At 69.0% G+C, this 57671-nt stretch carries 48 protein-coding genes and 1 riboswitch (2 of these 49 cut by a window edge); of the genes, 22 read left to right on the top strand and 26 right to left on the bottom strand.

Annotation, left to right across the window (positions count from 1 at the left end; all coding sequences use genetic code 11):
• Positions 1–115, bottom strand: partial view of an ABC transporter permease gene (locus LXN01_RS14225; protein ID WP_236866099.1) — the start only. The gene continues 1580 nt to the left of window position 1, outside the view; 115 of the gene's 1695 nt are visible here — the first part of the coding sequence; it begins with the start codon at positions 113–115; its stop codon lies beyond the left edge, outside the window.
• Positions 112–1131: an extracellular solute-binding protein gene (locus LXN01_RS14220; protein WP_236866097.1), complete on the bottom strand. Its 1020-nt coding sequence runs from the start codon at positions 1129–1131 to the stop codon at positions 112–114. Before LXN01_RS14220 ends, LXN01_RS14225 begins: the two co-directional genes overlap by 4 nt.
• Before the next feature lie 99 nt (positions 1132–1230).
• Between LXN01_RS14220 and LXN01_RS14215 the strand changes: the two genes are divergently transcribed.
• A complete protein-coding gene (locus LXN01_RS14215; RefSeq protein WP_236866095.1) occupies positions 1231–3798 on the top strand; it encodes an AMP-binding protein in 2568 nt (855 codons plus the stop codon).
• Here the strand turns inward: LXN01_RS14215 and LXN01_RS14210 are convergent.
• Complete coding sequence (locus LXN01_RS14210; RefSeq protein WP_236866093.1) at positions 3779–5410, bottom strand: nuclease-related domain-containing DEAD/DEAH box helicase; 1632 nt, start codon at positions 5408–5410, stop codon at positions 3779–3781. The two genes, LXN01_RS14215 and LXN01_RS14210, sit on opposite strands and share 20 nt — an antisense overlap.
• A gap of 76 nt (positions 5411–5486) precedes the next feature.
• Complete coding sequence (locus LXN01_RS14205; protein ID WP_236866090.1) at positions 5487–6764, bottom strand: site-specific DNA-methyltransferase; 1278 nt, start codon at positions 6762–6764, stop codon at positions 5487–5489.
• A gap of 110 nt (positions 6765–6874) precedes the next feature.
• Between LXN01_RS14205 and lhgD the strand changes: the two genes are divergently transcribed.
• From lhgD to LXN01_RS14185, 4 genes are read left to right on the top strand one after another with little or no spacing between them, the layout of a single operon-like run.
• Positions 6875–8104 (top strand): L-2-hydroxyglutarate dehydrogenase, encoded by a 1230-nt coding sequence (gene lhgD / locus LXN01_RS14200; RefSeq protein WP_236866088.1) that lies wholly within the window; start codon positions 6875–6877, stop codon positions 8102–8104.
• A 1-nt stretch (position 8105) separates the two neighbouring features.
• Entirely contained in the window at positions 8106–9176 is a 1071-nt protein-coding gene (locus tag LXN01_RS14195; RefSeq protein WP_236866087.1) for a tellurite resistance/C4-dicarboxylate transporter family protein, read from the top strand.
• A gap of 50 nt (positions 9177–9226) precedes the next feature.
• Positions 9227–10705: a purine-cytosine permease family protein gene (locus LXN01_RS14190; RefSeq protein WP_236866086.1), complete on the top strand. Its 1479-nt coding sequence runs from the start codon at positions 9227–9229 to the stop codon at positions 10703–10705.
• Positions 10702–11256 carry a cysteine hydrolase family protein gene (locus tag LXN01_RS14185; RefSeq protein ID WP_236866085.1) on the top strand — a complete coding sequence of 185 codons (555 nt, stop codon included), beginning with the start codon at positions 10702–10704 and terminating at the stop codon, positions 11254–11256. The genes LXN01_RS14190 and LXN01_RS14185 overlap by 4 nt, the downstream gene beginning before the upstream one ends.
• A 66-nt stretch (positions 11257–11322) precedes the next feature.
• On the opposite strand, the gene LXN01_RS14180 is transcribed toward LXN01_RS14185, so the two are convergent.
• Together LXN01_RS14180 and LXN01_RS14175 are read right to left on the bottom strand one after the other, a co-directional pair.
• Positions 11323–12126 carry an SDR family NAD(P)-dependent oxidoreductase gene (locus LXN01_RS14180; protein ID WP_272902505.1) on the bottom strand — a complete coding sequence of 268 codons (804 nt, stop codon included), beginning with the start codon at positions 12124–12126 and terminating at the stop codon, positions 11323–11325.
• A 58-nt stretch (positions 12127–12184) separates the two neighbouring features.
• Positions 12185–13678 (bottom strand): helix-turn-helix domain-containing protein, encoded by a 1494-nt coding sequence (locus tag LXN01_RS14175; protein ID WP_236866084.1) that lies wholly within the window; start codon positions 13676–13678, stop codon positions 12185–12187.
• A 275-nt stretch (positions 13679–13953) separates the two neighbouring features.
• Between LXN01_RS14175 and aceA the strand changes: the two genes are divergently transcribed.
• Both aceA and aceB read left to right on the top strand, forming a co-directional pair.
• Positions 13954–15240, top strand: coding sequence for an isocitrate lyase (aceA, locus tag LXN01_RS14170; RefSeq protein WP_236866083.1), 1287 nt, complete (start codon positions 13954–13956; stop codon positions 15238–15240).
• Positions 15241–15375: 135 nt separating this feature from the next.
• A complete protein-coding gene (gene aceB, locus LXN01_RS14165; RefSeq protein WP_236866082.1) occupies positions 15376–17007 on the top strand; it encodes a malate synthase A in 1632 nt (543 codons plus the stop codon).
• Between the two features lie 30 nt (positions 17008–17037).
• Here aceB and LXN01_RS14160 read toward each other — a convergent pair whose 3' ends face one another.
• Complete coding sequence (locus LXN01_RS14160) at positions 17038–17637, bottom strand: mycothiol transferase (protein WP_236866081.1); 600 nt, start codon at positions 17635–17637, stop codon at positions 17038–17040.
• Between the two features lie 103 nt (positions 17638–17740).
• Between LXN01_RS14160 and LXN01_RS14155 the strand changes: the two genes are divergently transcribed.
• Positions 17741–18742, top strand: a complete 1002-nt coding sequence (locus LXN01_RS14155) for a helix-turn-helix transcriptional regulator (RefSeq protein ID WP_236866080.1) — start codon at positions 17741–17743, stop codon at positions 18740–18742.
• 18 nt (positions 18743–18760) lie between these two features.
• On the opposite strand, the gene LXN01_RS14150 is transcribed toward LXN01_RS14155, so the two are convergent.
• Positions 18761–19234 (bottom strand): mycothiol transferase, encoded by a 474-nt coding sequence (locus tag LXN01_RS14150; protein ID WP_272902517.1) that lies wholly within the window; start codon positions 19232–19234, stop codon positions 18761–18763.
• Positions 19235–19291: 57 nt separating this feature from the next.
• On the opposite strand from LXN01_RS14150, the gene LXN01_RS14145 reads away from it, so the two are divergent.
• Entirely contained in the window at positions 19292–19681 is a 390-nt protein-coding gene (locus LXN01_RS14145; RefSeq protein WP_236866079.1) for a universal stress protein, read from the top strand.
• 17 nt (positions 19682–19698) lie between these two features.
• On the opposite strand, the gene LXN01_RS14140 is transcribed toward LXN01_RS14145, so the two are convergent.
• Positions 19699–20433 (bottom strand): potassium channel family protein, encoded by a 735-nt coding sequence (locus LXN01_RS14140; protein WP_236866078.1) that lies wholly within the window; start codon positions 20431–20433, stop codon positions 19699–19701.
• 10 nt (positions 20434–20443) lie between these two features.
• The gene (locus LXN01_RS14135) at positions 20444–23413 is read right to left on the bottom strand and encodes an FAD-binding and (Fe-S)-binding domain-containing protein (RefSeq protein ID WP_236866077.1); all 2970 of its coding nucleotides are present in this window, start codon (positions 23411–23413) and stop codon (positions 20444–20446) included.
• Between the two features lie 375 nt (positions 23414–23788).
• Here LXN01_RS14135 and LXN01_RS14130 point away from each other — a divergent pair, with 375 nt between their 5' ends.
• Complete coding sequence (locus tag LXN01_RS14130; protein ID WP_236866070.1) at positions 23789–24031, top strand: hypothetical protein; 243 nt, start codon at positions 23789–23791, stop codon at positions 24029–24031.
• 49 nt (positions 24032–24080) lie between these two features.
• A complete protein-coding gene (locus LXN01_RS14125) occupies positions 24081–24968 on the top strand; it encodes an inositol monophosphatase family protein (RefSeq protein ID WP_236866062.1) in 888 nt (295 codons plus the stop codon).
• A 10-nt stretch (positions 24969–24978) separates the two neighbouring features.
• Here LXN01_RS14125 and LXN01_RS14120 read toward each other — a convergent pair whose 3' ends face one another.
• The 5 genes from LXN01_RS14120 to ku all read right to left on the bottom strand — a co-directional run bounded on the left by LXN01_RS14120 (position 24979) and on the right by ku (position 30546).
• Positions 24979–25734, bottom strand: a complete 756-nt coding sequence (locus LXN01_RS14120) for an iron ABC transporter ATP-binding protein (RefSeq protein ID WP_236866060.1) — start codon at positions 25732–25734, stop codon at positions 24979–24981.
• Positions 25731–26765, bottom strand: a complete 1035-nt coding sequence (locus LXN01_RS14115; RefSeq protein ID WP_236866131.1) for an iron chelate uptake ABC transporter family permease subunit — start codon at positions 26763–26765, stop codon at positions 25731–25733. Before LXN01_RS14115 ends, LXN01_RS14120 begins: the two co-directional genes overlap by 4 nt.
• 235 nt (positions 26766–27000) lie before the next feature.
• Positions 27001–28014, bottom strand: coding sequence for an ABC transporter permease (locus tag LXN01_RS14110; RefSeq protein WP_425547667.1), 1014 nt, complete (start codon positions 28012–28014; stop codon positions 27001–27003).
• 7 nt (positions 28015–28021) lie between these two features.
• Positions 28022–29029: a siderophore ABC transporter substrate-binding protein gene (locus tag LXN01_RS14105; RefSeq protein ID WP_236866057.1), complete on the bottom strand. Its 1008-nt coding sequence runs from the start codon at positions 29027–29029 to the stop codon at positions 28022–28024.
• A 230-nt stretch (positions 29030–29259) separates the two neighbouring features.
• Positions 29260–30546: a non-homologous end joining protein Ku gene (gene ku, locus LXN01_RS14100; protein ID WP_236866055.1), complete on the bottom strand. Its 1287-nt coding sequence runs from the start codon at positions 30544–30546 to the stop codon at positions 29260–29262.
• Between the two features lie 133 nt (positions 30547–30679).
• On the opposite strand from ku, the gene LXN01_RS14095 reads away from it, so the two are divergent.
• A complete protein-coding gene (locus LXN01_RS14095; RefSeq protein WP_236866053.1) occupies positions 30680–33352 on the top strand; it encodes an ATP-dependent DNA ligase in 2673 nt (890 codons plus the stop codon).
• 7 nt (positions 33353–33359) lie between these two features.
• Here the strand turns inward: LXN01_RS14095 and LXN01_RS14090 are convergent, their stop codons facing one another.
• Positions 33360–33989, bottom strand: a complete 630-nt coding sequence (locus tag LXN01_RS14090; RefSeq protein WP_336885279.1) for a hypothetical protein — start codon at positions 33987–33989, stop codon at positions 33360–33362.
• Between the two features lie 136 nt (positions 33990–34125).
• Here LXN01_RS14090 and LXN01_RS14085 point away from each other — a divergent pair, with 136 nt between their 5' ends.
• The gene (locus tag LXN01_RS14085) at positions 34126–35787 is read left to right on the top strand and encodes an amidohydrolase (RefSeq protein ID WP_236866051.1); all 1662 of its coding nucleotides are present in this window, start codon (positions 34126–34128) and stop codon (positions 35785–35787) included.
• Between the two features lie 5 nt (positions 35788–35792).
• Here the strand turns inward: LXN01_RS14085 and LXN01_RS14080 are convergent, their stop codons facing one another.
• The 3 genes from LXN01_RS14080 to LXN01_RS14070 all read right to left on the bottom strand — a co-directional run bounded on the left by LXN01_RS14080 (position 35793) and on the right by LXN01_RS14070 (position 38562).
• The gene (locus LXN01_RS14080; RefSeq protein WP_236866048.1) at positions 35793–36266 is read right to left on the bottom strand and encodes a MarR family winged helix-turn-helix transcriptional regulator; all 474 of its coding nucleotides are present in this window, start codon (positions 36264–36266) and stop codon (positions 35793–35795) included.
• A gap of 166 nt (positions 36267–36432) precedes the next feature.
• Complete coding sequence (locus LXN01_RS14075; RefSeq protein ID WP_236866046.1) at positions 36433–36978, bottom strand: YceI family protein; 546 nt, start codon at positions 36976–36978, stop codon at positions 36433–36435.
• A 162-nt stretch (positions 36979–37140) separates the two neighbouring features.
• On the bottom strand, positions 37141–38562 hold the full coding sequence (locus LXN01_RS14070; protein ID WP_236866044.1) for an MBL fold metallo-hydrolase: 1422 nt from the start codon (positions 38560–38562) through the stop codon (positions 37141–37143).
• A gap of 265 nt (positions 38563–38827) precedes the next feature.
• Between LXN01_RS14070 and LXN01_RS14065 the strand changes: the two genes are divergently transcribed.
• From LXN01_RS14065 to LXN01_RS14030, 8 genes are all read left to right on the top strand, one after another.
• A complete protein-coding gene (locus LXN01_RS14065; protein WP_236866042.1) occupies positions 38828–40270 on the top strand; it encodes an aldehyde dehydrogenase in 1443 nt (480 codons plus the stop codon).
• Positions 40271–40443: 173 nt separating this feature from the next.
• Positions 40444–40531, top strand: a riboswitch (glycine riboswitch).
• A gap of 130 nt (positions 40532–40661) precedes the next feature.
• Positions 40662–43637, top strand: a complete 2976-nt coding sequence (gene gcvP, locus LXN01_RS14060; RefSeq protein WP_236866041.1) for an aminomethyl-transferring glycine dehydrogenase — start codon at positions 40662–40664, stop codon at positions 43635–43637.
• Positions 43637–44785 carry a glycine cleavage system aminomethyltransferase GcvT gene (gcvT, locus tag LXN01_RS14055; protein WP_236866040.1) on the top strand — a complete coding sequence of 383 codons (1149 nt, stop codon included), beginning with the start codon at positions 43637–43639 and terminating at the stop codon, positions 44783–44785. The genes gcvP and gcvT overlap by 1 nt, the downstream gene beginning before the upstream one ends.
• Before the next feature lie 149 nt (positions 44786–44934).
• Complete coding sequence (gene gcvH / locus LXN01_RS14050) at positions 44935–45333, top strand: glycine cleavage system protein GcvH (protein ID WP_236866039.1); 399 nt, start codon at positions 44935–44937, stop codon at positions 45331–45333.
• A 158-nt stretch (positions 45334–45491) separates the two neighbouring features.
• The gene (locus tag LXN01_RS14045; RefSeq protein ID WP_236866038.1) at positions 45492–46928 is read left to right on the top strand and encodes an L-serine ammonia-lyase; all 1437 of its coding nucleotides are present in this window, start codon (positions 45492–45494) and stop codon (positions 46926–46928) included.
• 98 nt (positions 46929–47026) lie between these two features.
• On the top strand, positions 47027–48055 hold the full coding sequence (locus tag LXN01_RS16440; protein ID WP_236866037.1) for an NAD(P)-dependent alcohol dehydrogenase: 1029 nt from the start codon (positions 47027–47029) through the stop codon (positions 48053–48055).
• A 61-nt stretch (positions 48056–48116) separates the two neighbouring features.
• Positions 48117–48707 (top strand): hypothetical protein, encoded by a 591-nt coding sequence (locus tag LXN01_RS14035; protein WP_236866036.1) that lies wholly within the window; start codon positions 48117–48119, stop codon positions 48705–48707.
• Positions 48704–50269, top strand: a complete 1566-nt coding sequence (locus tag LXN01_RS14030) for a GMC family oxidoreductase (RefSeq protein WP_236866035.1) — start codon at positions 48704–48706, stop codon at positions 50267–50269. Before LXN01_RS14035 ends, LXN01_RS14030 begins: the two co-directional genes overlap by 4 nt.
• Before the next feature lie 7 nt (positions 50270–50276).
• Here LXN01_RS14030 and thpR read toward each other — a convergent pair whose 3' ends face one another.
• The 4 genes from thpR to LXN01_RS14010 all read right to left on the bottom strand — a co-directional run bounded on the left by thpR (position 50277) and on the right by LXN01_RS14010 (position 54926).
• Positions 50277–50837: an RNA 2',3'-cyclic phosphodiesterase gene (gene thpR, locus LXN01_RS14025; protein WP_236866034.1), complete on the bottom strand. Its 561-nt coding sequence runs from the start codon at positions 50835–50837 to the stop codon at positions 50277–50279.
• 112 nt (positions 50838–50949) lie between these two features.
• Positions 50950–52356: a M20 family metallopeptidase gene (locus LXN01_RS14020; RefSeq protein WP_236866033.1), complete on the bottom strand. Its 1407-nt coding sequence runs from the start codon at positions 52354–52356 to the stop codon at positions 50950–50952.
• Between the two features lie 15 nt (positions 52357–52371).
• Positions 52372–53652, bottom strand: a complete 1281-nt coding sequence (locus LXN01_RS14015; protein WP_236866032.1) for a M24 family metallopeptidase — start codon at positions 53650–53652, stop codon at positions 52372–52374.
• A gap of 233 nt (positions 53653–53885) precedes the next feature.
• Positions 53886–54926: an NAD(P)-dependent alcohol dehydrogenase gene (locus LXN01_RS14010; RefSeq protein ID WP_236866031.1), complete on the bottom strand. Its 1041-nt coding sequence runs from the start codon at positions 54924–54926 to the stop codon at positions 53886–53888.
• Positions 54927–55007: 81 nt separating this feature from the next.
• Between LXN01_RS14010 and LXN01_RS14005 the strand changes: the two genes are divergently transcribed.
• Positions 55008–55670, top strand: coding sequence for a GNAT family N-acetyltransferase (locus LXN01_RS14005; RefSeq protein WP_236866030.1), 663 nt, complete (start codon positions 55008–55010; stop codon positions 55668–55670).
• Positions 55671–55757: 87 nt separating this feature from the next.
• Here LXN01_RS14005 and LXN01_RS14000 read toward each other — a convergent pair whose 3' ends face one another.
• The 3 genes in view from LXN01_RS14000 to LXN01_RS13990 are tightly spaced (each overlapping or abutting the next) and all read right to left on the bottom strand, a layout consistent with a single transcriptional unit that may run on beyond the window.
• On the bottom strand, positions 55758–56363 hold the full coding sequence (locus tag LXN01_RS14000) for a hypothetical protein (protein ID WP_236866029.1): 606 nt from the start codon (positions 56361–56363) through the stop codon (positions 55758–55760).
• Positions 56360–57037 carry a CDP-alcohol phosphatidyltransferase family protein gene (locus LXN01_RS13995; protein WP_236866028.1) on the bottom strand — a complete coding sequence of 226 codons (678 nt, stop codon included), beginning with the start codon at positions 57035–57037 and terminating at the stop codon, positions 56360–56362. The genes LXN01_RS14000 and LXN01_RS13995 overlap by 4 nt, the downstream gene beginning before the upstream one ends.
• Positions 57030–57671, bottom strand: partial view of an aminotransferase-like domain-containing protein gene (locus LXN01_RS13990; RefSeq protein ID WP_236866027.1) — the 3' portion only. It continues 546 nt past the right edge of the window; 642 of the gene's 1188 nt are visible here — the last part of the coding sequence; the start codon falls outside the window, past its right edge — the gene reads right to left on this strand; its stop codon occupies positions 57030–57032. The genes LXN01_RS13995 and LXN01_RS13990 overlap by 8 nt, the downstream gene beginning before the upstream one ends.

Genomic DNA, 57671 nt, shown 5'->3' with positions numbered 1-57671 from the left:
CGACCAGCGCAGCGATGGCGACGACGAGCAGCGCCCATGCAGGACGGCCGCCGGGAGCGGTGATCCGCCTGTGCTCCCTGCGGCCCGCCTCGGCGAGGATGCCCGCCTCGGTCACTCGTAGCCGGCCTCGGCGAGCAGATCCACGGCCTCGGCGTTGAGATCTCCGTACGCTTCCGCGTTCAGCGGCATCCGCTTGAACTCACCGAACCCGGCGATGACCGGCTCCGGCTCGACATCCGGATTGACCGGGTACTCGTGGCTGGCGTCCACGAAGGCGCTCTGCCCGTCGGTGGCCAGCCATTCGATCAGCTGCTGGGCCTGCTCCGGATTGTCCGAATGTGTGGCCACCCCGGCTCCCGAGATGTTCACGTGGGTGCCCGCGCCCTCCTGGCTCGCCCAGAACACCTCGACATTCATGTCCGGGTTCTCCTCCAGCTGCCGGGCCACGTAGTAGTGGTTGTTGATGCCGACGTCGCAGGCGCCGGTGTCGATCGCCTCGAGCAGCAGGGTGTCGTTGCTCATGATCTCGACGTCGTTGGCCACCCAGCCCTTGACGATCTCCAGCGCCCGGTCGCGTCCGTGCAGGTCGATGAGCGAGGCGACCAGGGATTGGGTATAGGCGGAGGTGGCATCGCGCATGCACAGCCGGCCCTTCCACTTCGGGTCGGCCAGCCCGGCGTAGGTCTCCTCGGCATCGAACTCGGAGGGCTCGACGTTCTCCGGATTGAAGGTGGTGGTGCGCGCGCGCATCGCCAGGCCGAACCACCGGTCCTGGGGGTCCCGCAGGTCCTCGGGCACCGCTTCCTCCAGGGCTGCGGAGTCGAGGGGCGCCAGCATGTCCTGCTGCGCGGCATTCCAGAGATTGCCCGCGTCCACCGTCATGAACACGTCCGCGGGGGATCTCTCGCCCTCGGCGCGCAGTCGCTCGAGCAGCTCGGCGTCGTCTCCGGTGATGAACTCCACGCTCACGCCGGAATCCTCGGTGAACGTGGCGAAGGCCTCCTCAAGGTCGTAGTGGCGAGCAGTGTAGATCTGCAGATCCGCCTGCTCCTCGCCGACGCCGAGGGCGCCGCATCCGGAGACGGTCAGGGCCGCGGTCACTGTCGTGGCAGCGAGCAGGTGCCTTCGCACGTTGAACTCCCTTCGCCCCTGCGCTCGTCGGCCGGGGCAATTCAGTAAGACAAGCCTTTCGTATTGTGTTTAGGGTAGCCTACCTTTAGTGTTCCGCCTATGGTCACAGAACAGGCTTTCGATCTCCTGCCGTTCACAGCCGCCCTCGACGCTCACGGGGACCGGCCGGCAGTCATGACGGACGAGCAGGTGCTGACGTACCGCGAACTCTCCGACCGCGTCGAGGACGTTGCGGCGCGGCTGCGCTCCGCCCGGCGGCTTGTCGCGCTGCGTGCGGGCAACGATCTGGGCTCCCTGGTCGGCTATCTGGGAGCACTGCGGGCGGGCAGCCCCGTCCTGCTGGTGTCCACCGAGAGCGGATCCTCGGACAGCGTCATGGCGGCGTACGATCCCGACGTGATCCTCGGCTCCGACGGCTCGGATCCGGTCATCGAGGAGCTGCGCGCAGAGAGCCGCCACGAGCTGCATCCGGAGCTGGCGCTGCTGCTGACGACCTCGGGGTCGACCGGTAGCCCCAAGCTCGTGCGCCTGTCCTATCGCAATCTGCGCTCCAACGCGTACTCCATCGCCGAGGCGCTGCAGATCACCCCCGACGACCGCGCCGCCACCACGCTGCCGATGCACTACTGCTACGGCCTGTCCGTCGTGCACAGCCATCTCCTGCGGGGTGCGGCCCTGGTGCTCACCGACCTGTCCGTCGTCGACCCGTGCTTCTGGGACCTGTTCCGCGCACGGCGGGCCACCACCTTCGCGGCAGTCCCCTTCACCTTCGAGCTCCTCGACCGAGTCGGGTTCGCCGACATGGACCTGCCGCACCTGCGGTACGTCACCCAGGCCGGCGGACGGCTGGCGCCCGAGGCGGTGCGCCGGAACGCCGAGCTCGGCCGCCGGCGCGGGTGGGACCTGGTGGTCATGTACGGCCAGACCGAGGCGACGGCTCGGATGGCCTACCTGCCTCCCCACCTCGCGGCCGCCCATCCGGAGGTCATCGGGATTCCCGTGCCCGGCGGGGACTTCCGCATCGACCCCGTGCCCGACCTGCCCGCCGGCGAGCTCGTCTACACCGGACCCAACGTGATGATGGGCTATGCCCTCGAGCCGGGCGACCTGGCCCAGGGGCACACGCTCAGCGAGCTGCGCACCGGTGACCTGGCCCGCCGACACCCCGACGGCCTGTACGAGATCGTGGGACGGCGCAGCCGATTCGCGAAGATCGTGGGACTGCGCATCGACCTGGGACAGGTCGAGAAGCTCCTCGCGCAGGACGGCATGAAGGCTGCGGCCGCGGGATCCGATGAGCGGATCGTCGTGGCGGTCGAGGACTGCCCCGACGCCGTCGCCGGCGCCGACCTCTGCCCCGACCCCGACCCCGACGCCGACCAAAACTCCGACGCCGCCGCCCGGTCGCTGGCGCAGCGGCTGGGTGTGCCGCGTGGCGCGGTCGACGTCCACTCAGTTCCTGAGCTGCCGCGCCTGACCAACGGCAAGACCGACTACGGCGCGGTGCTGGCGCTTGGGGGAGCGCGCTCTGCGCCGGAGCCGGCAAGCGGGAGCGAGGGCGAGGCGCCCCGGATGGACCCGGTCCGGCGGATCTTCGCTGAGGAGCTCGGCCTCCGGGAGATCGACGACGAGAGCAGCTTCGTCGACCTGGGAGGCGATTCGCTGTCCTATGTCGCGGTCTCGGTCCGGCTGGAGCAGGCGCTGGGGCAGGTGCCCCCGGACTGGCACGTGCTTCCGGTGGAGCGCCTCGCCGCCCTCGCGGATGAGGCCCCGTCCGGCCGGAAGTGGCTGGGCGCGCTCGATACCAGCATCGTGCTGCGCGCGCTGGCCATCGTGCTCATCGTCGGCACCCACGCGAAGCTCTTCGATCTGCCGGGTGCGGCGCATGTGCTCATGGCGGTGGCAGGGTTCAATTTTGCGCGCTTCCAGCTGTCGGGGGATCGCGCCGAACGCCTGACGCGCCAGCTGCGGAGCATCGGGCGCATCGTCGTGCCGAGCGTGGCGTTCATCGCCGTGGCCTACCTGCTGACCGACGCGTACAGCCCTGCGAACATCGTGCTGCTCAATGCCCTGGTGGGGCCGGAGACCTGGACGACCGAGTGGCACTTCTGGTTCATCGAGGTGCTGGTCTACGTGCTGCTGGTGATGGTCGCCCTGCTGGCCGTGCCCTGGGCCGACCGCGTCGAACGGCGCGCCCCCTTCACCTTCCCGCTCGTCCTGTTCGGAATCGGCCTGCTGCCCCGGTTCGGTCTGCTGGATCCCGGGGTGCCCCATACCCTGCCGGTGCTCTGGCTGTTCGCCCTGGGATGGGCGATCGGTCGGGCTGACACCCCCGTGCGGCGCCTCGCCGTCTCGGTGCTGGCCGTTCTCACGGTGCCGGGCTTCTTCGGCGAGCCCGCGCGGGACGGCATGATCGTCGTCGGCATTCTGCTGCTCACGTGGGTCCGGGCGGTCCCCGTGCCCACCGGGCTGCACGGTGTGCTGGGTCTTCTGGCGGGCGCTTCGCTGCACATCTACCTCGTCCACTGGCTGGTCTACCCGCAGCTGGTCGGGATCCACCCCGCACTTGCCGTTGTCGCGTCCCTTGCGGCAGGCGTGGGCTACTGGGCACTGACTGCTCACCTGCCGCGCACGTGCCGGCAGTGGATCACTGCGAAGGGTCGATGAGATCGGCCAGCCCCGCCAGGAACTGCTGATCACCCACGACCACCAGCTTCGCGCGGGCCCGCGACATGCCGACGTAGAGCATCTCTCGGGCCCGGTCGAGATCGCGGAAGCCGTTGACGCAGAGCACGACTGCACGGCGCTCGAGCCCCTTGAAGCCGAGCACATGCCCGTAGAACACGTTCTCCCTGGCGAAGAACTGGTCCCAGTAGGCGCTGTTGCCCTCGGTCTCGACGATCTCGCGCTGCACGGGATGCCGCCGGAATGTCGTCAGCAGCGCGATGTCGCCGGGCGCCCACCCATCGTCGAGCAGCCGCTCGACCACCCCGTCCGCCGTCGCCACGGCATCCTCGGCGGGAACGTCGATGTACTCGACCTCCTCGCCGGAGCCGTTGCGCAGCACCGGCGCCTCGTCCGCCAGGTAGCCGAACGCCTCGGCGATCTGGACGGAGTTGCGGAGGTTCTCGTCGAGCTGGAACGGGCTCATGGTGATGGGGGAGTCGCCGTAGCGGTCGAAGATCCGCTGCAGCTCGTCGGTGAAGACGTAGAGGATCCCCTCCGACTGGTTGCGCAGGCAGGACTGCACGGCCTCCCACCACAGCTTGGAGAAGTCCTGGCCCTCGTCGATGACGATCGCGTCGAACAGCTCGATCCGCGGGCGCTCGTCGGCGAGCTGCTTGAGGCGGGTCGGCAGCGTCACCTCCCAGTACTCGGAGTCGTCGTCGGTGCCCCGGGGTGCGCCCCACGAGATCGGCAGGTCATGGAACAGACCGACGTATGCCGGTCGCTCGTCCTCCGGCCAGCTCGCGGTGGTCAGCTCCAGGTAGCGACCCAGGCCGCGCGAATAGCACATCAGCGCGACCCGCAGGCCCTGTTTGGCGAGCGTGCGCGCCTTGATGAGCGCCAGGTGGGTCTTCCCCGACCCCGCACCGCCGCTGATCTCGGCGCGGCGCTGGTGGCGGAGGATGCGGATGAGCTTCTCCTGCTCGACCGTGAGCACGTTCGCCGCGTCCTCGATCTCCGCGGCGCGCAGCTGCACGTTCTCGATCGCTTCGTGGGTGCGGCGGAGATTCTTGAGCACATGCTCGAAGGTGACGAAGGGCTCGTCGCGGTCAGGATCGAATGCGCGGCGCAGGGCGAGGGCGACCGCCTCCGCGGCCCGGTCCAGCTGGGTGGCGTCGATGAGGATCTCGCGCTCCGCCTCGGGAACGGTCCAGTCGCCCGGCAGCTCGGTGTACGGGAACGCCGCAAGGTGGACGACCGGGCCAGGGATCGTGGACACGCAGCGCCGGAGGTAGTCGATCAGGGTGTGCTTGGCGACCATCGCCTGCTCGACGGGCGACCTCTTGAGCCGGTTGCGATGTCCCTGGCCGTTGGTCGTGTGCCAGTGCCCGTCTGCGACGCCGACGCGCCCGCCCTTGACCTCGATCACTGCGATGCCCTGTCCCGGCCACAGCACCAGGAGGTCGATCTCGACGTCGCGGTTGTCCAGCGTCAGTCGTTGGCCGTGGATCAGCGTCGCGTCGTCGGGAAGCTGCTCGCACAGTGCGGTCCACACGGTCTGCTCTGCAGTGGAGCCGCGGAAGTCCGGTCGCTCCGGGATGAGATGCGCCATATTCCGACCCTAGCGGGTCCGGCGGAGCCAGGAGCGGGCCGAAGGAGCCGGTGCCGGAACCGCAGCCCGCAGCCCCTCACGCATCCGGCGGCGGCAGTCGGACGTCGACGAACTCGACGTCGAGCTCGGGGTGATCGGACCGGAGCGCCTCGCCGGCTCGCCGCACCCGCTCGCGCATGAGCTCGCTGATCGTCGTGATCGCGCCCCCTTCTCCCGAGGCGCCCCCCGCTTCCGAGGCGCCGGCCGCCTCGGCGCCCGTGCGGGCTCCGGGCACGTCCCGCAGCTCCTCGGGCTGTTGGACGAGCACGAACCTCCGGTCGCCGCCGTCGGCTGCGTTGAGCTCCATCACCGCCTGGCCGGTGGTGCCGGAGCCGGCGAAGAAGTCGAGCACGATCGCCTCGCGGTCGAAGAACGTCTGCGAGCGCACCAGCGTGCGGATGAGCTCCAGCGGCTTGGGGTAGCCGAACAGCCCGCCGAGCCCCAGCGCCTCCAGATCCCGCCGGCCGCCCTCGTTGAGCGCCTTGATGATCGAGTACATCTTCGAGCTCGCGTCCTCGGCCGGCGTCAGCCGGACCACGGCGTGCTTCCGGGCGCCGTCCGGGGCGGGATCACCCCACGGCCGCAGCCGCAGCGTGCCGGCTGCTAGGCCGGCGTCCACCTCGGCCTTCTTCGCAGGGCCCCGGACGGCGAGGATGTCCTCGTACATCAGCCGGCGCTCCGCCCCACGGGTGTACTTCCCGAAGCTCACTCGCAGCACGTCGTCGTCGACCAGGAAGCGGCGGTCGCCGATCGTCTCGTACTTGGCCGGCGGCCGCTTCTCGGTGAGGAACGGTCCGACCGCCTGCGCATTCCGCGCCCACACGAGCACGAAGTCATGGCCGCGCACGAAGGACCTGGCGTTTCCGCCGCCCTTCGCGCGCTGCTGGACGAACGAGCCCAGGTAGTTCTCCTCGCCGAACACCTCGTGCCCGAGCAGCTGCAGATGCGCGTTCTCCCGGTCGTCGATCGAGATGAAGACGACGCCGTCGTCGCGCAGCAGCTCACGCGTCAGGAGCAGGCGGGGCAGCATCATGTTGAGCCAGCCGCTGTGGCCGGCCGCCCCGAAGGTGTCGCGGTACGGCAGTGTGCTGCCGGTGTTGTAGGGCGGATCGAGGTAGACGACCTTGACCTGTTCGCGGTGGGTGCGGCGCAGCAGGTGGAGCGCCTCGAGGTTCTCGCCCTCGATGGCGATGTGCCGGTCGCGGGGAAGGCCGCACTCGGCTCCGCGCAGTCCGACCTGCTCAGCCGACCGCGGTGCCGCGAGTGCCGCTGCGGCGGATTTCCCGGGCCAGTCGAGGACCCAACCGTTCTCCACCGACTCATTCTCCTCAGACATCCAGCGCGGGCGCGTCACCTGGGCATTCGCCCGGCGACCCACCTCGGCGACCCTGTTGTGTCCAGGGTGGGTTCTGTCAAGATAGCACCATGAGGATCTCACGCATCGCCGTCGTCGGCGGCGGCATCATCGGCACCGCCGTCGCACGCGAGCTCGCCCTCCGCTGCGAGGACGCGACCGTCACCATCTTCGAGAAGGAGCCCTACCTGGCCGCCCACCAGACGGGCCACAACTCCGGCGTCGTCCACGCCGGCCTCTACTATGAGCCGGGCAGCCTCAAGGCCAGGCTGTGCCGCACCGGCGTGGCCAAGCTCGTCGAGTACAGCGCGGTGAACGGCATCCACTACGAGGAATGCGGCAAGCTCGTCGTCGCCCACACCACCGCCGAGGTCGACCGTCTGGAGGCGATCTTCGAACGTGCCAAGGCCAACGGCGTCCCGCACGTGAAGCTGCTCGACCGCAACGAGATGCGCGAGGTCGAGCCCCACGTCCGCGGGGTGCTCGCCCTGCACTCGCCCCACACGGCGATCATCGACTTCGCCAAGCTGGCGGAGTCCTTCGCCGCCGACGTCACCGCGGCCGGCGGGCGGATCGAGTACAACTCAGAGGTTGCCCGCCTCGACACCATGGGCAATGAGGTCCGCGTCGCGCTCGCCCTGCCCGGCATCGACTCCCGCACCACCGAGGACGGCGGGTCCTTCGACCTCGTCGTCACCTGCGCCGGCCTGCAGGCGGACCGCCTGGCGGCCGCCTCGGGACTGGATTCGAACCCCAGGATCGTGCCGTTCCACGGCGACTACTTCGTCATCGACAAGCCCGACGCCGAGGTGGTCCGCGGCCTGATCTACCCGGTGCCGGACCCGGCGTTCCCGTTCCTCGGGGTGCACCTGACCAGGCGGATCGACGGCGCGCTGATGCTCGGCCCCAACGCCTTCGTCGCCCTCGGGCGGGAGAAGTACGAGCGCGGCGGCTTCGACCTGGGCGACATCGGCTCCACACTGGGCTTCAAGGGGTTCTGGAAGTTCGCCTCCCAGAACGTCCGGGCCGCCGCGCGCGAGGCGCGCACCGCGCTGTCGCCCAAGGCCTTCATCGAGGAGGCGCAGAAGTACGTGCCCGACATCGACCCCGCCACCGTCAAGCCGGGCCCGCGGGGAGTGCGCGCGCAGGCGATGAACCCGGACGGCTCGCTCGTCGACGACTTCGTCATCACCACCCGCGGACGGCTGACGCAGGTCCGCAACGCGCCTTCCCCGGGCGCGACGAGCTCGATGGCGATCGCCGAGTACGTCGCCGACAAGGCGCTCGGCGCGCTGCGCTGAGATGGGTGTCCTCGCCAGCACCGTCCGCGGTCTGCCGCCGGGCTACTTCGCGCTGGTGATGGCGACCGGCATCGTCTCCCTGGGGCTCAAGCTCGGCGGGTTCGAAGTCGGTTCGGCAGTGCTGCTGGTGCTGGCCGCGCTGGCCTACACCGTGCTCCTGGTGCTCTTCCTCGCCCGCCTGATGTTCTGCTGGCGCGAGTTCAGCGCCGACGTCCAGAATCCGCAGGTGTCCTTCGGGTTCTTCACCTTCGTGGCCGGCTCCAATGTGCTGGCCGTCCGCCTGGCGGCAGACGGGATGGCGACGCCCGCAGTGGCGCTCGCGATCATCGGGCTGGCGGCCTGGCTGGCGTTCGGCTATGTGGTGCCCTGGGCGGCCCTCCTCGGGCAGGGGGAGCGACCGGGGCTGCAGGCGGTCAACGGCACCTGGTTCATCTGGTCGGTCGCCAGCCAGTCGGTTGCGGTCAGCGCCGCCGTGCTCGACACCGCGCTGCCGCAGTTCGGCAACATTCTGGGCATCGTCGCCGTGCTCTCGTGGTCGGTGGGCATCGTGCTGTACTCGGGCATCGCGATCTACCTGTCGCTGCGGGTGATCATCCACGGGATCCGGCCCGAGGACTTCCAGCCGCAGTTCTGGGTGGCGATGGGGGCGATGGCGATCGCCGTGGTCGCCGGCTCTCGGATCGTCGGGATGTCGTCGACTCCGATGGTCGACGCCATCCGGACGCTGGCCGCGGGCAGCTCCGTCGTCTTCTGGTGCTTCGCGGCATGGCTCATTCCGCCGCTGATCGCCGGCGGGATCTGGCGGCACTGGATCCACCGGGTGCCGCTGCGGTACGAGGCGGGGCTGTGGTCGATCATCTTCCCGCTGGGCATGTTCGCGGTCGCCAGCATGAGCCTGGGGACCGCGGATCGCCTGCCGATCGTGGAGGCAGTGGGCGATGCCTGGCTGTGGGTGGCGGTGGCCGGCTGGCTCCTGGTCGCAGTCTCGCTTGCCGTCCGCGTGGTTCGGAGCCTGCGAGGGCGACGAGCGTCACATAGATTTGTGCACAAACGCGCAAACCCGGTGGCATGATGGAAGCACGCCGTGAACGGCCACGGCGGAGTCGACGGACAGGGACGATCATGGCTGACAACGCACCCCTCATCGAGATGACCGGCATCGAGATCGTCGAGGACTCGCAGCGCACGGCCAGACCCTCCGACCTGTTCTGGCCCTGGTTCGCCGCGAACGTCTCCGTGTTCGGCATGAGCTACGGGCCGTGGGTGCTCGGCTTCGGCATCTCCTTCTGGCAGGCCACCATCGTCGCCGTCATCGGCATCGTCGTCTCGTTCTTCCTCTGCGGGCTGATCGCGATCGCGGGCAAGCGCGGGAGCGCGCCGACCATGATCCTGTCGCGGGCGGCGTTCGGCGTCCACGGCCAGAAGGTGCCCGGCATCGTGTCCTGGCTGACCTCGATCGGCTGGGAGACCTTCCTGGCGATCACCGCGGTGCTGGCCACCGCGACGGTGTTCCAGACCCTCGGCTGGGCCGACGGCACCTGGGTCCGGGTGATCGCCGCGATCGTGGTCGCCGGCATCATCGTCACCGCCTCCGTGCTCGGCTACCACACGATCATGAAGCTGCAGTCGGTGCTGACCTGGGTGACCGGCATCATCACGATCCTCTACATCATCCTCGTGATCCCGCACATCGACTTCGCCGCAGTGATGTCGCTGCCGAACGGCTCGGTGCAGCAGATGATCGGCGCGCTCGTCATGGTGATGACCGGCTTCGGGCTCGGCTGGATCAACATCGCCGCCGACTGGTCCCGCTATCAGAAGCGCTCCGCCTCGGACGGCTCGATCGTGCTGTGGAACACGATCGGCGGCTCGGCCGCCCCGGTCATCCTCGTCACCGTCGGCCTGCTGCTCGGCGGCTCCGACCCGGCCCTGCTCGAGGCGGTCGCCGCCGACCCCGTCGGCACGCTGGCCGTGCTGCTGCCCACCTGGGCGCTCATCCCGTTCTGGATCACCGCACTGCTGGCGCTGGTGTCCGGCGCTGTGCTGGGCATCTACTCCTCGGGCCTGACGCTGCTGAGTCTGGGCATCAGCATCCCGCGACCGCTCGCCGCCGGGATCGACGGCATCATCCTGACGATCGGCACGATCTGGGTGGTCTTCTTCGCCCAGGACTTCCTCGGGCCCTTCCAGAGCTTCCTCATCACCCTGGGCGTGCCGCTGGCCGCCTGGGCGGGCATCCTCATCGCCGACATCCTCACCCGCCGCGAGGATTACCACGAGCCCTCGCTGTTCAACCCGGACGGCGTCTACCGGGCCTTCGACTGGACGAGCCTCATCACCATGGCCGTCGCCTCGGTGCTCGGCTGGGGGCTGGTCATCAACCAGTTCGCCGAGGAAGCGGCGTGGAACAACTGGCAGGGCTATCTGCTCCCGGCAGTCGGCGGCCGCGACGGCACCTGGGCGTACGCCAACCTCGGGGTGCTGCTGGCGCTCGTCCTGTCCTTCGTCGCCACCCTGATCCTGCGCCGGCCGACCATCCGCCGGCAGGAGCAGGCCGCGCGCGTACTCCGGGACAACGCCGAGGCGGGTGCCGGGGCATGAGCCGGCCGCACCTGGTCGTCATCGACCCGCAGCACATCTTCGCGTCCCCGGACTCCGCGTGGGGTTCGCCGTTCTTCCCCGAGGCGTTCGCCAGGATCCGCGAGCTCGCGCCCCTGTTCGACGGCCGGGTGACCGTGACGCGCTGGCTGCCGACCGCCGACCGGGCCACCGCGTGGGGCGACTACTTCCGGGAGTGGCCGTTCGCGGACGTGGCGGCGGACAACCCGCTGTACGACCTCGTCGCCGGTGCCGCCGAGCTGTCCCCGCACCCGCCGGTCGAAGAGCCGACCTTCGGGAAGTGGGGCGAGGCGCTGGCAGCCCGCCTGGGCCCGGAACCGCATATGGTGCTCACCGGAGTGTCGACCGACTGCTGCGTGATCTCGACGGCGCTGGCGGCCGCCGACGCCGGGGTCCGCACGCTGGTCGTCGAGGATGCGTGCGCGCACTCGACCGCGGAGAACGGCCGGGCAGCGCTGCACGTGATGAGCCTCTTCGGTCCCCAGATCGAGCTCGTGACCACGGCGGAGGTGCGCCGGCGCCTCACGGCGTGACCGGGAACCGCGCCGTTCCCGACTACGCCGGCGCCTCACAGTGTGACGTCGTTCCCGGGTTCGGCCTCAGACGTGGAACATCGACATCCCGCCGTCGACGGGGATCACGGTTCCGGTGACGTAGCTCGACGCCGGCAGGCACAGGTTGAGCGTCATCTGCGCGACCTCCTCGGGCCGGCCGTAGCGGCGCATCGGCACCCGGCGGCGGGCGTACTTCGCCTTGGCCTCCTCGGGGTACTTGCTCGTCATCCCGGTCTCGATCGGCCCCGGGCAGATCGCGTTGGCCGTGATCCCGAACTCCGCGAGCTCGATGGCCATGCTGCGGGTGATCCCGACGACGCCGCTCTTGGACGCCGAATAGCTGATCAGGCCTGCCTGCGACACGAGCGCCTCGGTGGAGGCGATGTTGACGATGCGCCCTGCGTCCGATGCCTTGAGGTGGGGCAGGGCCGAACGCACCAGCCGCACATGGGCGGTGAGGTTGATGTCGAGGACCTCCTGCCAGACGTCCTCGAACTCCTCGTCGCTCTGCTCGGTGACATTGTTCCGCCGCGAGACGCCGGCGTTGTTGACCAGCAGGTCGATGCCGCCGAACCGGTCGACGGCCGCCGTGACCAGCTTCTCCAGATCGGCAGGCTGCCGCACATCGCACTCGACGGCGAGCACCTGTGCCGCATCACCGCCGGTTGCGCCCAGCTCCTCCACCTCCCGCGCCACATCGGTCAGCTGCTCGGCGCTGCGGTCCGCGAGCACCACCCGGGCGCCCTCCGAGGCGAAGAGCAGGGCAGTGGCCCGACCCATGCCGCTGGCGGCGCCGGTGATGACGGCGGTCGAGCCGGCGATCGAGCGGGAGGCGAATTCGATGGGCATGAGGACTCCTTCGTCCGGGGAACAGTGCTGATCAGTGTCACCCTCAACCTATCGTGAACTACCCCGAGTGCCGCTCCAGGAACTGGTACACCTCGGTAGTGTCCACGCCGGGGAACACTCCCGGCGGGACCGCGGCCAGCAGCGAGGCGTGGGTGCGGGCGGCAGGCCAGGACGCCTCGGCCCACTTGTCCTCCAGCTCCCCGGGGGCCCGACGGCAACAGGTGGGATCGGGGCACCGGGACTCGGAGCGCTTCATCGTCTCCCGCCCCTCGAACCACTTCACGTGGGCGAACGGCACGCCCACACTCACGGAGAAGTCGCCGCCGCCGGGCAGCACCCGCGCCGTGCACCAGTAGGTGCCCGCAGGGGTGTCCGTGTACTGGAAGTACGGGCTGAACCGATCCGAGACCTGGTACACCGCCCGCGAGGTGAACCGCTTGCAGGCGTACTGGCCCTCGATCGCGCCCAGCGGGTCGGTGGGGAAGGGCAGCCCGTCGTTCGAGTACGCCTTGTGCACGGTTCCGGACACGTGCACCTTCATGAAGTGGACCGGAAGATCGAAGTGCTCCGTGGCGAGGTTCGTGAACCGGTGCGCGGCGGTCTCATAGCTCACCCCGAACAGGTCGCGCAGCTCCTCGATCGAAATCCTGCGATTCTTCTTCGCCTCCGCGAGGAAGGACACGGCGGCCCGCTCCGGCAGCAGCAGTGCGGCCGCGAGGTAGTTCGCCTCGACCCGCTGGGCGAGGAAGTCGCCGTAGTCCGCCGGCGGAGCGTGACCCAGCAGATGCGAGGCCAGCGCGGTCAGCAGGTGCGAGCGCGGATCGTGTCCGGCCGCGTCCTCGTTGGACAGGTACAGCCGGCGGTTGCGGGTGTCCGTCACCGAGCGGGTGGACTTCGGCAGGTCCGACACGTAGTGGAGGCTGAAGCCCAGGTGCGCGGCGATCCGGGCCGCCTGCCGCTGGCTGAGCGGCCCGTCCTCGTAGCCGATCACATCCAGCACCTCGCCGGCCTGCGCCTCGAGCTCGGCGAAGTAGTTGTTGCGCGCCCGCATCTCCTCGCGCAGCCGCTTGTTGGCCCGCCGCGCCTCCTCCGGGGTGGCGGCTCGCCGCTCGACCATCGACTTCAGCTGCCGCTGCAGCCCGACGATCGCCTCCAGCGCGTCCTGCGGCAGCGACTTGACCCGGACCTGCGGCAGGTCCAGCGAGGAGTACAGCGCTGAGGACTGCGCCCGCTCCGCCTCCAGCTCCAGCGCCTGCCTGGCGTCCAGCGGGGCCGGGTCGAGCAGCGACTCCGCCGAGGTGTTCAGGGCTGTGGCCAGCGCGCTGAGCATCGACAGGGACGGCTCCCGCTTGCCGTTCTCGATCGCCGAGATCTGTGAGGCCGCCCGCCCGACAGCATGTCCCAGCTGCTCCAGGGTGAGCCCGGCGGAAGTGCGATAGTGGCGGACCTTGCGCCCGATGCTCAGCGCGTCGGTGACAGGGGGCTCCGCCTTGGTCCGGGCGGCAGCCAGGGTGCCGCCGCCGGCGATGGCGTGGGACATGGTCTCGATCATGGGCCAACTATGCCACACCGGTGTGACCGACGCTACAGAACCAGCAGATTTCCGTCCCGCAGAAATCCGGCAGATCTTCTATCGAGAAACCTCTTCTGCACTGCTTGCAGAGGCGCAAGACTGCTGTCACAGCCGAAAAGCAGTGGTCCTGCTCACCGCAGGAGCCGCGGCCGGAGGCGCCGAGGAAGCCGGTGATGTCGCCGCCTTCGCACCACCGGGACGGCCCGGAGAGACCGAGCCGATCCGTTCAACCCCGAAGCACAGGAGTGATTGCAATGTCGCAGCAGCCGCAGGATCTGCACAACGTGGACGCCATCCGCAGCGAATGGGCCACCAACCCGCGCTGGGCCGGAATCGCCCGCGACTACAGCCCCGAGGACGTCGCCCGACTGCGCGGGTCCCTCATCGAGGAGCACACCCTGGCCCGCCACGGTGCCGAGCGCCTCTGGGACCTCCTCCACACCGAGGACTTCGTCAATGCGCTGGGCGCCCTGACCGGCAACCAGGCCGTGCAGCAGGTCAAGGCCGGCCTCAAGGCCATCTACCTCTCCGGCTGGCAGGTCGCCGCCGACGCCAACCTCGCCTCGCAGACCTACCCGGATCAGTCGATCTACCCGGCGAACTCCGTGCCGGCCGTCGTCCGCCGCATCAACAACGCCCTCATGCGCGCCGACCAGATCGAGACCTCCGAGGGACAGAAGAACGTCGAGGACTGGCTGGCCCCCATCGTCGCCGACGCCGAGGCCGGCTTCGGCGGAGCGCTCAACGTCTACGAGCTCATGCGCGGGATGATCAGCGCCGGTGCAGCGGGCGTGCACTTCGAGGACCAGCTCGGCTCCGAGAAGAAGTGCGGACACCTCGGCGGCAAGGTGCTGGTGCCCACCGCACAGCACATCCGCACCCTCAACGCGGCGCGCCTGGCCGCGGACGTCGAGAACGTGCCCACCCTGGTGATCGCGCGCACCGACGCGGAGGCCGCGACCCTGATGACCTCCGACATCGACGAGCGCGACCAGAAGTACATCACCGGAGAGCGCACCGCCGAGGGGTACTACAAGATCACCAACGGCATCGAGCCCTGCATCGACCGCGGGCTGGCCTTCGCCCCGTACTCGGACCTGCTGTGGATGGAGACGTCGACGCCCGACCTCGAGGTCGCCAAGCGCTTCGCCGAGGCGATCAAGGCCGAGTACCCGGACCAGCTGCTGTCCTACAACTGCTCGCCGTCGTTCAACTGGCGCAAGCACCTCGACGACTCCACCATCGCCAAGTTCCAGCGCGAGCTGGGCGCGATGGGCTACAAGTTCCAGTTCATCACGCTGGCCGGCTTCCACGCGCTGAACTACTCGATGTTCGACCTCGCCCACGGCTACGCCCGCGAGCAGATGAAGGCCTACGTCGAGCTGCAGGAGCGCGAGTTCGCCTCCGAGGAGCGCGGCTACACCGCCACCAAGCACCAGCGCGAGGTGGGCACCGGCTACTTCGACCTGGTGTCGACCGCCATCAACCCGCAGTCCTCGACCACCGCGCTCAAGGACTCCACCGAAGCCGCTCAGTTCTGAGGGCTTCCCCACCAGACGTGTCGCCTCGGGCGCGGGTTTCAGGGGTTTCCCGCGCCCGAGGCGGCCACGACACGCGATGCCCGGCACCTGAGCCGGTGCCGGGCATCGTACTTCACTTCTCAGGAGATGTTTCCGATGTCCCGCATGATGATCACCGGCCCGATGAAGCCCGGATACTCCGAGATCCTCACCGCCCCCGCGCTCGAGTTCGTTGCCGCGCTGCATGAGCAGTTCCACAGCCGCCGCCGTGAGCTCCTCTCCGCCCGCGAGGTCCGGCGCGCAGCGATCGACTCCGGCAGACTCCCCACATTCAAGGACGAGACCCGCCACATTCGCGAGGACGCGGACTGGCAGGTCGCCGGCAGCGCCGGCGCTCCGGGTCTGGAGGACCGCCGGGTCGAGATCACCGGCCCGGTCTCCGCGCGGATGGCGATCAACGCGCTCAACTCCCCGGCCCTGGTGTGGCTGGCTGACCTCGAGGACGCGACTTCGCCCACGTGGGACAACATCGTCGGCGGCATCGGCAACCTGACCCGTGCCGTGAGAGGGCGGCTCGAATACACGCATCCTGCCACGGGCAAGCAGTACCGCATCACCAATCCCACCCCGCCCACCATCGTCGTGCGCCCGCGCGGCTGGCACTTGCCGGAGAAGCATCTGCGGTGGATCGATGATCATGGCACCGAGGTCTCCGCCTCGGGTGCGCTCGTCGACTTCGGGCTGTTCTTCTTCCACAACGCCGAGGAGCTCATCGCGTCCGGCCGCGGCCCCTACTTCTACCTCGCCAAGTTGGAGGCCGCACGTGAGGCGCGGCTGTGGAACGACGTGTTCGTGTTCGCCCAGGACCGCCTCGGGATCCCGCAGGGGACCGTGCGCGCCACCGTGCTGATCGAGACCATCACGGCTGCGTTCCAGATGGAGGAGATCCTCTGGGAGCTGCGGGAGCACGCCGCCGGCCTCAACGCCGGGCGGTGGGACTACATCTTCTCGATGATCAAGAACTTCCGGAACCATCGCGAGTTCGTGCTGCCCGACCGCTCCGAGGTGACGATGACGGTGCCGTTCATGCGCGCATACACCGAACTCCTCGTGCAGACCTGTCACCGGCGAGGAGCCCATGCGATCGGCGGGATGAGCGCCTTCATCCCGAATCGCAGTGAGCCCGAGGTCACCGAGAATGCCTTCGCCCAGGTGCGCGCCGACAAGCGACGCGAGGCCGCGGCCGGCTTCGACGGCTCGTGGGTCGCGCACCCGGACCTCATCCCGGTGGCGCAGGAGGCCTTCGCCGAGGTGTTGGGCGAGCGGCCGAATCAGGTCGCCCGGCAGCGTGAGGACGTCAACGTCTCCGCCGCCGATCTGCTCAGCATGGAGGGGATCTCGCAGACGCCGACCGAGGCCGGAGTGCGCGCCAACATCCGAGTGGCGCTCGGCTACCTCAATGCCTGGCTGGACGGCACGGGAGCGGTCGCGCTGGACAACCTCATGGAGGACGCGGCGACCGCGGAGATCTCCCGCGGTCAGATCTGGCAATGGGTGCACCACGGCGTCCGGCTGGCCGACGGCCGGAAGCTCACCCGCACGATGGTCGAGCGCTGCCTCGCCGAGGAGCTCGCCACCATCCGGCGGCACCCCGCCGACCACTACTGCGATGCGGTGGAGATCTTCCGGGAGACGGCGCTCGGCGAGGAGTTCCAGGACTTCCTCACCACGCCCGCCTACCTCCGGTTCCTCGTCGATCGCCGCGCCCGCGTGCTGCAGGCGGCCTGAGGGGACTTCAGCTGCCGGGCCGCCGCCCGCTCAGCTCCAGGCGGCGTCCTGCTCCTGCCACTCCTCCTCGGTGCCGCCGTCGACCAGGAAGTTGAGCTCATAGGAGATCTTCCCGTCGATCGCCTCGCGGATCAGGTCGGCATGCCCGGCATGCCGACCGACCTCCGCGATGAGGTGCAGCCACACCCAGCGGCCGTTCGCGGAGTGGTCCTCCGGCATCCACGGGCTCACCGGTTTCGGGAGCTCGACCGCGAGATCGATCCGCGGCGCGGCCTCCGCGATGAAGTCGACGACCCGGTCGAAGATCACGAGCATCTCATCCAGCGAGGCGTCCTGGGGGACTTCGGCGCCGGAATACATCTCGTGCAGCCCGATCAGCCGGTTGATCTCGATGTACTCATCGGTCGTCAGCCGCTCCGGAGCGCGCAGGGCCATCGTCAGCCATCCGTAGACGACCTGAGCGGTATGGGCGAGCAGCCCGCTGATGGACAGGGCGCTCGGCAGCGGCGTCGTCCGGGCCTGCTCGGTCGACAGCCCGAACGCGGTCGAGCGCAGCTGCTGCATCTGCTGGCGGAGGAAAGCGGGCAGGGCATCGGCCTCGGTGGTGATCTCGGGGGCGAAGAACGGCATGGTCTCTCTCCTTGAATCGGCGGGCGATGCCCGTTTCGGTGATGAGACCAGCATCCGGGCAATTGCGGTCAGAACCTGGCCGCAATCGAGAGACAATCGAGATATGAACTCGCGGATGCTCGACCTGCTCGCGATCCTCGCCACCGGAAGGCAGCTGTCGGCCGCGGAGCTCGCCGCGCAGCTCGGCGCCTCGGTGCGCACCGTCCGGCGCGACATCGCACTGCTGCGCGAGCAGGGATACCGGATCGATGCGGCACCGGGGGTGGGCGGTGGCTACGCTGCTCCCGCCGGAGCGGTGCTGCCGCCTCTGCAGTTCACCCCCGACGAGGTCTTCACGGTCGCCCTCGCACTCCGGACCCTGGCGGGTCAGGGGGTCCGCGGCCCGGGCGCCGCCCGCGAGCAGACCGCCCATGTCGAAACCGCTGTCCGCAAGCTGCGCTCGGTGCTTCCGCCGGCCATCGCCGCCAGCATCGACCGGGCCACGGAGGCGATCAGCGCAGCCCCGGGCAACGAGCCGGAGGTGCCGATCGGCACTCTGGCGGCGGTCGCCTCGGCGGTGGCCGAGCGCAGGCTCATCGACCTGCGCTACCGGGGGCTCGCCACCGAGTCCTCCGTTCCCGGCAGCACGGGGTCCACGGGTCCGATCGGCGAGGGCGAGGAGCGCCGGGTCGAGCCGTACCGCGTGGTCGTCTTCGGCGGCCACTGGTACCTCGTGGCCTGGGACCGCAGCCGTGATGCGTGGCGCACCTTCCGGCTCGACCGGATCACCCGCAGCCACATCACGACCTTCGATTTCCGACCCCGGCAGACGCCCGACCCGGTGGAGTTCGTGCGCCGACAGGTGACTGCCGCCGTGTACCCGACGACGGTGCGGGCGCGGGTCGCAGCCCCCGCCGCCGAGGTGTCCGCCGCCATCCCCGCCCGTGCCGGCACCGTCGTCGCCACGGGCGCTGACGAATGCGAGGTCGTCCTCGGCGCGGCCGGTCCGCAGTGGGTGATCATGCTGCTGCTCGGCCTGGAGAAGCCGTTCACCGTGCTGGACCCACCGGGTTTTCACGTCGAGGTCGAACGCTTCCGTCGAAACGTCGACCTGTACCTCGGCTGATCGTCCGCCGCTCTCGACTCAGGCGCGCTCGCCGCCATCGACCTGCTCGTTGAGCTCTTCGGCCTTCTGCCCGTCGAGCGCCTCGCGGATCAGATCGGCGTGGCCGGCATGACGGGCTACCTCGGTGATGAGGTGCAGCCACACCCAGCGACCGGTGAGCGCGGCGTCATCCGGCAGCCACGGCGGGTTGTTCGGCAGCTCGGCATCGAGATCGATCTCCGCGGCCGCGTGATCGATGAATTCCACCACCCGGTCGAAGACCCCCAGGATCTCCTGCAGGGAATCGTCCTCCGGGAACGCGTCCGGCGGGTACATCCCGTGGATGCCGATCTCGGCGCTGATCTGCGGATAGTCCTCCACCGGAATGAACTCCGGGGCGCGCATGCTGGTCACCAACCAGCCGTGGACCACCTGCGCGCAGTGGATGAGGAGACCGCTGATCGACAGCGCGCTCGGCAGGGGAGCTTCCCGGGACTGGAGATATGAGACCAGGATGACTGTCCGAGGTGACTTTCGCCACTGTCCCCGTCCGGTCCCTATACTGCGGCTATGACGGTACTCATCGGCTACCTCCCCTCCCCGGAGGGCGAGGCCGCACTGCAGCTCGGATTCGCCGAGGCCAGACTCCGCAAGACCACGGCGATCGTGGTGAATTCGCCGCGCCGGGGCGCCGCGAACGGGGTCACCACCATTCGCAAGCAGGAAGCCGAACGGATCATCGCGCTCGGAGCGGAAGCCGGCGTCGACGTCGAGGTCGAGCAGCCCCCGCACGAGGACGACCTGGCCGACACCCTCAATCGGCTCGCCGCCGAGCACGAGGCGCAGCTGATCGTCATCGGCCTGCGCAAGCGCAGCGCGATCGGCAAGTTCATCCTCGGCTCCCAGGCCCAGCGGATCCTGCTCGACGCCGAGGTTCCGGTCCTCACCGCCAAGGCCTGACGGCGGCTGCTGGGCGCCTAGCCTGTGTGCCGGCGGGCGTCCTCGTCAGGAGCGGCGCCGGTCTCCGGAGCTCGTCGGCGCCTGTCCCGCTGGACCGCGTCGACGAGCCAGGCCGCGATGCCGGCCGTGACGCCGCCCAGCAGGGCGATGCCGACGATCATCAGTCCGACCGCGATGATCCTGCCGAGGACGGTGACCGGATAGACATCGCCGTAACCGACCGTCGCCGACGTCACCGCTGCCCACCACAGGGCGTCGCCGAAGTTCGTGATCAGCGCCCCCGGGGCCTCCCGCTCCGCATCGAGGACTGCCAGGGCGGCGAAGAAGTTGCAGAGCACCGCCGACACGACCACGTACATCCCCGTCCTCCCGATGACTCGGTCGTGGAGCACTCGGCCGAGGATGCGCAGCGTGCCGAGGATGTGGAGGACGCGCAGCACTCGGAACATCGGCAGCACGACGAAGAGAAAGTCGTACCAGTGCTCCCGGAGATACCGGAATCGGTTCCGGGCAAGGGCGATGCGGATCGCGAAGTCGACGATGAATGTCCCCCAGACCGCCCACGTGACCGCGCGCAGGAAGCCCTCGAGCGTCGGATTCAGCGCCGGATCGATGACGCTCCACGCATAGGCCGCGATGAACGCGAGAGACAGCAGCAGCAGTGGGACTTCGACCCTGCTCTCCCAGCGTTCCACGGGGGAGCGGCCCGGGCTCTCCGAGTGGCTCCCGGTCGGCTCGTGCACCTGCGACACGGTCAGCTCCTCATCGAGTCCTCTGCCCGAGGCGCCCCAGCCGCCAGGCCAGCAGCTCAGCCAGATGCACGCCCGGCCGGTCGCTGAGATCCGCCAGCTGGGTGCGGCATGAGTAGCCGTCGGCCAGCACGATCGCATCCTCGGGCGCCTCCCGCACCGTCGGCAGCAGCGCCACCTCGCCGACGGCGACCGAGGTCTCGTAGTGGCCTGCGACCACCCCGAAGTTCCCCGCCAGGCCGCAGCAGCCGCCCAGCACCTGGGCCGTGATGCCCGTGCGCGACAGCAGTTCGCGGTCGGCGTCGAAGCCCATCACCGCGCTGTGGTGGCAATGGGGCTGCACGACGGCGGTGAGGTCCGAGAGATCGGGCGCGGACCAGGCGATCTCCAGCAGGAACTCGGACAGGGTCTTCGTGCGGGCGGCAACCCGGGCCGCAGCCGCGGTGCCCAGCAGCTTGCCCGTCTCGTCCCGCAGGGTCGCGACGCAGGACGGCTCGACGCCGATGATCGGGACCTCGCCGGTGCGGTCGAGTGCGTCGACGGCGGCTGCCATCACTCTCTTCGCCTGGTCGAGCTGTCCGGTCGAGATCCAGGTCAGGCCGCAGCACTCGGTGCTCGGGATGACCCGGACATCGATCCCTGCGTCCAGCAGCACCTCGACCGCGGCCGCGAGCACCCGGGGCGCATAGAAATTCGACCAGGTGTCGGCGAACAGCACCACCTCGCGGGTCCGGCGTCCGGGGCGGGCAGTGCCGGTCGCCTCGGCATGTGTGCCTCCTGCCTCGGCATGTGTGCCTCCTGTCGCCTGCAGCACGCCCGACTTCGCCCGCTTCGCGAACCACCGCTCGAACGTCGTCCGGGTGAACGTGGGGATGCGCCGGCGGGCGTCGATCCCGGCCAGCTTCTTGGCCACCCGCCCCAGCGCCGGCACCCGTTCGGCGACATTGGCCAGCGGCGCCACCGGAGCGGCGAGCCGGGACAGCCACGGCAGCCACCCGAGGACGTAGTGGTTCATCGGCCGGATCCGGCCCCGGTAGCTCTGATGGAGCACCTCGGCCTTGTACGCCGCCATGTCCGTGCCGGTGGGGCATTCGGAGTCGCACGCCTTGCAGCTCAGGCACAGGTCGAGCGCCTCGTGCACCTCCGGCGCGTTCCAATCCGTGGCCACCAGATCACCGGAGACCATCTCCTGCAGCACGCGGGCCCGACCGCGCGTGGAGTGCTTCTCATCGCGCGTCGCCTGGAACGACGGGCACATCACACCGCCGGTGGCCGCCGAATCCGCCCGGCACTTGCCCACCCCGGTGCAGCGATGCACCGCCGTGCCGAAGTCGCCGCGGTCCTTGTCGAACAGATAGCCCAGCCCGCTCGCGCGCACCGGCAGCAGGTCACCCGGACGGCTGATCGCCAGCCGGATCCCCCCGTCGAGCGGGTCAGGATCGACCATGACCCCCGGGTTGAGCAGGCCGCGGGGGTCGAACAGCTGCTTGACCCGGGCGAACAGTGCGATCGCGGCGGGGGAGTAGATGCGCGGCAGCAGCTCGCTGCGGGCGCGGCCGTCACCGTGCTCGCCGGACACCGAACCGCCGTGCCGGGCGACCAGGTCCGCGGCGGCGAACATGAAGTCGCGCATCTTCTGCCGGCCGTCGTCGGCCTCCAGCGGGAAGTCGACGCGCATGTGCAGGCAGCCGTCGCCGAAGTGCCCGTAGGGCAGCGCCCACAGCCCGTGCTCGTCAAGCAGGCCCATGAGGTCCCGCAGGTAGTCGCCCAGGCGCTCGGGCGGGACCGCCGAGTCCTCCCACCCCGCGTGCGCGTCCCTGCCGTCGGGGGTGCGCGACACCAGCCCTGCCCCGTCGGCCCGGATCTTCCATATCGGCGCCGCGGCAGCACCCGGCAGGATCATCGCGTCGTCCGCCGCGGAGGCGCCCACCAGTTCTCGGGCCTGCTCGGCCAAGGCAGCCTCGTCGTCCCCGGCGAGCTCGACGACCAGCCAGCCGCCGCCGGCCGGCATCTGCGGCACCGCCGCAGGCCCCTTGGTGGCGATGAGGCGATCGAGCATCCGCCGGTCCATGCCCTCGCACGCCGTCGCCGAGAAGCGGCGCAGCACGGGAACGTCATCGGCGGCAGCCGGCATGTCGGGGTAGCCGAGCACCACGGTGGTGACGAAGGCCGGGTCGGTGACCAGCCGCAGCTTCGCGGCCAGCACGATGCCCCACGTGCCCTCCGAGCCGACGAACGCCCGGCGCAGGTCGAAGCCGTTCTCGGGCAGCAGGTGCTCGAGAGCGTAGCCGGAGACCTGGCGGGAGAAGTGACCGAGCTCGGTGCGGATGGTCTGGAGGCTCTCGCCGATGAGCGTCTGCAGGCGCGGGAACTTCCCGGCGTCGGCCTTCCCGTCGAGCTCGACGATCGTCCCGTCGGCGAGCATCACCGTCAGCGCCAGCACGTTGTCGACGGTTCGTCCGTAGCCCATCGCCCGCGGACCGCAGGCGTTGTTGCCGATCATCCCGCCGATCGTGCACCGGGACACCGTCGACGGATCCGGGCCGAACCGCAGCCCGTGCCGGCGAGCCTGGGCCTGCAGCACCGCGTGGACGACGCCGGGCTCGACCCATACCGCCCGCTCCTCCGGCAGCAGCTTCAGGACCGCGTTCATGTGCCGGGAGAAGTCGAGCACGATCCCGGATCCGACGGCGTTGCCGGCCAGCGAGGTGCCGCCCCCGCGGGAAGTCAGCGGCACGTCGAGCTCGCGTGCGACTGCCAGCGCGGCGGACACCTCGGCCGCGTCATGGGGGAAGACCACGGCAAGCGGCACCAGGCGGAACAGCGAGCCGTCCGAGGAGAACGCGGCCCGGTCGGTCGAATCGACGCTGAAGTCGCGTAGGCCGCGCGCGCTCAGAGCTCGTCCAGTGGCGATCACGCGCGCGGGATCGGGAGCGGGGAAGTCCGGCTGGCGGACGGACGGCGGGGCGGGGCTCCAATTCATATGCCCATTGTGGTTGATCTCCCGGCCCCATTCCATGGACAATGGATTCTGACAAGGGTAGTTGTGCAGAAGCAGTTCTTCCGAAAAGAGGAGAGGAGATGAACTTTTCGGTTTCTTACGGTAAAGTAGCTGACTGTCCATCTTGGCACTGAAGAGTGGTTCATTTCTTCGTCGACCGAATGGACACAGCCAAATTGCGAGGTCCACGGCGCAGACGAGCGCGGATGGACCGGTCTTTGTGATCCGTTCACCAGTCGAGATTCGACACGAGCGGTTGTGGGGTATGAATACATGTCGCGTCGCGCACGAGAGTTGTCGTCAGAACAGAAGGCAGTCGTCAGCACAGTTCGTCGGATCGCCAAGCAGCGGAGCCGGGTGAGTGCGAACTACGTCTCCGCGATCCTGCATGCGCGGGATGAGGGCGTCACCTATGCGGCAATCGCAGAGGCGGCAGGCACCTCTTCGCAGGCCGTCCAGGAGATTGTGCGTCGCCACAAGCGAAAGGTCGAGTCGCGTCCCGGCAGCCTTGGGGTCGCCGGTGACATCGCTGCGATCTCGACCGAGGATGTCTCTCAGTCCAAGGTCGGGGAGCAGAGTTCCGCCAACCCGGTCGCCTGACGCGACCGGTCGGGCTCCGTGAACCGAGAGATCGGGCTAGGCTCGACTCGTGAATGCCGAGACCTTTCTTGCGGACCCGCTCCTCGTCGTGGCGAGAGACGCCGCCGCAGTCGCCTGCGCGCGGATGGAGCACTGGCGAAGCCGGCTGGCGGATCAGCTGGTCGACGCCAAGGACAATCCCAATGATCTGGTGACCATCGCCGACTCGGAGATCGAGTCGCTGGTCACCGGGTACCTGCGCCGTCATCGGCCCGACGACATCGTGGTCGGCGAGGAGGGCGCGGAAGCCAAGACTCCTGCTGACGTCCCTGTCGGCGGGGGTCTCTCTGCTCTTCTGCTCAACTCCTCTGCATCTGCCGGGGACCCGGATTCCCGCATCGAGTGGCATGTCGACCCGATCGACGGCACGGTGAACTTCGTGCGCGGGATGGAGCACCACTGCTTCTCGATCGGCGGCCGGGACGCCTCGACCGGTGAGTGGGTCATCGGCCTGGTGGCCGCTCCCCAGCTGCGAACGGTGTGGTTCGCCCGCTCAGGGCTGGGAGCGTGGAAGGCGGCAGCTCTGCCGCAGCCGGGCGGCACCTCGGAGTTCGTTCGCCTCCGCGGCACTCCGCCCGCCCGACGCGGGCGCGTGGTCGCCACCGGCTTCAGCTACACCCCGGAGCGGCGGGAGATCCAGTTCGCCGACCTGGTGCGGGTGATGGACGGCTTCGACGACATCCGCCGCGCCGGCTCCGCGGCCATCGACCTCTGCCTCGCCGCTGAGGGCAGGGTGAACGCGTACTACGAGCGGGGACTGGGCATCTACGACTGGGCGGCCGGCGCGCTCATCGCCGAGGAGGCCGGGCTGCAGGTGCTGCGCCCGGTGGAGCCCTTCGACCCGATGATCGCGGCCGACACCGCCCAGCGCTTCGAGTTCATCCGCTCCTGCCTGTGACCGGGAGGGCTCAGTAGTACACCGCCAGCGGACCGTGGGGGCCCGCGATGACCTTGACCGGGGTGTCGAAGACGTGTGACAGCACCTCATCGCGCATGATCTCGTCGGAGGTCCCGTGCTGGACGACCTGGCCGTCCTTGACCGCGCAGATCCGATCCGCGTAGTGGCCGGCGAAGTTGATGTCGTGGAGCACGATGACCACGGTCCGCCCGAGCTCGCGCGCAGCCCGGTGCAGGTGCTGCATCATCTGCACCGAATGGCGCATGTCGAGGTTGTTGAGCGGCTCGTCGAGGAGCACGTAGTCGGTGTCCTGCGCGAGCACCATCGCGACGTAGGCGCGCTGTCGCTGGCCGCCGGACAGCTCGTCGAGATAGCGCCCCTCGAGGTCGGTGAGGCCCAGGAAGTCGATCGACTGGCTGATCATGTCCTCGTCGACGCGGGTCAGGCGGCCCTTCGAATGCGGGAAGCGACCGAAGCCCACGAGCTGACGGACCGTCAGCCGGGTGACGAAGTGGTTCTCCTGGCGGAGGATCGACACGATCTTGGCCAGGTCCTTCGAGTTCGTCTTCGCGATGTCGTAGCCGGCGATCTCGATCGTGCCCTCGTCCATTCCCATGAGGCGGCCGATCATGGTCAGCAGCGTCGACTTGCCGGCACCGTTGGGGCCGACAAGAGCCGTGACGCCGCCGTTGGGGATGGTGAGGTCGACCGGTCCGATCGCGACCTCGGACGAGTAGTTCTTGGTCACCGCACTGAGAGTGATCACAGCCGTCCCTTCCGCAGGATGTAGATGAGAAAGAATGTGCCGCCGACGATCTCGATGATGACGCCCACCGAGCCCTCGGCGTAGAAGAAGTTCTTGAGCGCGAAGTGCGCGCCAGCCAGCACCACGAAGCCGATGAGCCAGGACATCGGGAAGATGTACCGGTGGTCGTGCGTGTCCGCCAGCTGATAGGCGATCATCGCGACGAGGAAGCCGAAGAACGTCATCGGTCCGACGAGCGCGGTCGACACCGCCATGAGAACCGAGACGAGGAGCAGCACGAGGATCGTCTGCCGGCGGTGGTCGACTCCCAGATTCACCGCGGTCTCGCGGCCCAGCGCCAAGACGTTGAGGCGGGTGGAGCCGAACCACAGCACGCCGCCGGCCGCGGCTGCCAGCGGGATCGCCAGGGCCAGGTAGCTCGCGTCGGCATTGGCGATGCTGCCGATCAGCCGGGCGGTGAGCAGATCGAACTCGCTCGGCGTGAGGAGCCGCTGCATGAAGGTCGCAAGCGCGCCCAACCCGCCGCCGAGGATGATGCCGATGAGCAGCATGATCTGCAGATTGCCGTACTTGCCCGACAGCAGCCAGCCGTACAGCAGGCCGGCGAAGACCACCATGAGCACGATCTGCAGGAAGAACTGGAGCGTGCCGGTCATCATGACCAGGCCCAGGCCGCCGAAGAGGAACACGGAACCGGTCTGCACCAGCCGGTACAGGGACTCGAAGCCCATGATCGACGGCGTGATGATCCGATTGTTGGCGACCGTCTGGAAGCTCACGGTGGCGATCGCCTGGCAGAAGGCGACGATGGCGATGATGACGAGGTTCGTCGCGCGCATCTGGGCGATGAGCCAGAAGCCGTCTGTTCCGAGCGGCATCGGGTTGTCCCAGACCAGCGAGCCTGCCGTCGTCAGGATCGCCAGCACCGCGAGGACGGCGAAGACCGACCAGTAGCGCCGCTTGGCACGCCCGGTGGGCAGCGGGCCGGCATGACGACGGTTCGGCGAGGCGAGCCGGGAACCGCCGCCCAGGGGCTTGTGCACCGACCGAGGCGACAGGGAGTGGCCGTCGACGGGGTCGAGCAGGGCGCCGGTCGAGCGGCGGCGGGCGGCAGCTCCCGTCGGCGTGCCCGTGGGCCGATTCGCGGACCGGGCGGTGGGGAAGCCGGGGGACTGCTCGACACCGGTCCGCGCCTCGGGCACGGGCGGTGCGGCCTGCTCGGCGGTGCCGGCGGACGCCTCGGCGGGCTGGGTGTTCGGGATCCGCTCAGCCACGGCGACGCTGCCTGAGGAGGAGGGCGATGAACACGGCGGCGCCGATGATCGCGAGGATCAGGGAGACGGGAACTTCGAAGGGCATGATGATGGTGCGTCCGATGATGTCGCAGACGGTGACGATGGAGATGCCGAGCAGGCAGACCCACGGCAGGTTCGAGCGCAGGTCGTCGCCGCGGAACATCGACACGATGTTGGGCACGATGAGCCCGAGGAACGGCAGGTTGCCGACCACCACGGTGACGATTCCGGTGGCGATCGCGATGAGACCGGTGCCGAGCAGCAGCACCTGGTTGTAGTTGAGGCCGACGTTGGTGGCGATCTCCTCACCCAGTCCGGCGACGGTGAAGCGGTCGGCGGCGATGAAGATGACGATCACGATCACGGCCACGGCCCAGAGCGGCTCGTACTGGCCGCGCAGCACCGAAGTGAAGGAGCCTGCGAACCAGATGCCCATGCTCTGGAGCATGTCGGTCTGCAGCGCGATGAAGGTCGAGACCGCGCCCACGACTGCGCCGAGCATCATGCCGACGATCGGGACGATGACCGAGGACCTGAGCGTCACCCGGCGCAGGAACGCGAAGAAGATCATGGTGCCGAGGAACGCTGTGAGGACGGCGAAGGTCATCTTGACCAGCAGCGAGGAGTCCGGCCACACGATCATCACGAGGAGCAGGCCGAGGCCGGCCCACTCCGTGGTGCCGGTCGTCGTCGGCTCGACGAAGCGGTTCTGGGTCAGCAGCTGCATGACCAGGCCGCACATCGCCATCGCGGCGCCTGCCAGCACGAGGGCGACCGTGCGCGGGATGCGGGTGATCGCGAACATCTCACCGCCGTCCTCGGCGCCGAAGATGTCGTAGACGCCGACGAACAGCGACAGCACGACGAGCCCGACCGTGCCGATCAGTCCGAGCAGCAGCGGCCAGGTGAACAGACGCCCCGTGGGCCGCCGGCCTTCCAGCCGGCGACCCACGGTCCGTGTGTCAGAGGTGTGCGAATCGAGCACCAGGGGGTCAGTCCTTCTCCATCGCATCGGCGACGGTGTTGAAGAACTCGGTGTAGGTCTGGATGCTCTCGTTGACGTAGGTGTCCTGCGGCATGTAGACGATGTTCTCGTCCTGCACGGCCTGGACGTTCTGCAGCGCCTCGGAGTCCGCGAGGAGCTCGTTGGCCGGGGTGTACTCCTCCTCGGAGTTGGCGCTCACGCCGGCATCGCGGTCCAGGACCAGGATCCAATCGGGGTTCGACTCGGCGATCGCCTCGACGGAGATGTCATCGCCCTGGTGGTTCGCGGAGGAGTCCTCCGTCTCGAGCGCAGGAGTCAGGCCCAGGACCTCGTAGACCGGGCCCAGGGTGCGGCCTTCGCCAGGAGCCGAGTAGTTGATCTCGCCGCCGGACGTGATCACGGACATGACGGTGTCCTCGGCGTCGTACGCGCCCTTCACGCGCTCGATCGAGGCATCGAAGTCCTCGACGAGCTGCTGGGCGTCATCCTCGCGGTCGAAGATCGTGCCGAGTGCTTCGGTCTGGCGCTTGAGCTCCTCGTCGAAGGCTTCGCCGTCACGGGGATCGAGGGCCAGGACGGTGGCCTCGGGGGCGAGCTTCGTGAAGTCCTCGTGGTACTGGGAGAAGCGCTGACCGTTGATGATGAGGTCGGGCTCGGCGGCGACGACGGCCTCGAGGTCCGGCTCGCGGTGGCTGCCGAGGTCGATGACCTCCTCGTCATCGCGGTAGGAGATGCCCTCGGGGACGAGCTGCTTGGGAGCGGCCTTGAGCTCGACACCCCAGGTGTCGAGGGTCTCGAAGAGGCGGTTGTCCGTGGCGACGACGCTCTGCGGCGGGACGACGACGTCCTGCGTGCCGTTGTTGTCCTCGATCTGGACGGTCGAGGTCTCCCCGCCGGTCTCCTCGGCTGCGGCGCTCGCGCTCTCGGCCTCCGAGTTCCCGCAGGCGGACAGCCCGAGGATCAGGGCCGCAGAGGCGGCGATGGCGGCGGGAAGGCGACGGTTCTTCGCGAGCATCGGCGATGGCTCCTTGTGATCGGTGGCACCCGTTGGCATCAGTGACACGCAACGGCGTGTGCAGGGAGCCGGACCGACACCCGCGATCCAGCGGTACTGGTGTTTAGGTCAGGCTTCCCTTATTTAATTCGACAACGCCCAAATTACCTAAATGATTCCAGGTCTGTCCAACCGCTCCAGCGTGTCGTGGGTCACACTCCTGATCGCTGATCGCGACAGGTCCGTCCTGATCAGGCGGACTTCCGGGAGCTGCGGGACTTCCGACCGGTGCCTTCGGACGCGCTCTTCGATGAGGCGGACTTCGCCGACTTCGAGGTGGACTTCGTCCCCCCGGATTTCGCCGCGGGAGCCTTGGTGCTCCGGGACTTGGAGGCTGCGGGCTTCGATTCCGAGGACTTGGATTCCGAGGACTTGGAGGCTGCGGTGCTCCGGGATCCGCTCCTGGATCCGCTGCGCGCACCGCCGGTCCCGCTCTTCGTCGAGCTCTTCGTGCTCCTGCCGGTGCTGCGACGCGGGCTCGACTTCTGCTTCGCGGTCGACTCCTCGTCTTTCTCGTCGTCGCTCTCGTCGGTGCTCTTCACGCTGGAAGCGGCGTCCGCCTGGGCGTCCTCGTCGTCGGCCGTGCGGCGGGAGGCCCGCCTCTTGGACGGCGGCTTCTCCGCCTCGGCGTCGGAATCCTCGGGCGCGCTGCTGGAACGCCCCCGGCCCGACCCCTCCTTCGCCTCCTGCCGCTTGGCGTCGACGCTGCGCTTGAGGGCCTCCATGAGGTCGATGACATCGCCGCCGGTGTCCGCGTCCTCCTCGGGCACTCGGCCGAAGGTCGCCTCGGTGTCGATCGCCTCGCCGTGCTCGATCTTCTCCTGGATGAGGATGCGCAGCTGCTCCTGGTAGTCGTCGACGAACTTCTCCGGCTCGTAGTCGTCGGAGAACTGCTCGACGAGCGCCCGGGACATCGTGAGCTCCCGATCGCTGATGTTGACATCCGCGCTCGTCGACTCGAATTCGGCCTCGCGCAGCTCGTCGGCCCACAGCATGGTCTGCAGGACGATGACGTCATCGCGCACCCGCAGCGCCGCCAGCCGGGTCTTCGACCGGAGCGCGAACTTCACGATCGCCGTCCGCTCGGTCTCCTCCAGGGTGCGCCGCAGCAGGATGTAGGCCTTCGCCGACTTCGAGGAGGGCTCCAGGAAGTAGCTCTTCTCGAAGGCCATCGGATCGATCTGCTCGTCGGGCACGAACTGCACGACCTCGATCTCCTTGTCCTCGCTGGCCGGCAGCGCCTTGAGCTCCTCATCGGTGAGGATGATCGTGTCCTCGCCGTCCTCGTAGGCCTTGTCGATGTGCTCGTAGTCGACCTGCTGCCCGCAGACCTCGCACTGGCGCTTGTAGCGGATGCGGCCGCCGTCGGCGTCGTGGACCTGGTGGAGGGAGATGTCGTGGTCCTTGGTCGCCGAGTACAGCTTGACCGGCACGCTGACGAGCCCGAAGGCCACGGTCCCGGACCAGATCGCTCTCATGTTCCCACCCCTGTCGACGAGCCGCAGGCGGCACTATCATGGCTGTTGAACAAGCGTATCGAGTTCAGCGGGGAACACAAGGTTCCTTGGCTGCGGGCAGGGGGCTGCCTGCAGGGGACTGCCAGGAGGGGCGATGGCCGCGGCCGGATCGCGCAAGCGGCAGACCGTCACCGTCGACGGTCGCTCGCTGTCGCTGTCGAACCTGGACAAGGTCGTGTACCCGGAGTCGGGGACGACGAAGGCCGACATCCAGGAGTACCTGCTCGCAGTGGCCCCGGTGCTGATCCCGCAGGCAGCCTGGCGCCCGGCCACCCGGAAGCGGTGGCCCGACGGGGTCGGGGCCGAAGGAGGGCCGAAGAAGCCGTTCTTCCGGAAGAACCTGGAGGACTCCGCGCCGTCCTGGGTGCCGCGGATGCCGCTCAAGCACTCCGATCACACGAACATCTATCCGATGGTCAACGAGCCGGCCGTGCTCGCGTGGTTCGGTCAGGTCGCGGCGCTGGAGATCCACACCCCGCAGTGGCGGTTCGCCCCCGACGGTTCCAAGCAGAACCCGGACCGGATGGTGCTCGACCTCGATCCGGGCCCCGGTGTCGGGCTGCCCGAGTGCGCCGAGCTGGCACGGATGTGCCGGTCGATCCTGGCCGACATGAATCTTGAGGCGGTGCCGGTGACCTCCGGGTCGAAGGGCATCCACCTCTACGCCGGACTCGACGGCGGCTACACGTCCGAGCAGGTTTCTGCCGTGGCCCACGAGCTCGCCCGCTCCCTCGAGGCCGACCACCCCGACCTGGTCGTCAGCGACATGAAGAAGTCGCTGCGGCAGGGCAGGATCCTGCTCGACTGGAGCCAGAACCACTGGAACAAGACCACCGTGTGCCCGTACTCCCTGCGCGGCCGGGCCTGGCCCAACGTCGCCGCGCCCAGGACCTGGGAGGAGCTCGAGGACCCGGACCTCGCCCAGCTCGACCTCGGCGAGGCGATGGAGCGGGTCGAGGCGGGCATCGACCCGATGGCCGGCCTCGGCATCGACCCGGCGGGGCCCCTCGACATGGACCCTGAACTGGACGCCGCCGGGGAGCCCGCCGCCGAGGCGCCCGCCCGCGACTCGCTCACCGTGTACCGGTCCAAGCGGGACGCGAGCAGGACGCCGGAGCCGGTTCCGGCGGAGGCGCCGGCCGCCTCGGGGACGGAGCCGATCTTCGTCATCCAGGAGCACCACGCCCGCAGGCTGCACTTCGACACGCGGCTCGAGCACGACGATGTGCTCGTGTCCTGGGCGGTTCCCAAAGGCCCGCCGCTGAGCAGGGGCGTCAACCGGCTGGCGGTGCAGACCGAGGACCACCCCATGGAGTACGCCACCTTCGAGGGCACGATCCCGAAGGGGGAGTACGGGGCCGGCGAGGTGACCATCTGGGACAGCGGCACCGTCGAGATCGAGAAGTGGCGCGAGGGCAGGGAAGTCATCGCGGTCCTCCACGGCCGGCCGGGCGGCGGTCTGGGCGGGGTGCCTCGGCGCTATGTGTTCATCCACGCGGGCGAGGGCGACAACTGGCTCATGCAGCTGATGAAGGACCAGCCGGACGCGGACGCGGACGCGACGGGCGGCGGTGCGAAGGCCGGGGGAGCGAAGGCCGGTGGTTCGAAGGCCGGCGGTTCGAAAGCGGGCGGTGCGAAGACCGGGGGTTCGAAAGCGGGCGGTGCGAAGGCCGGGGGAGCGAAGGCCGGGAAGGCGAAGGCGGAGAGTGAATCCGGTGCCCGCCAACCGCGGAAGCGCCCGACCGCCCGCGCCGGTGCGGACGACTCCGATGCCGACGACTCCCCGCCGTGGACCGAGGCGCTGCCCGCGCCGATGCTCGCGACTGCGGGCACCGGCACCAGCCTCGGGAACGAGGACGGGTGGGCCTACGAGGGGAAGTGGGACGGCTACCGGGTGATCGCCGGCGTGCGCGAGGACGGGGTGGAGCTGCGCAGCCGCAGCGGCGCGGACCTGACGGCGAGCTTCCCCGAGCTCGCGGAGCTGGCGGAGCTCGCCGAGCCGGGGACCGTGATCGACGGGGAGATCGTCGCGCTCGACAGCAGCAGCCGGCCCGACTTCGGACTCCTGCAGACCCGCGGCAAGCTCGCCGGCGCACGGGAGATCGAGCGCGCGATGACGAGCACGCCGGTCTACCTGTTCGCCTTCGATGTGCTGCGCACTCCGGAGGACGGGAGCGTGATCGCCCGGCCCTACGAGGACCGCCGCGAGCTCCTGTTCACCGCGCTGCGCTCGGGTGAGCACGTGCAGATCCCCGACAATTTGGGAGTTCCACTGTCCACGGCGCTGGCCATCAGTCGTGAGCTGCGCCTGGAGGGGATCGTCGCGAAGCGGGATGATTCCGTCTACCGCCCGGGCCGGCGCTCCGCGAGCTGGATCAAGATCAAGCACGAAGCCCACCAGGAGGTCGTGATCATCGGCTGGCGGCAGGGCAATGGCGGCAGGGCGGATACGCTCGGCTCCCTGCTGCTGGCCCTCCCCGAGGACGGGAAGCTGCGCTACGCGGGCCGCGTGGGCACCGGCTTCGACGACAAGGAGCTGGCCCGGCTGCGCTCACGACTGGAGAAGATGACGCGCAAGACACCGGCTGCCCCGGACGTGCCGGACGAGGACCGCCGTGACGCTCACTGGACGAGCGCGAAGCTCGTCGGCGAGGTCAGGCATTCGGGGATGACCCGCGACGGTCGGCTGCGCCACCCGGTCTGGCGCGGGCTCCGGCCGGACAAGGCCCCGGCCGACGTCCGGTGGGAGGACGCGGCTGCGGGGTGAGGGCCGGTCATCCGCGCGGCGCGGGAGTCCCGTCGGGCGCGTACGGTCGGACCGAGGCGCGGACGGCCACCACCAGCAGCGTCACCAGACCCACGATGAGGAGTCCGTCGGCGGCGATGTAGAAGTAGTGCCAGGACGACCCGCCGCCGTCGATCCCCGCGAGCACCAGATCGGTGCGCCGGTTGAGCAGCGGCCGAATGCCGACGACCTTGATCAGCAGCACCCCGATCAGCCCGAAGGTGAGATTCCGCTGGAAGGCGCTGACGCCTCGGCGGAGGGTGGCCCACAGCAGGATCACCGCGATGACGAGCTCGACGACGTTCATCGCGGCGAAGACCAGACGCCCGATCCCCAGCCCCAGCGGGATCGTGATGCCGGGTGCCTGGAACTTCAGCGGCGCCTCGATGAGCGAGATCCCGATGATCAGCCCCAGCCACACCGCCGGCAGCACGATCCGCATGCCGGCGCCGAGGCGCGAGTCGGGTCGGGAGAACCAGGAGCCGGAGCGGCCGCCCGGTGCGGTCGACTGGTCCGAGCTGCGAGGGACACCTGGGCTGTTCGAGAAGCCTGGGCTGTTCGAGGAGCCTGGGCTGTTCGAGGAGCCTGGGCTGCTCGAGGAGCTGATGCGGTCGGCCATGTGCGCATTCTACAACTCGTAGAACTTTCTGGGAGTCCGGTGCGGCCGCGAAACCTAGGAATATGTGCCGTGAGATGGGAAGACACTCACATCGAACTTCAGGAGACCTGCCGGGCAACCTCCGTACACTTGATCTATGCGTCTCTACACTCACGCCACCGTCCACACTTTCGACCCGGCCAACCCCGTTGCGACTGCGGTGCTGGAGTCACAGGGGCGGGTGGTGGCGGCGGGCAATCTCCACGAGCTGCGCAATCTGGCGCCCGAGACCCTGCACCTCGAGGAGATCGACTGCGGCGGGAAGATCATTCTCCCCGGACTGATGGACGCCCATCTGCATGCCTCGATGTACGCGGACTCCCTGGCCGAGGTGGACCTGCGTCAGGTCCGGTCCCTGCCCGAGGCGGTCGAGGCCGTCCGCAAACATGCGGAGTCGCTGCCCGAGGGCGTGTGGGTGACCGGCGGGCGCTGGGACTTCAACACGTGGAGCTCCCCGGTTCAGCCGGACCGCGAGCTGCTCGACGCCGCGGTGCCGGACCGCCCCGTCGCGCTCTGGTCCATCGACTACCACACCCTGTGGTGCAACGGCGCCGCGCTCGCCGCCGCCGGCATCGACGAGGCGACCCCCAGCCCACGCGGTGGCGAGATCGTCCGCGACGGCGCCGGGATTCCCACGGGCATCCTGCGCGAGGACGCCGCCACCGTCGTCGAGCGCACCATTCCCGTTCCGCCGCTGGACCTGCGCACCGAGCGGATGCTCGCCGCGCAGCGTCTGTGGCTGTCCCAGGGACTGGTCGGCATCCACGATTTCGACGGCGCGGCATCCACCCAGACGTGGGAGGCCCTGCGCCAGGCTGACCAGCAGCTCCTGCGGGTGGTCAAGTACCTGCGCCTGGAGGAGTTCGAGTGGGCCAAGCAGAGCGGCTGGCGCACCGGTGACGGCGATCTGTGGTTCTCCAAGGGCGGACTCAAGCTCTTCGCCGACGGGGCCCTCGGTTCGCAGACCAGTTACATGTCCGCCCCGTACGCGGATGCCCAGGACGGGCTCGAGCACGGCCTGCAGATCGCCACCCAGGAGGTGCTCAGGGAGCAGATCACCGAGGCGCTGCGCTCCGGCATCGCGCTGGCGATCCACGCGATCGGCGACCAGGCCAACCACGAGGTGCTCGACGCCTACGAGGCCACCCAGCATCTCATGGTCCGCGCCGAACGTGACTTCACGCGTCGGTTCCGACACCGGATCGAGCACGCGCAGTTCATCCAGCCCGCCGACATCGCGCGCTTCGCCCAGCTCGGTGTCGTCGCCTCCATGCAGCCGCGCCACTGCATCTCCGACCTGCACCTGCTGCGCCGGCTGCAGCCCGACGAGTCGCTTGCGGCCTACGCATGGCACGACATGGCGGTTGCCGGGGTGCCCGTGGCCTTCGGCTCCGACGGCCCGGTCGAGCCGACCAGCCCGTTCGCCTCGATCTACGCGGCGATGACCCGGGCCGACATCTCCGGCGACCCGGCGACGACCTTCCAGCCCGAACGACGCATCAGCTCCTACGAGGCGATCGAGGCGCACTCGGCCGGTGTGGCGTTCGCCGCCGGACTGGACTCCCGGATGGGCCGGATCACGCCGGGCAGGGCCGCCGACTTCATCGTGGTCGACACCGACCCGCTCAACGGCGACGGCTACAACGGCAAGACCGGCGAGGCCGAGTCCGAGCAGGCTCTGTTCGAGCACGCCCTCAGGATCCGCGACACCGAGGTGCTGATGACGGTGGTCGACGGCACCATCGCCCACCAGGTCTGACGGGTTCAGGTCAGGTTCTTCGCGCGCAGCTCCGCCATCGCCTCCGCGACGAGCTGCGCGCGCTCCGCTCCGAGGACGTCGGTGTAGATCGAGCGCACCAGGTCGGAGATGAGGCAGGACAGGTCTTCTGCCAGCTCGGCGCCTGCTGCGGTGAGTTCCAGGTAGATCACGCGGCGGTCAACGGTGCAGCGGGCCCGTTCGGCCAGGCCGCGCTCGGTGAGCCGGTCGGCGACTTTCGTGAACCCGCCGCTGGTGAACTGTGCTTCCCGCGCGATGGCTGCCATCGGCTTGCGCTGCTCGGCAGCGTTTGCCAGCCGCAGCAGGGTCTCTGCTTCTGCCCGGTCGAGCGAGAAAGTCGACGCGACCGCGGCGTGGATCTTGTCGTTGGTGGCCTGGAAGCCCTCGATGACGAGGCCCCACTGGCTGACCGGATCGGTGCCCGTCTCCGTCTCCGGGGCGGGCATTGGTGTCTGTGGCATCACGGTCCTCTCTGCCGCCACACGGTCCACAGAGGAAGTCGCCTCCCCCCAGGTGAAATTCGGTCGGTGTTCATGTGCTTGCGGTCGCGCAGCGTCTGCTGATGCGAGAATCCCCGGTGCCGACGAAAGCCGGCACCGGGGATTCACCCGCGAAAGGGGATGGGAGTCAGTTGGCCTCGGGCAGGACGAAGGCCGCGTCGATCTCGATGGTGACCTTGTCACCGACGAGCACGCCGCCGGCTTCGAGGGCTGCGTTCCAGGTCAGGCCGAACTCCTTGCGGGAGATCTGGGTCTTGGCCGAGAAGCCCACCCGGGTGGCGCCGAAGGGGTCGACTGCCACGCCGCCGCATTCGGCGTCGAAGGTGACCGGCAGGGTGGTGTCCTTGATGGTCAGGTCACCGGTGAGCTTGAAGTCCTCGAAGTCGCCCTCGGCGCTGGTGGCCTTGAAGGTCATCTCCGGGTACTTCTCGACGTCGAAGAAGTCTTCGCCCTTGACGTGGGCGTCGCGGTTGTCGTCGTTGGAGTCGAACGACGCGGTCTTCACCGACGCCTCGACGGCGGACGAGGCGAGGGTGTCGCCGATCACGAGGGTGGCCTCGGCGTCGGCGAACTGTCCGCGCACCTTGCTGATGCCCGCGTGGCGGACCGTGAAGCCGATCTCGGTGTGGGACATGTCCAGGTTCCAGGTGCCAGTGCTGAGTGCAACGGTCATAGGTTCTCTCCTTGAGTCTGAGTTCCGGCCGGCGTTCCCCGACCTTCCTGTTCCAGTGTGCCCCAGAAGTAGATGAAATGTCAACTACTGTCTCGGAAGAAGTTTCCGCGGAAGCAGATTCGGTCTGCCCGCACCGCCCGCCCTCGCACCAGACCGACGAGCTCAGGCGGTGGCGGGCTCCTCGGCTGCGGCGCCTCGGGTGCTGTTCCAGTCGGACCACCCGTTGTAGCTGCCTTCGAGCTCGAGCACCCGGTAGCCCGCGGCCCGCAGCGCCGAGGCGGCCACCGAGTTGCGCACGCCGGACTGGCAGTACGACACGATGGTGCCGCCGTCCTGGGGGAGTTCGTCCAGGTGCCACATCACCCTGCCGGCGTTGAGCTGAGTCGCGCCGGGGATGTGCCCGCCTGCGAACTCGGACTTGCCGCGCACGTCGAGCAGCAGTTCGTAGTCGGTCGCGGCGAGCTCGGAGGGGGCGACGGTCTCCGGCTCGACCAGGGGGAGGCCGTCGAACGTGGTGATGTAGCCGGCGAACTCGTCGATCCCCACGCGCACCAGGTGATCGCGCAGCTCCTCGGCCTGCTCGGAGGTGTCGGCCAGCAGGACAACCGGGCGGGACTCGCGCTCCGGGTCGTAGACCCAGGCGCCGTAGGCGGCCGGCTTCGCGGCCGGGATATTGAGGCTGCCCGCGGCGGTGCCGGAGTGCACGAGCGAGTTGTGCCGGGTGTCGACCACGATGACCTCGCCGACGACGAGCGACTGGGCCACCTGGGCCGGGTCGAGCTCGGGCAGGGAGGGACGACGTCCCATGACTGCCGGGCCCTCGCGATTCTGGCGCTTCATCCGGGAGAAGTAGGAGTGCGCATCGGGCTGACCGCTGAGCAGCTCGTCGACGAATCCCTGCTCGTCGCCGTCGCGCAGGTACGGTGCCCACCAGGAGAAGAGGCGCTCGTAGCCGACCGTCGACGACGGGATCGAGCCCAGAGCCTTGCCGCAGGGGCTGCCGGCGCCGTGAGCGGGCAGAACCTGCACCCAGTCCGGCAGGGTGAGGAACACATCCCGCAGGCTGGCGAAGAGGTCCTGGGCACCGGCGAACCGGGTGTCGTCACCGGCGGCGACTTCGTCGAGCAGATCCGGTCGGCCCAGGTCGCCGACGAACACGAAGTCACCCGACAGCAGGTAGCCCGGCTGATCGGTCATCGAGCCGTCGGTGACGAGGAAGCACAGGTGCTCGGGGGTGTGACCGGGAGTGTGAAGAGCCTGCACGGTGATGGTGCCGACGGTGAAGGTGTCGCCATGGTGCAGGCGCTGGGCGTCGAAGCCGTACTGCCAGCCCTGTCCGCCCTCACCGGAGACGTAGATCTGCGCGCCGGTCGCCTCGGCGATCTCGCGGGTGCCCGACAGGTAGTCGGCGTGGATGTGGGTCTCCGTCACGGCGGTGATCCGCAGGCCGTTGGCCGCCGCCAGGCCGGTGAAGGCCTGGACGTCCCGACGCCCGTCCACGACGAGGGCCTCGCCTGTCTCCTGGCAGCCGAGGAGGTAGGCGGCCTGCGAGAGATCGTGATCGTAGATGCGCTCGATGAGCATGGCGGTCTCCTTTGCGAGTTCAGGGGAGCGTGACGCCCAGTTCAACATCACCCTAACGACCCCGCCGGGTGCCGGTGGCAACGCGAGTTGTGGGATTGCTCTCGACAGTGAAGTCTGAGTGAAGATTGAACGGCTGATCGTTCTTGACTTTCAAAATCCTGCTCCATAACGTTGTCATCGCTGGTGTTCGACGATGAACACCGGCTTTTTCAGCATCTTCGGCCTTTCATCACCTTGGCGCAGCTGCCAGACACAGGAGTCTGCCGTGACCGACCATTCAGAGCTGTTCATCGACGGGACCTGGGTTGCCCCGCAGGGCACCGAGACCATCAACGCCTATTCCGCCTCCACCGAGGAGCGCATCGGGTCCTTCCCCGAAGCCTCGCCGGCCGACATCGACGCCGCGGTCGCGGCGGCCCGCCGGGCGCTGACCTCACCTGAATGGGCGGAGATCACCCAGGCCGAGCGCGCTGCGCTGATGAATCGCTTCGCCGATGTGCTCGAGGCCGGGAAGGACGAGCGCGCCCGGCTGGTCAGCACCCAGAACGGCATGCCGATCTCGATCGCAAGCTTCGCCGAAGGCGACGGCGTCGTGGCGCTGCTGCGCTACTACGCGTCACTGGCGGAGTCGGTCGAGCTCGAGGAGATCCGCCCCCGCGTGGACGGCACCGGCACGACGGTGGTGCAGAGGACGCCGATCGGCGTGGTCGGCGCCATCGCCCCATGGAACTACCCGGCGGTGCTGGCGATGTTCAAGCTCGCCCCGATCCTCGCCTCGGGGTCGACGGTCGTCTTCAAACCGTCGCCGGAGACCACTCTCGATTCCTTCACGATGGCACAGGCGGCATTGGAGGCCGGCATCCCGCCGGGAGTCATCAACGTCGTCCCCGGAGGACCGGAGACCGGCAAGCACCTGGTGGCCCACCCCGGTGTCGACAAGGTCGCATTCACGGGATCGACCCGCGCCGGCAGGCAGATCGGCCGGGTCTGCGGGGAGCTCCTCAAGCCGGTCACGCTCGAGCTCGGCGGGAAATCGGCCGGCATCATCCTCGAGGACGCGCCGGTCGCGGAGACGGTCACCGGGCTGGCGACGGCATCCCTGCTCAACACCGGCCAGACCTGCTACATGTCCACGCGGATCCTGGCGCCGAAGTCCCGCTATGACGAGTTCGTCGAGGCGATCACCGCAATGGCATCGTCGCTGCCGGTCGGTGATCCGCTCGACCCGAACACGTTCATCGGGCCACTCGTGAGCAAGGCACAGAAGGAGCGCGTGCTCGGCTACATCGAGCAGGGCAAGGCCGAGGGCGCGACCCTGACGACCGGCGGCGGCGAGCCGAAGGACATCGACCGGGGCTGGTACGTGGAGCCGACGGTGTTCAGCAACGTCGACAACTCCTCGGCGATCGCCCGCGAGGAGATCTTCGGACCGGTCCTCTCGGTCATCCCGTACACCGATGAGGCCGAGGCGATCGCACTCGCCAACGATTCCGAGTACGGGCTCGGCGGCACGGTGTGGACCGCCGACCAGGACCGCGGGCTCCAGGTCGCCCGCCGGGTCGCCACCGGGTCGTTCGGCGTCAACAGCTACAACCTCGACTGGGGCGCGCCGTTCGGCGGAGTGAAGAGCAGCGGCCTCGGCCGAGAGCTCGGACCGGAGGGCCTGGCGGCGTACTTCTCGCTGAAGTCGATCTTCCTGGGGAGCTGAGCGCGGGCAGCGCGACAGCGGGTCGGGCGCTGCCGCGCTGCCGAGGCGCCCGGCGGGTTGGCCGGGTGCCCCAGCGCCGAGGCGCCCGGCCGGCGGAGCGCGCCCTGTCGCCGATGACTATGCACCGGTCGGGTGGAGACCGTAAGATGGTCGGAACAGTTGAATAGCCGCTACGACATGTTTCGGGAGAGCCGCTGCACGCGGCGCCGTAGGTGCAATCCCTCCCCGGGAAACTCTCAGGCCCAGTACCGGAGCATGTAGGCACCTCTGGAAGAACTTGACCTCCATCGGCGCGAGCCGAAGCAGGCGCGGTGATGACAGAGCGGGGAGGAGCACAACGTCCGTTTCGTGTTCGTCCGCTGCGATGAACCCGACCTGTGAGGATTTCTCCATGACAGCTGGCTCTCTGGCCCGAACCCCCGGTTCCCTGGCCCACACCTCGGCGTCCACCGGCGACGCCGTCCGTCCCTTCTCCGACCGCCACATCGGCCCGCGCGGAGATCAGCTCGGCGAGATGCTGAGCGCCATCGGCTACGGCTCCCTCGACGAGCTCGCCTCAGTGGCGGTGCCGAGCAACATCCAGCAGCAGTCGCCGCTGAACCTGCCGCCGGCGCTCACCGAGGCCGAGGTCCTCGACCGCCTCCGCGAGCTGGCCGGCAAGAACGTCCTGCGCAAGCAGATGATCGGGCAGGGCTACTACGACACCATCACCCCGCCCGTGATCCGCCGCAATGTGGTGGAGAACCCGGCCTGGTACACCGCCTACACGCCCTACCAGCCGGAGATCAGCCAGGGTCGGCTCGAGGCGCTGCTGAACTTCCAGCAGGTCGTCCAGGACCTCACCGGCCTCGACATCGCCAACGCCTCGCTGCTCGACGAGGCCACGGCCGTCGCCGAGGCGGTGCTCCTCATGCGCCGGGCCAACAAGAAGGGCTCGGTCGTCGTCGTCGACTCCGAGACCCACCCCCAGACCATCGCCGTGGTCCGGGCACGCGCCCGCGCCATGGACTTCGAGGTCCGGATCGCAGACCTGTCCCAGGGGCTCGTCGGCGAGGACGTGTTCGGCATCGTGTGCTCCCAGCCGGGCACCTCCGGCGCGATCCGCGGCTTCGCCGACGCCGTGTCCGGGGCCAAGGAGCGCGGTGCGCAGGTGACGTTCGTGTCCGACCTGCTGGCCCTGACCCTGCTGGAGTCCCCGGCTGCCCAGGGTGCCGACATCGCAGTCGGCTCGTCCCAGCGACTCGGTGTGCCGCTGTTCTTCGGCGGTCCGCACGCCGCGTTCATGGCAGTCAAGGACAAGCTCAAGCGGATGCTGCCCGGCCGACTGGTCGGGGTGTCCAAGGACGTCGAGGGCATGCCCGCCTACCGGCTGGCGCTGCAGACCCGCGAGCAGCACATCCGCCGCGAGAAGGCGACCTCCAACATCTGCACCGCCCAGGCGCTGCTGGCAGTCGTCGCGGCGATGTACGCCGTCTACCACGGCCCGGTCGGTCTGACCCGGATCGCCTCGCGCATCCATCGGCTGGCCCACGCGTTCGGCGAGCAGGTCGCCCAGGCCGAGGGCACCTCGGTCGTCACCGAGAGCTACTTCGACACGCTCACCATCGCCGTGCCAAATGCGGCTGCCGCGGTTGCGGCCGCTGATGCCGCCGGGATCAACGTGCGTCTGTCCGACGAGTCCCACATCAGCGTGTCCTTCGGCGAGCCGCACACCGTGGCCGACGCCAACGATCTGCTCGAGGCGCTCGGCGCGCCGGGCCGGATCGACAAGGAGGCGTTCATCGCGGCCGGTGAGGGCACCTTCGGCGAGGGCCACGTGGCCAAGCCGCAGCTGCCCGAGGAGCTGGTGCGCACCTCGGAGTTCATGACCCACCCGGTGTTCAACACCTACGGGTCGGAGACCATGATGATGCGCTACCTGCGCACGCTGGCCGACCGCGACCTCGCGCTCGACCGGACCATGATCCCGCTGGGCTCGTGCACGATGAAGCTCAACGCCGCGGTGGAGATGGAATCCATGACGTGGCCGGAGTTCGCCTCCATCCACCCGTTCGCCCCGGACGAGCAGACCGCCGGCTGGCGCGAGCTCATCGGCGAGCTGGAGGACATGCTCGTCGAGGTGACCGGATACGACCAGGTCTCCATCCAGCCCAACGCCGGCTCGCAGGGCGAGCTGGCCGGCCTGCTCGCGATCCGCGGCTACCATCTGTCCAATGGCCAGCCGGAGCGCCGGATATGTCTGGTGCCCGCCTCGGCGCACGGCACCAATGCCGCCTCCGCGGTGCTCGCCGGGCTCGAGGTGGCCGTCGTCGCCACCGCGGACGACGGCTCGATCGACCTCGACGACCTCGATGCGAAGATCGAGAAGCACCGCGACACGCTCGCCGGCATCATGATCACCTACCCGTCCACGCACGGCGTGTTCGAGGCCGACGTCCGCAAGGTGTGCGAGAAGATCCACGACGCCGGCGGCCAGGTCTACCTCGACGGCGCGAACCTCAACGCGCTCCTCGGGCTCGCGCAGCCGGGCAAGTTCGGCGGCGACGTGTCCCACCTCAACCTGCACAAGACGTTCTGCATCCCCCACGGCGGCGGCGGCCCGGGCGTCGGCCCGGTCGCGGTCCGCGAGCACCTCGCGCCGTTCCTGCCGGGCGACGCCACGGATCCGCAGCTCGTCGCCGGAGACCCGGAGGCCACCCGCCTGCCGGTGAGCGCCTCGATCCACGGTTCGGCCGGCGTGCTGCCCATCAGCTGGGCCTATCTCAAGCTCATGGGACCCGACGGGCTGGTCGAGGCGACCAAGACCGCACTGCTCGGCGCGAACTACATCGCCCGCGAGCTCCACGACTCCTTCCCGGTGCTCTACTCCGGTGAGGCGGGCCTGGTGGCTCACGAGTGCATCCTCGACCTGCGCGACATCACCGCTCAGACCGGGGTGACCGCCGAGGACGTCTGCAAGCGCCTGGTCGACTACGGCTTCCACGCGCCCACCCTGGCCTTCCCGGTGGCGGGCACCCTGATGGTCGAGCCCACCGAGTCGGAGGACAAGGCGGAGATCGACCGGTTCATCACCGCCATGCGCACCATCCGCGCGGAGATCGACGCGATCGGCAGCGCTTACTCCTACGAGGAGTCCCCGCTGCACAACGCGCCGCACACCGCCACCAGCGTGATGGACGACTGGGACGCCAAGTACTCGCGGGAGACCGCCGTCTTCCCCGTGCCCAGCCTGAAGATGACGAAGTACTTCCCGCCCGTGCGCCGGATCCTCGGGGCCTACGGCGACCGAAACCTCGTCTGCTCCTGCCCGCCGCCGGAGGCGTTCGACCCCAGCTACCGTGACTCCGACTCCGAGGGAGACGCCTGATGACCGAGACCACTCCCAAGCACACGCCGCTGCACGGGGTGCACGAGAAGCTCGGCGCGAGCTTCACCGACTTCGGCGGCTGGGACATGCCGCTGAAGTACGGCTCCGAGCTCGGCGAGCACAAGGCCGTGCGTGAGGCGGCCGGCATCTTCGACCTGTCGCACATGGGCGAGGTGCGGGTCACCGGGCCGGATGCCGCGGCCTTCCTCGACTTCGCGCTCGTGGCGAAGTACTCGAAGATGAAGCTCGGCAAGGCCCGCTACGGCGTGATCGTCGACGAGCACGGCTACCTGCTCGACGACCTCATCACCTACCGGATCGCCGAGGACGAGTACCTCGTCGTCCCCAACGCCGGCAACACGCCCGTCGTGGCCGAGGCGCTCACGGACCGGGCCAACCAGTTCACCGCGGAGATCCAGCCCGCCGCCGAGGTGACCGTCGCCGACGAATCCGGCGACACCGCGCTCATCGCCGTCCAGGGCCCCAAGGCCGAGGAGATCCTGCTCGCGACGCAGGACTCCGAGGAGGGGCAGCAGACGGTGCGCGAGCTCGGATACTACGCGTGGGCGCCGCTGACCGTCGCCGGGATCGACGTGTTCCTGGCACGGACCGGCTACACCGGTGAGGACGGCTTCGAGCTCATCATCGACAACCAGGACGCCACCGCGCTGTGGGCCGAGCTCGTGCGCGTGGGAGACGACTCCGGCCTCACCCCGTGCGGACTCGCCTCCCGCGACTCGCTGCGGCTGGAGGCGGGCATGCCGCTCTATGGCAACGAGCTCACCCGGGAGACCACCCCGTTCGACGCCGGACTCGGTCGGATGGTCGGCTTCACGACCAAGGAGACCTTCTTCGCCCGCGAGGCGCTGGAGAAGCTCGCGGAGAGTGAGCCGGCCCGCGTGCTCGTCGGCCTGACCTCGGAGGGCCGGCGTGCCGCCCGCAGCGGGGCCACCGTCTCGGTCGACGGCAGCGAGGTGGGGATCGTGACCTCCGGGCAGCCCTCGCCGACGCTCGGCCACCCGATCGCGCTCGCCTACGTCGACACCGCCGTGTCCGAACCCGGCTCCGCCGTGAGCGTGGACATCCGCGGCAAGGCTCACGACTTCGTGGTCGTCGAGCTGCCCTTCTACTCTCGGTCCGCGGACTGAGCAGACAGGCCCGAGTCCGCGGACTGGCCGGCCGTGCCATCGCGGCCCGGCGTTGCGGGATCCGCACCACGCGAAGAGCGCCGAGGCGCCTCGGCACCCGCCCGATCTGAGCCCTCCGAAAGACTGAGTTCAACGAAAGGAACATCACCATGGCAGAACTCCCCGAGCTTCCCAAGGACTTCTCGTACTCCGCCGAGCACGAGTGGGTCGACGCCGCCGCTGATGCGGTGGCCGGTCAGACCGTCAAGGTGGGCATCACCGCAGTGGCCGCCGACGCGCTCGGCGAGGTCGTGTTCGTCGACCTGCCCGAGGTGGGCGACACCGTCACCGCCGGTGAGACCTGCGGCGAGGTCGAGTCGACCAAGTCCGTGTCGGACCTGTACTCGCCGGTGACCGGCGAGGTGACGGCCGTCAACGACGAAGCCGTGGACAACCCGGGGCTGCTGAATTCGGATCCCTACGGCGAGGGCTGGCTGTTCCAGGTCGCGGTCTCCGAGGCCGGCGCCCTCATGGACGCCGCAGCCTACGCCGAAGCCAACAACGTGTAATCGCTTCCCGAAAGCGGGACGACTCGCCTGCCGCCTCCGGGGACCCGGCCGCATGGAGCGGCTCCCTGAACCGGCGCCTCTCCTCAGGGGGAGGGCGCCTCCGACGGAGGCGGCGGTCGAGTGCCCCCGTTGCGGGGGAAAGGAATGCTTGATCCGCGATGTCGATCAGCGTATTCGATCTGTTCACCGTGGGCGTGGGCCCATCCAGCTCCCACACCGTCGGCCCGATGAAGGCCGCCGCGCGATTCGTCGACCTCGTCGGCGGCCGTCTTGATGACGTCGCAGGGCTCGAAGTCGACGTCTACGGCTCGCTTGCCGCAACCGGAAAGGGCCACGGCACCTTCGACGCCATCCTCCTCGGGCTCGAAGGAGTGCGCCCGGATGCTGTCGAGCCCAACGAGATCGACGAGCGCAAGGAGCGCATGCGCCGGACCGGGACGATCATGCTCGGAGATCGCAATGAGCTCCCGTTCAGCGTCGACGACATGCGGCAGCGCCCGCTGACCGTCCTCAAGCGGCACACCAACGCTCTTCGGCTCAAGGCCCTGGACGGGACCGGCGCAGTGCTCGCTGACGAGACCTACTACTCGGTTGGCGGCGGATTCGTCGTGTCCGCGAGCGACGAGGAGGACGGTGCCGACGCCGATGCGGAGGCCCCCGTCGGCGCCCGGCCCGACCGCCCCGCTGTCGACGCGCCCAGCGGCCACGAGCAGCCGTACCCCTTCGAGACTGCGGCGGAGCTGCTCGAGCACTGCCGCGCCGACGGGCTGGCCTTCTGGGAGGTCATGCTCGCCAACGAGAAGGCGCGCCGCAGCGAGGACGAGGTCCGGTCGTACCTGCTGCACATCCACCAGGTCATGCGCGAATGCACGCTGAGCTCGCTCGACCGGACCGGTCACTTGCCCGGCGGGCTCAAGGTGCGCAGGCGTGCCCACGACTGGTACCTCAGGCTCAAGGAGGAGGACCCGAACCACGACCCGCGCTTCTACCAGGAGTGGGTCAACCTCGTCGCGCTGGCCGTCAACGAGGAGAACGCCTCGGGCGGCCGCGTGGTCACCGCTCCCACCAATGGCGCCGCCGGAATCGTGCCTGCCGTGCTCTACTACGCCCTCAACTACGTGCCCGAGGTGGCCGAGGGCGGGGACCGGACGCGCGAGGACGCGATCGTGAGGTTCCTGCTGACCGCGGGTGCGATCGGCGTGCTGTACAAGGAGCGCGCCTCGATCTCCGGTGCCGAGGTGGGGTGCCAGGGCGAGGTCGGATCTGCGTCCTCGATGGCCGCAGGAGGACTTGCCGAGGTGCTCGGCGGCACGCCCGAGCAGGTCGAGAACGCCGCCGAGATCGCGATGGAGCACAACCTGGGCCTGACCTGTGACCCGATCGCCGGGCTGGTGCAGGTGCCCTGCATCGAACGCAACGCGATCGGCGCAGGCAAGGCGGTCAACGCCGCCAAGATGGCGCTGTGGGGCGACGGGGAGCACCGGGTGTCGCTCGACGAGGTGATCGCGACGATGAAGGCCACCGGCGCGGACATGAGCGACAAGTACAAGGAGACCGCGATGGGCGGCCTGGCCGTCAACGTCGTCGAGTGCTGAGAGTCGTCGAGTACTGAGAATTCCTCTGGCCGGGCAGGATCGTTCGCAATAGACTTCCAGTACTCCAGGAAGTCAACGGCGACGAAAGGAGTCCGACTGTGAAGGCTGTCCGGATTCACGCCTACCATGAGACGCCCAAGCTCGATGACGTTCCCGAACCGCAGGTGACCGGTCCGTGGGACGTGCTCGTCGAAGTCGGTGCCGCCGGCCTGTGCCGCACCGATCTGCACGTGATCGAGGGCCAGTGGGAGCCCATCCAGCAGCCCACGCTGCCCTATATCCTCGGTCACGAGAACGCCGGCTGGGTGCGCGAGGTCGGGAGCGCGGTGACCAATGTCCAGCCCGGGGACACCGTGATCATGCACCCGCTGGTGACGTGCGGGCTGTGTCCCGCCTGCCGCCTCGGCGACGACTCCCACTGCGAGAACTCGACGTTCCCCGGACTCAACGTCGACGGGGGAATGGCGGAGTTTCTCCTCACCAATGCCCGTGCTGTCGTGAAGCTGGAGCCCTCTCTCCAGCCGAAGGACATCGCGGCTCTCGCCGACGCAGGGCTGACCGCCTACCACGCCGTCCGCAAGGCCGCTCCGCGCCTGACGCCGGGCAGCCACGTCGTCGTCATCGGCTCCGGCGGGCTGGGGCACATCGGCATCCAGACGCTTGCTGCCCTCACCGCCGCGCATATCACCGTGCTCGACCGCAGCGAGCAGGCGCTGGAGCTCGCCGCGAGCATCGGGGCCCACCAGACCGTGCGCACGGGCGACGACGAGCAGGTGGTCCGGCAGGTCCTCGACATCACCGGCGGGGGCGCGCACGTCGTGCTCGACTTCGTCGCCGAACAGGGGATGGAGCGCCTGGGCCCGCGCCTGCTGCGCAACCGCGGCGACTACTTCGTCATCGGCTACGGCGGCAGCCTCGATCTGCCCACCATCGACATCATCTCCCGCGAGATCAACGTCATCGGCAACCTGGTCGGCACCTACACCGACCTCGTCGAGCTCATGACGCTGACCGCCGAGGGAAGGGTCTCCCTCCACACCTCGGTCTATCCGCTCGCCGACTATGCTCAGGCGATCAACGACCTCGACCAGGGCCGCCTCGTCGGCCGCGGCATCCTCGTTCCCTGACGAGTCCGCCGACCACAGCCATCGACCCGCTTGTCCGATCAACGACGATCAGGAGCACGACATGACCGAGTCCAGCCTTCCGGCGAAATTCCGGCAGCTCAACGCCACCCAGATGACCGAGGACGCCAAGCGGATCCTCGTCCGGGTGATCCGGGTCGCCTTCCCGCACAGCGCCATCCCCGACGCGCCGTACGAGCGGACGGCGCAGACGATCCTCGATGAAGCCGAGGCGTCCACCTGGTGGCGCGTGGCCCTGACCCAGGGCCTCAACGCCCTCAACGTCGTGTCGGGCGGAGACTTCACCGCGCTCTCCGACGGGGAGGCGCTCAAGGTCCTGCGCAAGGTCGAGGACTCGACCTTCTTCGGCTTCGTCCGCCGGACCACCGTGCTCAACTTCTACGACGACCACGAGGTATGGGAGTGCCTCGGATACGAGGGACCGTCGTTCGACAAGGGCGGCTACATCGACCGCGGCTTCAATGATCTCGATTGGCTGCCCGAACCCCGCATCGAGGAGTACGACGGCCCGGAGGAGTTCGTGCCGTACACCTCGGGCCTCTTCGCGGGACCAGCACCCACAGTGGAGGCGCAGCGCGACACCGTCACCCAGCCCGGGTCGACCCAGACGGAAGCCGGAGAGGTGAGGAAATGAAGGCCATCGACAAGGACGAGGCAGCAGTCGTCGTCATCGGATCCGGTGCCGGCGGCGGCACCATCGCCTACGAACTGACCAAGGCCGGCGTCCCGGTCGTCCTCCTTGAGGCCGGACCCCACCTCACCGCGGACGACTACGTCAACGACGAGTGGGAGGCATTCAACCAGATGGCCTGGCTGGACCCGCGGACGACGACGGGGTCCTGGCGGATCGCCCGCGACTTCCCGGCGCTGCCCGCCTGGATAGTCAAGGCGGTCGGCGGTTCGACCACGCACTGGTCGGGTGCCACACCGCGCTTCCACGAGCACGAGTTCAAGACCCGCAGCCGCTATGGGCGGATCGACGGCGCCTCCCTCCTCGACTGGCCGCTGAGCCTGAAAGACCTCGAGCCGTACTATGACGCCGCCGAGATCAAGATGGGCAGCACGCACCGCCACGGTCGTCCGCCGCTGCCCGCGACCAACAACTACAAGGTGTTCGCGAACGGTGCGGAGAAGATCGGCTACAGGTACTACGCCACGGGGCCGTACGCCACGAACGCCGAGCCCTACGACGGCCGGCCGGCATCCGTCCAGGACGGGTTCAACTTCCAGGGCGACAAGAGCGGTGCCAAGTGGAGCACCCTCGTCAGCGAGCTGCCGAAGGCGCTGCAGTCGGGCCTGCTCGACCTGCGGCCGGAGTCGCAGGCCGTGCAGATCACCCACGATGACAGAGGCCGGGCCGACGCGGTGCTCTACATCGACAAGGACGGCAACCTTCACCGGCAGGCTGCGCGCCTGGTCTGCGTTGCGGGCAATGCCATCGAGACACCCCGGCTGCTGCTGATGTCGGCCAGCCCGCTGTTTCCCGATGGCCTCGCCAACTCCTCGGGGATGGTGGGCAGGAACTACCTGCGTCACACCACGGGATCGGTGTACGCGCAGTTCGAGAAGCCCGTGCGCATGTGGCGCGGGGAGACGATGTCGGGCATCATCGCCGACGAATCGCGGCACGACCCCGACCGCGGGTTCGCCGGCGGCTACTACATGGAGCCGATCTCCATCGGGCCGGCGTTCATGGCCAGCTTCGCCAACCCCGGTGCCTGGGGACCGGAGTTCACCGCCCGGCTCGACGCGCTGGAGTGCACCGCCGGGATGTGGATCGTCGGCGAGGACATGCCGCAGGAGACCAACCGGGTGACGCTCAGCTCCACCGTGACCGATCAGTTCGGGCTGCCGGTGCCCAATGTGCACTACGACGACCACCCGAACGACATCGCCATGCGCGAGCACGGCTACCGGCAGGGAGAGGAGCTCTACCGGGCGGTCGGGGCAGGCAACGTCTGGCAGACCCCGCCGTACCCGAGCACCCACAACATGGGAACCGCCCGGATGAGCCAGGACCCGGCGGACGGCGTCGTCAACGAGTTCGGGCGGGCCCACGACGTGCCGAACCTGTTCGTCAGCGACGGCTCGGTCTTCACCACCGGCGCATCCGCGAACCCGACGCTGACCATCGTCGCGCTCGCCACCCGGCAGGCGGAGTACATCGCCGAGCAGCTGAAGACGGGCGGGGTCTGAGCTTGCGCTAACCGCGCAGCGGGAACTCAGCGACCACCTCGTACCTCTCCGGGCCGTCTCCCATGTTCGAGGCGACCAGCGCGAAAGAGCCAACGTGCCAGCGCAGCAGAGGGAGAGGGTGCAGTTCGTCGCGCCACGTGCGGGCGTCGATCGGGTGGTATCTGACCCGGGCGATCGTCAGGTGCGGAACCGATTCCCGCTGGTCCGCACCAGTGCCTGCGCGCCCGGCCGCCTCGCGACAGGCCGAACTCAGGGCGACCACCTCGCCGCGGCCCTCGGTGACGCCCAGGTAGAGGACCTTGGCACGCCGCGCATTCGGGAAGCCGTCGGCCTGCCCGAGGGCGACAGGGAAGCCGGCCGTCCCGGAGGCGATCTCATGGAGAAGTCCGACCAGGGTCTCCTCGGAGGCAGGGCCGACTGCGGGCATGAAGCTCAGAGTGACGTGCCAGCGCTCCTGGGAGGTGTAGCGGATCAGCCGGTCGGTCTTCCGGCGCGGTCGCAGCAATTCGTCCAGCTCGCGGCGCACGCCGGCGGGCGGGAGCAGTGCGGTGAACATCCGTCGGCTCATGATCGGCACCGCCCCTCGAAGGTCTCAGCAGCTCAGGAACTCAACTCCATACTGCCTCTCAAATCCATACTGCCTCTCAAATCCATACTGCACCTCAAATCCCTACTGCACCTCAGCTCTTGTGCTCCGCTCCGAGCATCGTGTCGATCAACTCGGTATACGCCCGTGCCGCGGCCTCCAGCTCCCGGATTCCCACGCTCTCGTCCGCCTGATGCGCCTCATCGTTGACGCTGCCGGGGCCGCACACGATCACGGGAATGCCGAACCGCTCGGCGATGAACCCGCCGTCGCAGGAGGCGCTCCAGGCGCTGACCTCCGCGGGGCGTCCGAGCGCCGAGGTCACTGCCTGTGCCGCCGCGGTGACCAGGGGGTCGTCCTCGGCGGTGATGAATCCGGGCATCGCCATCGGAACCGAGGCGCTCACCTCGACCCCCGGGGGCATGTGGGGCAGCAGTCGCGCCGTCATCATCGCCGCCACGCCGCGGACGTCCTCGCCCGGCAGCAGCCGCCGGTCGACCGACAGGAAGCATTCCCCCGCCACGATCGAGGTGCCCGTCCCGCCGCTGATCAGGCCGGGACTCCACGTCGCCGCCCCGAGCACCGTGTCCGGCTCCTGCGCGAGCCGCTGATTGTCGCGCTCGATCTCCGCGATCACCCCCGCCGCGGCCGTGATCGCGTTGATGCCATCGCCCGGCCGTCCGGAGTGCGCGGGCTTCCCGGTGATGGTGAAGTCGATGTAGGAGTCGCCCCGGCAGGCGCGAACGACCTCCAGCTCGGTGGGTTCGGCGACCACGCAGCCGAGGAACTCCGTTCCGGCATGCGGTCCCAGTCGGCCCCGCAAGGCCCGGGTTTCGTCCACCCCAGCGACGTCACCAGCACCGTCACGGCCTTCGTCACCGCGTCCGTCACCCTCGCGGCGACCGACGACGAGATGCCGGATCCCGATCCCGGTCTCCTCCTCATCGACGGTGACGGCCAGGCTGACGGGTCCGGAGAGCTCAACGTGCCCGCCCGCGACCGCCTCGGCGAGCCCGGCCATCACGCACAGGACGACCGCCAGTGCTCCCTTCATGTCCGCGGTGCCGCGGCCGGTGACCCGGCCCTCCTCGACCCGTGGCGCGAACGGGTCACCGCCCCACCCGTCCCCTGCGGGGACGACATCGGAATGGCCCAGGAAGAGCAGACCAGGACCGTTTCCCGCGCCCGAGGCGCCACCTGCCTCACCAGCGTCTGGGCCGGCCGGGCCGGCGAAAGTCGCGGGCAGGGTGACGACGACATTCGGGCGTCCCGGCGCCACCTCGGCGACGTGAACGAGCAGCCCCGCATGGCGCGCGAAGTCGACGATCACCTCCACCGTCGAGTCCTCGGTGCCGCCCGGGTTGGTCGAATCGCAGGCGACGAGGCTGCAGGTGAGGTCGACGATCTCGTTGAGGTCGGCCAGCGAGGTCAGGTTGACGATCGGCTCACCGTCGGCTGTCGCCGGGACGGGCGCCTCGGCGCGGGGCATTTCGCGGTTCACTGTCCTGCTGGCCGGTCAGGCGGATTCGGCGGTGATCGGCGCGATCGGGCTGGAGACCGGACCGGGGCTCGAGTTCGAGACCGGGCTGGTGCCCGGGTTGGAGCCCGAGTCGGCGGAAGAGCCCAGCGTTGAAGTGACCCCGCGGGGCAGGTCGGTGAACAGCTCGACGCCGTCGGCGGTCACGCGCACGGGTTCCGAGCACTCATAGCCGTAGCCGTCCATCCACATCCCGGCGATCAGGTGGAAGGTCATGTTCGGCTCCAGGACGGTTTCGTCCTCCGTGCGGATCGAGATGGTGCGCTCGCCCCAGTCCGGGGGATAGCCGACACCGATCGAATAGCCCAGGCGGGACTCCTTGGTCAGCCCGAAGGTGAACAGCGAACGGTTCCACGCCTGTGCGAGCTCGCTGACCGCCACCCCGGAGGCGATCGTCTCGATCATCGCCTGCAGCGAGGTGTCGACGGCCTCGGCCAGATAGCGGACGTTCTCCGACGCCGCGCCGGTCGTGAAGGTGCGGGCCAGGGGCACGTGATAGCGCTTGTACACCCCGCCGAGCTCGATGATGACGATCTGGTCCCTCTCGAACCGCTGCCCGCTCCACGTCAGGTGCGGGGTGTCGGCCGCCTCGCCGGTGGGCATCATCGGCACGATCGCCGGATAGTCGCCGGCCAGCTCGCCGGCGCCACGGAACTGGACCGCAGAGATCGCCGAGGCGACCTCGGCCTGGATGACGCCGACGGCGATGGTCTCCCGGGCGGCTTCCATGGCCGCAGTGGTGATGGTCGCCGCCTTCCGCATGAGGACGATCTCTGCCTCCGACTTCACCGCGCGGACCCAGTTGACCAGCTCGAACGAGTCCACCAGCGTCCACTCGGGCACCGCGTTGACGAGAGCGCGGTAGGACTTCGCGGTGAAGAAATTCGAGTCCATCTCCAGGCCGACGACTCCGGTGGTGGGCGCGATGAGCTTGCGCCGCCGCAGCCGCTGCGCGATCCAGTCGAAGGGATGGATGTCCGCTCGATGGACGTAGGCCTCCGGATAGGGCTCGATGCAGGACTCCGGCAGCCAGCTGGTGCGGAATGCGCCGTTGGCATCCATCTCCCGGGCGAAGAACACCATGTCGCCCTGGTAGGGGACGAACAGCATCTGCGGGGTGTAGAACGACCACGCGTTGTACGCGGTCAGGTAGTAGATGTTGGCGGGATCGGTCACGATCAGCGCACGCAGCCCCTGATCGGCCATCCGCGCCCGCACGCGGGCCAGACGTGCTTCGTACTCCTCCGCGGTGAAGAGCATCGTGGCTCCTTCTGGGGTCCCCCTGACGATTCGCCACCGGCGCCGAATCAGGGCCGTTCCCGAACGATGGGGTGGATGTGGTGGCTCAAGAATAGGGGGTGCGTCCCAGGAGAATTGTCGGTCCGGAGCGGAGTGTCAGAACCTGCGGACAATCGTGCGGGTTACCGCATCTTCAGCGCCGATCCGCGGGTTCCGGGGCGGATCCGCCGGCCTCAGAAGGGTGCGGCGGTCCCTCAGAACGTCTTGGCGTCGATCACGAAGCGGTAGCGGACGTCGGAGGCGATGACCCGTTCGTACGCGTCGTTGATCTGCTCGGCGTCGATGAGCTCGATCTCCGCGGTGATCCCGTGCTCGGCGCAGAAGTCGATCATCTCCTGCGTCTCCCGCATGCCGCCGATCATCGAGCCGGCCATCGTCTTCCCCCGCATGAGCAGACCGGGCGAGACATCGTAGTTCACGCCCGGTGCGCCGAGCAGCACCAGAATGCCCTCCGGGCGCAGCATCTTGATGTAGTCGTTGACATCCTGCGGGGCGGAGACGGTGTTGATGATGAGGTGGAAGGAGTTCTTGTGCGGACGGTAGAACGCCTCCTCCGATGTCGCGTAGTAGCCCGAGGCGCCGAACCGCTTGCCGTCGGCCTCTTTGGCCAGGCTGTGGGAGAACACCGAGACCTCCGCGCCCAGTGCGACGGCGAGCTTGACGGCGACGTGGCCCAGCCCGCCCATTCCGACGACTGCCACCCTCGTGCCCGGACCGGCGCCCCAGCGGCGCAGCGGGGAATAGGTGGTGATTCCGGCGCACAGCAGCGGCGCGGTGGCAGCCGGGTCGAGCGATTCCGGAATCCGCACGGCGAACCGCGCATTCACCGGAAGATGGGTGGAGTAGCCGCCCTGGGTGACGGACCCGTCGCGCCGGTCGATGCCGTTGTAGGTGGGGGTGGACCCGGTCGTGCAGTAGTGCTCGTCGCCGACCGCGCAGTGCTCGCAGTCGCCGCAGGAATCCACCATGCAGCCCACGCCCACGCGCTCGCCGACGGAGAATCCGGTGACTCCCGAGCCGAGCTCGACGATCCGCCCGACGATCTCGTGGCCCGGGGTCAGGGGGAAGCGGGCACCGCCCCACTCGTCGCGGACGGTGTGGATGTCGGAGTGGCAGATGCCGGCGTATTCGATCTCGATGAGGATGTCGTCGTCCCGGAGCTCGCGACGGTCGAGGGTGCCCTTCGACAGGGGCTGATCGGCGGCGGTCGCCTGGTAGCAGGCCACAGTAGTCATAGGCATCAGCATAGTGATCCGCACCATCGATATCGAGCGTTCGGACGGACCGTTGAAACCCGGCGCGGCGACAATGGGAGCATGCTGACGCTCGAGGAGATCTGGCCCCCGTTCGGAATCACCATCCGCTGTGACGACATCACCCTCTCACCGGTTCGGGAGGCCGACTGCCCGGAGATCGCCGAGGCGGCCGCCCAGGGCGTGCGCGCCGACGGGATCCAGGCCTTCGCCGTTCCCTGGGACTCCGGCCCTCACTCCCAGGTCGCCCGGGGTCTGGCGACGTACCACTGGGGTCTGCGGGCAGGGTTCACGCGTGAGAAGTGGCACGTCGAGTTCACCGTGCGCCGGGCCGGTCGCGTGGTGGGTGTGCAGGGGATCAAGGCCGAGCACTACCCGGTGACCCGGGTCGGCACTACAGGGTCCTGGCTGGGCCGCCCGCAGCAGGGCGTGGGAACCGGCACCCTCATGCGGCAGATGATCGCCTCGGCGTTCTTCGACCGCTTCGGAGCGGTGGAGCTCTACTCCGGTCACCTGCTGGGCAACGAGGCGAGCAGACGGGTGTCGGAGAAGTGCGGATACACGCCCAACGGCCAGAAGCGGACCCGCGATGCCGCCGGCGGTTCGGCCCGCGAGCAGGCCCTCGTGGTGACTCCTCGAACCCTCGTGCGCCCGCGGAGTCCGGTGGAGGTCACCGGCGCCGAGGCGTTCGCCGAGTTCCTCGGGCTGCCGCGGGACGACGACTGAGTGCCGCCGCTGGCGGAGCGGGCCGAGGGCCGGCTGCCGCTGTCCTCCGCCGAGGACCGGTCATCGCTGTCCTCGGACGAGGACCGATCACTGCTGCCGGTGCACTCGCTCCGCGAACCGCACAGCTCCCGAGGAGCGCAGCAGCCGCGCCTGCGTCTCGGGATCCTCGCACGACACCTCGGCGGTCACCAGCTGGACCGTCAGCAGATCGGCGAGCAGGCAGAGGAACTCGTCGGCGCTCGCGATGCGGTAGGACGACTGCACCGTCGGCCGGAAGGCGCGGGTGTCGTCGGTGACGAGGAGATCCACCCCGGCATGCTCCGCCGCCGAGTCGAGATGGGCGTCCTCGGCGTCGCGGACATGCGCGCGGATGATGCGCTGATAGCCGCTGATCGGCTGTGGGGAGCAGGTCCGCAGCCACGCCCGCTCGGCGACCCGCCGCTGCCCGGTGCTCCACTCCGGATGCCGGTGCTTGAGCCCGGCCCAGAATTCCCGCTGGATGTCCTTCGTCCACTCCAGGGCGACAGGGGCGGCGGCCGGCACAGGCGCGCAACCGCCGGAGTCCGAGCCGGCCGGAACAGCGTTTCCGGCCGCGCCGGCGTGGACCCGCTCCACCAGCCTCAGCATCCACTCCCGCAGGGGGTCCGAGAGCAGCACACTGGTGTCGACGAGTGCGCGGAGCGGTGTGCTCACGCCTGCGGTGAGGCCCGGCGGCCCGCAGAGCGCGGCGCCCGCAGCAGGCGCTGTGCATAGTCGATGCCGGCGGCGACGTGGAGCACGCAGCCGGCCGAGAGCAGGAAGATCCCGATCGCGTCCAGCGGCGTGTCCTGCAGGCGGCTGTCCGTCGACAGCAGCAGCACCGGCAGTCCCACCATGATGAGCGCGGTCCGCGACTTCCCCAGCCAGCTGACCGTCGACCTCACCGTGGCATCCAGCCGGATCACGCCGATGATGCCCAGCCCAACGTCGGTGAGCATGATGACGGCGAGCATCCACAGCGGCAGGATGCCGAACCACGACATCGCCACGCAGATGATGACGATCCCGAGGCGGTCGGCGACCGGGTCGAGGATCTCCCCGAGCCGAGTCACCTGCCCGAACTTCCGCGCCCAGAAGCCGTCGATCCAGTCGGTGCCGCCGAAGATCGCCAGCGCGATGGTCGCCGCGATCCGCTGTTCGGGCTGGCTCATCAGCCAGATCACCACGGGCACGAGGACCACCAGGCGCACGACGCTGATCGTGTTGGGCACATTGAACCAGTTGTCCGAGCGCTGCTCCGGCTTCCCCCCGAGTGCCGGGGGGTGGGCGCGGCCGGCGGAACTCGCGGGGGCCTCGGGTCCGGGGGATGACTCGGGATGCTCAGCCACGGTCGAACACCGAACCCAGGCGGGAGAGTCCTTCTCTGGTGTGCTCAGGATCGTTCGACACGAAGGAGAACCGCAGCGTCCGCGGGTCCGGCTCCGCGATGTAGAAGGGAGCACCGGGGACGAACACCACGCCCGCCCTGATCGCGTCGTAGACCAGCGCCGAGGCGTCATGGCCTTCCGGCAGCCGTGCCCACACGAACATCCCGCCCTCCGGCTCGGTCATCGCCGAGCCCTCGGGCAGCCCTTCGCGCAGGCCCTCGAGCATCGCATCGCGGCGCGCCCGATACTCCGCGCGCACCCCGTCGAGCTTGGCCTGCAGGTCGTTGTGCGCCAGATAGTATGCGGCAGCCAGCTGGTCGATGGTCGAGGTCTGCAGCGAGTTCGCCTGCTTGGCCGCGCTCATCCGCTCGAGCACGTGGGCCGGGCCGCGCACCCAGCCGACCCGCAGGCCGGGGGAGAGGACCTTCGACAGCGTATTGCAGAGGAAGGCGCGGTCGTCGAGGCGCTGGTCGGCCGAGATCGGGATCTGCTGCTCCTCGGTGAACCGCAGCTCCGAATACGGGTCGTCCTCGATGAGCCAGGTGTCGCTGGCAGCGAGGATGTCGGCGACCTGACGCCGGCGCTCGGCGGACAT

Origin of the sequence: Brevibacterium daeguense, assembly GCF_021729135.1 — a bacterium.
Classification (GTDB): Bacteria; Actinomycetota; Actinomycetes; order Actinomycetales; family Brevibacteriaceae; genus Brevibacterium; species Brevibacterium daeguense.
This window is presented reverse-complemented; position numbering and strand designations above follow the sequence as displayed.

Excerpts from the sequence above, each read along its gene's own strand:
- LXN01_RS14035 (WP_236866036.1), top strand. The coding sequence starts at position 48,117 with ATGACCGAGTCCAGCCTTCCGGCGAAATTCCGGCAGCTCAACGCCACC.
- LXN01_RS14045 (WP_236866038.1), top strand. The coding sequence starts at position 45,492 with ATGTCGATCAGCGTATTCGATCTGTTCACCGTGGGCGTGGGCCCATCC.
- LXN01_RS14195 (WP_236866087.1), top strand. The coding sequence starts at position 8,106 with ATGGGTGTCCTCGCCAGCACCGTCCGCGGTCTGCCGCCGGGCTACTTC.
- gcvH (WP_236866039.1), top strand. The coding sequence starts at position 44,935 with ATGGCAGAACTCCCCGAGCTTCCCAAGGACTTCTCGTACTCCGCCGAG.
- LXN01_RS14175 (WP_236866084.1), bottom strand. The coding sequence starts at position 13,678 with ATGATCGAGACCATGTCCCACGCCATCGCCGGCGGCGGCACCCTGGCT.
- LXN01_RS14030 (WP_236866035.1), top strand. The coding sequence starts at position 48,704 with ATGAAGGCCATCGACAAGGACGAGGCAGCAGTCGTCGTCATCGGATCC.
- LXN01_RS14005 (WP_236866030.1), top strand. The coding sequence starts at position 55,008 with ATGCTGACGCTCGAGGAGATCTGGCCCCCGTTCGGAATCACCATCCGC.
- lhgD (WP_236866088.1), top strand. The coding sequence starts at position 6,875 with ATGAGGATCTCACGCATCGCCGTCGTCGGCGGCGGCATCATCGGCACC.
- ku (WP_236866055.1), bottom strand. The coding sequence starts at position 30,546 with ATGAGAGCGATCTGGTCCGGGACCGTGGCCTTCGGGCTCGTCAGCGTG.
- LXN01_RS14180 (WP_272902505.1), bottom strand. The coding sequence starts at position 12,126 with ATGCCCATCGAATTCGCCTCCCGCTCGATCGCCGGCTCGACCGCCGTC.
- aceB (WP_236866082.1), top strand. The coding sequence starts at position 15,376 with ATGTCCCGCATGATGATCACCGGCCCGATGAAGCCCGGATACTCCGAG.
- LXN01_RS14190 (WP_236866086.1), top strand. The coding sequence starts at position 9,227 with ATGGCTGACAACGCACCCCTCATCGAGATGACCGGCATCGAGATCGTC.
- gcvT (WP_236866040.1), top strand. The coding sequence starts at position 43,637 with ATGACCGAGACCACTCCCAAGCACACGCCGCTGCACGGGGTGCACGAG.
- thpR (WP_236866034.1), bottom strand. The coding sequence starts at position 50,837 with ATGAGCCGACGGATGTTCACCGCACTGCTCCCGCCCGCCGGCGTGCGC.
- LXN01_RS14070 (WP_236866044.1), bottom strand. The coding sequence starts at position 38,562 with ATGCTCATCGAGCGCATCTACGATCACGATCTCTCGCAGGCCGCCTAC.
- LXN01_RS14160 (WP_236866081.1), bottom strand. The coding sequence starts at position 17,637 with ATGCCGTTCTTCGCCCCCGAGATCACCACCGAGGCCGATGCCCTGCCC.
- LXN01_RS14155 (WP_236866080.1), top strand. The coding sequence starts at position 17,741 with ATGAACTCGCGGATGCTCGACCTGCTCGCGATCCTCGCCACCGGAAGG.
- LXN01_RS14185 (WP_236866085.1), top strand. The coding sequence starts at position 10,702 with ATGAGCCGGCCGCACCTGGTCGTCATCGACCCGCAGCACATCTTCGCG.
- LXN01_RS14135 (WP_236866077.1), bottom strand. The coding sequence starts at position 23,413 with ATGAATTGGAGCCCCGCCCCGCCGTCCGTCCGCCAGCCGGACTTCCCC.
- LXN01_RS14080 (WP_236866048.1), bottom strand. The coding sequence starts at position 36,266 with ATGCCACAGACACCAATGCCCGCCCCGGAGACGGAGACGGGCACCGAT.
- LXN01_RS14085 (WP_236866051.1), top strand. The coding sequence starts at position 34,126 with ATGCGTCTCTACACTCACGCCACCGTCCACACTTTCGACCCGGCCAAC.
- LXN01_RS14095 (WP_236866053.1), top strand. The coding sequence starts at position 30,680 with ATGGCCGCGGCCGGATCGCGCAAGCGGCAGACCGTCACCGTCGACGGT.
- LXN01_RS14145 (WP_236866079.1), top strand. The coding sequence starts at position 19,292 with ATGACGGTACTCATCGGCTACCTCCCCTCCCCGGAGGGCGAGGCCGCA.
- LXN01_RS14105 (WP_236866057.1), bottom strand. The coding sequence starts at position 29,029 with ATGCTCGCGAAGAACCGTCGCCTTCCCGCCGCCATCGCCGCCTCTGCG.
- aceA (WP_236866083.1), top strand. The coding sequence starts at position 13,954 with ATGTCGCAGCAGCCGCAGGATCTGCACAACGTGGACGCCATCCGCAGC.
- LXN01_RS14010 (WP_236866031.1), bottom strand. The coding sequence starts at position 54,926 with ATGACTACTGTGGCCTGCTACCAGGCGACCGCCGCCGATCAGCCCCTG.
- LXN01_RS14075 (WP_236866046.1), bottom strand. The coding sequence starts at position 36,978 with ATGACCGTTGCACTCAGCACTGGCACCTGGAACCTGGACATGTCCCAC.
- LXN01_RS14210 (WP_236866093.1), bottom strand. The coding sequence starts at position 5,410 with ATGGCGCATCTCATCCCGGAGCGACCGGACTTCCGCGGCTCCACTGCA.
- LXN01_RS14090 (WP_336885279.1), bottom strand. The coding sequence starts at position 33,989 with ATGGCCGACCGCATCAGCTCCTCGAGCAGCCCAGGCTCCTCGAACAGC.
- LXN01_RS14015 (WP_236866032.1), bottom strand. The coding sequence starts at position 53,652 with ATGCTCTTCACCGCGGAGGAGTACGAAGCACGTCTGGCCCGCGTGCGG.
- gcvP (WP_236866041.1), top strand. The coding sequence starts at position 40,662 with ATGACAGCTGGCTCTCTGGCCCGAACCCCCGGTTCCCTGGCCCACACC.
- LXN01_RS14215 (WP_236866095.1), top strand. The coding sequence starts at position 1,231 with ATGGTCACAGAACAGGCTTTCGATCTCCTGCCGTTCACAGCCGCCCTC.